Origin of the sequence: Alcanivorax sp. DG881, from assembly GCF_000155615.1 — a bacterium.
Taxonomy (GTDB): Bacteria; Pseudomonadota; Gammaproteobacteria; order Pseudomonadales; family Alcanivoracaceae; genus Alcanivorax.
The window spans coordinates 475,119-532,789 of record NZ_DS989915.1 but is presented as its reverse complement, the minus strand read 5'-3'; the positions used below and the strand labels follow the sequence as shown (position 1 = coordinate 532,789).

At 55.6% G+C, this 57,671-nt stretch carries 51 protein-coding genes and 1 tRNA gene (1 of these 52 only partly in view); 32 read left to right on the top strand and 20 right to left on the bottom strand.

Annotated elements, in window-relative coordinates; translation table 11 throughout:
• Positions 1-20: the 5' portion of an AarF/UbiB family protein gene (locus ADG881_RS02385; RefSeq protein ID WP_007151443.1), read on the bottom strand. The gene continues 1,606 nt to the left of window position 1, outside the view; 20 of the gene's 1,626 nt are visible here — the first part of the coding sequence; its start codon is at positions 18-20; its stop codon lies beyond the left edge, outside the window.
• Between the two features lie 486 nt (positions 21-506).
• Between ADG881_RS02385 and ADG881_RS02380 the strand changes: the two genes are divergently transcribed.
• Entirely contained in the window at positions 507-830 is a 324-nt protein-coding gene (locus ADG881_RS02380) for an SET domain-containing protein (RefSeq protein WP_007148468.1), read from the top strand.
• 10 nt (positions 831-840) lie between these two features.
• Here ADG881_RS02380 and ADG881_RS02375 read toward each other — a convergent pair whose 3' ends face one another.
• The 3 genes from ADG881_RS02375 to ADG881_RS02365 are packed head-to-tail and all read right to left on the bottom strand — an operon-like array spanning position 841 to position 4,594.
• Positions 841-1,530 (bottom strand): RluA family pseudouridine synthase, encoded by a 690-nt coding sequence (locus ADG881_RS02375; protein WP_039925985.1) that lies wholly within the window; start codon positions 1,528-1,530, stop codon positions 841-843.
• Positions 1,505-3,904, bottom strand: a complete 2,400-nt coding sequence (gene lon, locus ADG881_RS02370; protein WP_007151549.1) for an endopeptidase La — start codon at positions 3,902-3,904, stop codon at positions 1,505-1,507. Before lon ends, ADG881_RS02375 begins: the two co-directional genes overlap by 26 nt.
• 54 nt (positions 3,905-3,958) lie before the next feature.
• Positions 3,959-4,594 carry a methyltransferase gene (locus ADG881_RS02365; protein ID WP_007149617.1) on the bottom strand — a complete coding sequence of 212 codons (636 nt, stop codon included), beginning with the start codon at positions 4,592-4,594 and terminating at the stop codon, positions 3,959-3,961.
• A 110-nt stretch (positions 4,595-4,704) separates the two neighbouring features.
• On the opposite strand from ADG881_RS02365, the gene ADG881_RS02360 reads away from it, so the two are divergent.
• Positions 4,705-5,949, top strand: coding sequence for an AarF/ABC1/UbiB kinase family protein (locus ADG881_RS02360; protein ID WP_007148954.1), 1,245 nt, complete (start codon positions 4,705-4,707; stop codon positions 5,947-5,949).
• Between the two features lie 25 nt (positions 5,950-5,974).
• Here the strand turns inward: ADG881_RS02360 and ADG881_RS02355 are convergent, their stop codons facing one another.
• Both ADG881_RS02355 and ADG881_RS02350 read right to left on the bottom strand, forming a co-directional pair.
• A complete protein-coding gene (locus tag ADG881_RS02355; RefSeq protein ID WP_007151576.1) occupies positions 5,975-6,934 on the bottom strand; it encodes an alpha/beta fold hydrolase in 960 nt (319 codons plus the stop codon).
• Between the two features lie 160 nt (positions 6,935-7,094).
• Entirely contained in the window at positions 7,095-7,940 is an 846-nt protein-coding gene (locus ADG881_RS02350; protein WP_007148890.1) for a DMT family transporter, read from the bottom strand.
• Between the two features lie 225 nt (positions 7,941-8,165).
• Between ADG881_RS02350 and thpR the strand changes: the two genes are divergently transcribed.
• Positions 8,166-8,681 (top strand): RNA 2',3'-cyclic phosphodiesterase, encoded by a 516-nt coding sequence (thpR, locus tag ADG881_RS02345; RefSeq protein WP_007149165.1) that lies wholly within the window; start codon positions 8,166-8,168, stop codon positions 8,679-8,681.
• 111 nt (positions 8,682-8,792) lie between these two features.
• Entirely contained in the window at positions 8,793-9,425 is a 633-nt protein-coding gene (locus ADG881_RS02340; RefSeq protein ID WP_007148653.1) for a YbhB/YbcL family Raf kinase inhibitor-like protein, read from the top strand.
• A 119-nt stretch (positions 9,426-9,544) separates the two neighbouring features.
• On the opposite strand, the gene ADG881_RS02335 is transcribed toward ADG881_RS02340, so the two are convergent.
• Positions 9,545-9,621 (bottom strand) — tRNA-Pro (locus ADG881_RS02335).
• A gap of 154 nt (positions 9,622-9,775) precedes the next feature.
• On the opposite strand from ADG881_RS02335, the gene ADG881_RS02330 reads away from it, so the two are divergent.
• A complete protein-coding gene (locus ADG881_RS02330) occupies positions 9,776-10,942 on the top strand; it encodes a class I SAM-dependent methyltransferase (protein ID WP_007150882.1) in 1,167 nt (388 codons plus the stop codon).
• A gap of 22 nt (positions 10,943-10,964) precedes the next feature.
• Here the strand turns inward: ADG881_RS02330 and mtnC are convergent, their stop codons facing one another.
• The 5 genes from mtnC to ADG881_RS02305 form a co-directional block, all read right to left on the bottom strand.
• On the bottom strand, positions 10,965-11,645 hold the full coding sequence (gene mtnC / locus ADG881_RS02325) for an acireductone synthase (protein ID WP_007149273.1): 681 nt from the start codon (positions 11,643-11,645) through the stop codon (positions 10,965-10,967).
• Positions 11,646-11,713: 68 nt separating this feature from the next.
• Positions 11,714-12,259: an acireductone dioxygenase gene (locus ADG881_RS02320; RefSeq protein ID WP_007150833.1), complete on the bottom strand. Its 546-nt coding sequence runs from the start codon at positions 12,257-12,259 to the stop codon at positions 11,714-11,716.
• 61 nt (positions 12,260-12,320) lie between these two features.
• Positions 12,321-12,956 (bottom strand): methylthioribulose 1-phosphate dehydratase, encoded by a 636-nt coding sequence (locus ADG881_RS02315; protein WP_007151367.1) that lies wholly within the window; start codon positions 12,954-12,956, stop codon positions 12,321-12,323.
• Positions 12,949-13,998, bottom strand: coding sequence for an S-methyl-5-thioribose-1-phosphate isomerase (mtnA, locus tag ADG881_RS02310; protein ID WP_007151580.1), 1,050 nt, complete (start codon positions 13,996-13,998; stop codon positions 12,949-12,951). Before mtnA ends, ADG881_RS02315 begins: the two co-directional genes overlap by 8 nt.
• Positions 13,988-14,440 carry a PGPGW domain-containing protein gene (locus ADG881_RS02305; RefSeq protein ID WP_007149310.1) on the bottom strand — a complete coding sequence of 151 codons (453 nt, stop codon included), beginning with the start codon at positions 14,438-14,440 and terminating at the stop codon, positions 13,988-13,990. Before ADG881_RS02305 ends, mtnA begins: the two co-directional genes overlap by 11 nt.
• 230 nt (positions 14,441-14,670) lie before the next feature.
• Here ADG881_RS02305 and ADG881_RS02300 point away from each other — a divergent pair, with 230 nt between their 5' ends.
• Positions 14,671-15,162 carry a DUF2489 domain-containing protein gene (locus ADG881_RS02300; RefSeq protein ID WP_039925981.1) on the top strand — a complete coding sequence of 164 codons (492 nt, stop codon included), beginning with the start codon at positions 14,671-14,673 and terminating at the stop codon, positions 15,160-15,162.
• On the opposite strand, the gene ADG881_RS02295 is transcribed toward ADG881_RS02300, so the two are convergent.
• The gene (locus ADG881_RS02295) at positions 15,099-15,839 is read right to left on the bottom strand and encodes a DUF3108 domain-containing protein (protein ID WP_007148920.1); all 741 of its coding nucleotides are present in this window, start codon (positions 15,837-15,839) and stop codon (positions 15,099-15,101) included. The genes ADG881_RS02300 and ADG881_RS02295 overlap by 64 nt on opposite strands.
• A 211-nt stretch (positions 15,840-16,050) precedes the next feature.
• Between ADG881_RS02295 and ADG881_RS02290 the strand changes: the two genes are divergently transcribed.
• Together ADG881_RS02290 and ADG881_RS02285 are read left to right on the top strand one after the other, a co-directional pair.
• Positions 16,051-16,728 carry a hypothetical protein gene (locus tag ADG881_RS02290; protein WP_007150022.1) on the top strand — a complete coding sequence of 226 codons (678 nt, stop codon included), beginning with the start codon at positions 16,051-16,053 and terminating at the stop codon, positions 16,726-16,728.
• Positions 16,721-17,113, top strand: a complete 393-nt coding sequence (locus ADG881_RS02285; protein WP_232211672.1) for a PilZ domain-containing protein — start codon at positions 16,721-16,723, stop codon at positions 17,111-17,113. The genes ADG881_RS02290 and ADG881_RS02285 overlap by 8 nt, the downstream gene beginning before the upstream one ends.
• A 78-nt stretch (positions 17,114-17,191) precedes the next feature.
• Here the strand turns inward: ADG881_RS02285 and ADG881_RS17185 are convergent, their stop codons facing one another.
• Positions 17,192-17,818, bottom strand: coding sequence for a hypothetical protein (locus tag ADG881_RS17185; RefSeq protein WP_007148729.1), 627 nt, complete (start codon positions 17,816-17,818; stop codon positions 17,192-17,194).
• Positions 17,819-18,144: 326 nt separating this feature from the next.
• On the opposite strand from ADG881_RS17185, the gene ADG881_RS02275 reads away from it, so the two are divergent.
• The 3 genes from ADG881_RS02275 (at position 18,145) to thrH (ending at position 21,120) form a co-directional block, all read left to right on the top strand.
• Positions 18,145-19,065 carry a 5'-nucleotidase gene (locus tag ADG881_RS02275; protein WP_007149521.1) on the top strand — a complete coding sequence of 307 codons (921 nt, stop codon included), beginning with the start codon at positions 18,145-18,147 and terminating at the stop codon, positions 19,063-19,065.
• Between the two features lie 202 nt (positions 19,066-19,267).
• Positions 19,268-20,242, top strand: a complete 975-nt coding sequence (gene cysB, locus ADG881_RS02270) for an HTH-type transcriptional regulator CysB (protein WP_007149757.1) — start codon at positions 19,268-19,270, stop codon at positions 20,240-20,242.
• 260 nt (positions 20,243-20,502) lie between these two features.
• On the top strand, positions 20,503-21,120 hold the full coding sequence (gene thrH / locus ADG881_RS02265; RefSeq protein WP_007151382.1) for a bifunctional phosphoserine phosphatase/homoserine phosphotransferase ThrH: 618 nt from the start codon (positions 20,503-20,505) through the stop codon (positions 21,118-21,120).
• A 144-nt stretch (positions 21,121-21,264) separates the two neighbouring features.
• Here the strand turns inward: thrH and ADG881_RS17805 are convergent, their stop codons facing one another.
• Together ADG881_RS17805 and ADG881_RS17800 are read right to left on the bottom strand one after the other, a co-directional pair.
• On the bottom strand, positions 21,265-21,615 hold the full coding sequence (locus ADG881_RS17805) for a chorismate-binding protein (protein WP_007149364.1): 351 nt from the start codon (positions 21,613-21,615) through the stop codon (positions 21,265-21,267).
• A gap of 107 nt (positions 21,616-21,722) precedes the next feature.
• Positions 21,723-22,385, bottom strand: coding sequence for a chorismate-binding protein (locus tag ADG881_RS17800; RefSeq protein ID WP_007151218.1), 663 nt, complete (start codon positions 22,383-22,385; stop codon positions 21,723-21,725).
• 307 nt (positions 22,386-22,692) lie between these two features.
• Between ADG881_RS17800 and ADG881_RS02255 the strand changes: the two genes are divergently transcribed.
• From ADG881_RS02255 to ADG881_RS02175, 17 genes are all read left to right on the top strand, one after another.
• Complete coding sequence (locus ADG881_RS02255; protein ID WP_007149602.1) at positions 22,693-23,547, top strand: DUF6160 family protein; 855 nt, start codon at positions 22,693-22,695, stop codon at positions 23,545-23,547.
• A gap of 124 nt (positions 23,548-23,671) precedes the next feature.
• On the top strand, positions 23,672-25,261 hold the full coding sequence (locus tag ADG881_RS02250; protein WP_007148789.1) for a sulfotransferase: 1,590 nt from the start codon (positions 23,672-23,674) through the stop codon (positions 25,259-25,261).
• Between the two features lie 320 nt (positions 25,262-25,581).
• Positions 25,582-26,391, top strand: a complete 810-nt coding sequence (locus tag ADG881_RS02245; protein WP_007150036.1) for a C39 family peptidase — start codon at positions 25,582-25,584, stop codon at positions 26,389-26,391.
• A gap of 44 nt (positions 26,392-26,435) precedes the next feature.
• Positions 26,436-27,446, top strand: a complete 1,011-nt coding sequence (locus ADG881_RS02240; protein WP_007148960.1) for a hypothetical protein — start codon at positions 26,436-26,438, stop codon at positions 27,444-27,446.
• Between the two features lie 30 nt (positions 27,447-27,476).
• Positions 27,477-29,144: an OmpP1/FadL family transporter gene (locus ADG881_RS02235; RefSeq protein WP_039925976.1), complete on the top strand. Its 1,668-nt coding sequence runs from the start codon at positions 27,477-27,479 to the stop codon at positions 29,142-29,144.
• A gap of 116 nt (positions 29,145-29,260) precedes the next feature.
• Positions 29,261-30,031: a hypothetical protein gene (locus ADG881_RS02230; RefSeq protein ID WP_156790314.1), complete on the top strand. Its 771-nt coding sequence runs from the start codon at positions 29,261-29,263 to the stop codon at positions 30,029-30,031.
• Between the two features lie 40 nt (positions 30,032-30,071).
• Positions 30,072-32,036, top strand: a complete 1,965-nt coding sequence (locus ADG881_RS02225; RefSeq protein ID WP_039925975.1) for a hypothetical protein — start codon at positions 30,072-30,074, stop codon at positions 32,034-32,036.
• Positions 32,037-32,137: 101 nt separating this feature from the next.
• A complete protein-coding gene (locus ADG881_RS02220; RefSeq protein ID WP_007149424.1) occupies positions 32,138-32,836 on the top strand; it encodes a GntR family transcriptional regulator in 699 nt (232 codons plus the stop codon).
• A gap of 9 nt (positions 32,837-32,845) precedes the next feature.
• Complete coding sequence (prpB, locus tag ADG881_RS02215; protein WP_007149117.1) at positions 32,846-33,736, top strand: methylisocitrate lyase; 891 nt, start codon at positions 32,846-32,848, stop codon at positions 33,734-33,736.
• Between the two features lie 133 nt (positions 33,737-33,869).
• Positions 33,870-35,015, top strand: coding sequence for a 2-methylcitrate synthase (prpC, locus tag ADG881_RS02210; RefSeq protein ID WP_007150437.1), 1,146 nt, complete (start codon positions 33,870-33,872; stop codon positions 35,013-35,015).
• A 141-nt stretch (positions 35,016-35,156) separates the two neighbouring features.
• On the top strand, positions 35,157-37,748 hold the full coding sequence (gene acnD / locus ADG881_RS02205; protein WP_007150657.1) for a Fe/S-dependent 2-methylisocitrate dehydratase AcnD: 2,592 nt from the start codon (positions 35,157-35,159) through the stop codon (positions 37,746-37,748).
• A gap of 66 nt (positions 37,749-37,814) precedes the next feature.
• A complete protein-coding gene (gene prpF, locus ADG881_RS02200) occupies positions 37,815-38,993 on the top strand; it encodes a 2-methylaconitate cis-trans isomerase PrpF (RefSeq protein WP_039925974.1) in 1,179 nt (392 codons plus the stop codon).
• Between the two features lie 244 nt (positions 38,994-39,237).
• A complete protein-coding gene (locus tag ADG881_RS02195; RefSeq protein ID WP_007150025.1) occupies positions 39,238-40,722 on the top strand; it encodes a bifunctional 2-methylcitrate dehydratase/aconitate hydratase in 1,485 nt (494 codons plus the stop codon).
• A gap of 440 nt (positions 40,723-41,162) precedes the next feature.
• A complete protein-coding gene (locus ADG881_RS02190) occupies positions 41,163-42,485 on the top strand; it encodes a hypothetical protein (protein ID WP_039925971.1) in 1,323 nt (440 codons plus the stop codon).
• A complete protein-coding gene (locus ADG881_RS02185) occupies positions 42,485-43,237 on the top strand; it encodes a hypothetical protein (protein WP_039925968.1) in 753 nt (250 codons plus the stop codon). Before ADG881_RS02190 ends, ADG881_RS02185 begins: the two co-directional genes overlap by 1 nt.
• Positions 43,182-45,554 carry a DUF6160 family protein gene (locus ADG881_RS02180; RefSeq protein ID WP_232211670.1) on the top strand — a complete coding sequence of 791 codons (2,373 nt, stop codon included), beginning with the start codon at positions 43,182-43,184 and terminating at the stop codon, positions 45,552-45,554. The genes ADG881_RS02185 and ADG881_RS02180 overlap by 56 nt, the downstream gene beginning before the upstream one ends.
• Positions 45,555-45,604: 50 nt before the next feature.
• A complete protein-coding gene (locus ADG881_RS02175) occupies positions 45,605-46,993 on the top strand; it encodes a hypothetical protein (RefSeq protein WP_007148823.1) in 1,389 nt (462 codons plus the stop codon).
• 186 nt (positions 46,994-47,179) lie between these two features.
• Here ADG881_RS02175 and ADG881_RS17850 read toward each other — a convergent pair whose 3' ends face one another.
• Positions 47,180-47,521 (bottom strand): DDE-type integrase/transposase/recombinase, encoded by a 342-nt coding sequence (locus ADG881_RS17850; protein WP_369699522.1) that lies wholly within the window; start codon positions 47,519-47,521, stop codon positions 47,180-47,182.
• A 413-nt stretch (positions 47,522-47,934) separates the two neighbouring features.
• Positions 47,935-48,753, bottom strand: coding sequence for a pyruvate, water dikinase regulatory protein (locus tag ADG881_RS02160; protein ID WP_039925963.1), 819 nt, complete (start codon positions 48,751-48,753; stop codon positions 47,935-47,937).
• A gap of 515 nt (positions 48,754-49,268) precedes the next feature.
• On the opposite strand from ADG881_RS02160, the gene ppsA reads away from it, so the two are divergent.
• Positions 49,269-51,647, top strand: coding sequence for a phosphoenolpyruvate synthase (ppsA, locus tag ADG881_RS02155; protein ID WP_007149232.1), 2,379 nt, complete (start codon positions 49,269-49,271; stop codon positions 51,645-51,647).
• Between the two features lie 87 nt (positions 51,648-51,734).
• The gene (locus tag ADG881_RS02150) at positions 51,735-52,031 is read left to right on the top strand and encodes a Rieske 2Fe-2S domain-containing protein (RefSeq protein ID WP_007151055.1); all 297 of its coding nucleotides are present in this window, start codon (positions 51,735-51,737) and stop codon (positions 52,029-52,031) included.
• Positions 52,032-52,165: 134 nt separating this feature from the next.
• Here ADG881_RS02150 and ADG881_RS02145 read toward each other — a convergent pair whose 3' ends face one another.
• Positions 52,166-52,768 (bottom strand): lytic transglycosylase domain-containing protein, encoded by a 603-nt coding sequence (locus ADG881_RS02145; RefSeq protein WP_007148873.1) that lies wholly within the window; start codon positions 52,766-52,768, stop codon positions 52,166-52,168.
• A gap of 343 nt (positions 52,769-53,111) precedes the next feature.
• Here ADG881_RS02145 and ADG881_RS02140 point away from each other — a divergent pair, with 343 nt between their 5' ends.
• Positions 53,112-54,686, top strand: a complete 1,575-nt coding sequence (locus ADG881_RS02140; protein WP_007149748.1) for an FMN-binding glutamate synthase family protein — start codon at positions 53,112-53,114, stop codon at positions 54,684-54,686.
• 88 nt (positions 54,687-54,774) lie between these two features.
• On the top strand, positions 54,775-56,139 hold the full coding sequence (gene gorA, locus ADG881_RS02135) for a glutathione-disulfide reductase (protein ID WP_007150789.1): 1,365 nt from the start codon (positions 54,775-54,777) through the stop codon (positions 56,137-56,139).
• Between the two features lie 122 nt (positions 56,140-56,261).
• Here the strand turns inward: gorA and ADG881_RS02130 are convergent, their stop codons facing one another.
• Entirely contained in the window at positions 56,262-57,605 is a 1,344-nt protein-coding gene (locus tag ADG881_RS02130) for a cytochrome P450 (protein ID WP_039927119.1), read from the bottom strand.
• Positions 57,606-57,671 lie beyond the last annotated feature (66 nt).

The following is a 57,671-nucleotide window of genomic DNA, read 5'->3' as shown; positions in this document are numbered from 1 at the left end:
ATCGCTGCCAGTTCATTCATCCGCAGTAGATCTTTGCCTGTGTGCAAAAGGTTCACAACATTGTCCCTGTAGGCTGGGCTGTTATGCCGGTTTGAACGCGTTGTCGCAAGGTTGCAACAACTGACCGGTAAAACGTCTGCTTGGGCCGTTAAGGTGCCTTAACAGGCTGTTAACAGCATTGTCGATTTTCTGGCAAGATGCCATGGTAATCGTAATCACTGCAAGGGAACCTCTGAATAACTCCTTGCATGCTCAGTCTTTCAGGCTGGCTCGCAATCTAGGCGCGATTTTGAAGGTGTATGTCCATCCATCGAAAAAAACGCAACGACGAGTGCGGGCCAGCCTGGAAGACCCGGAGGGCGCGGCCTGAAGCGCACATCTGCTGCGCCTTGCCTCTAGGAAAGGGAGCCACCCTGTCCGTCAAGACAAGACTCAACAGCTGCACGCTTCAGGCCACGCTGAGTACGCAAGGAGTTATTCAGAGGTTCCCAAGGTAAAGCGCAAACATGTCTGAACACTATTTACGCGATGATCTGGTTGAAGTCCGCAACAGTGAGGTCCATGGCCGGGGTCTTTTTGCCAGCCGGGATATCGCCCGCAATACCGAATTGGGTCAGTGCAAGGTTAAGCCTGCAAAGGGTAGCGGCCCTTATGTGTTGTGGCTGGATGATGAGGGCGAGGAGCGCTATCGGGTGTTGTGTGATTTACGTTTCATCAATCATAACAAGCGCGCCAATGTTGCCTATTACGATGATTTGACGGTGGTGGCGCTGAAGAAAATCAAGGCCGGTGACGAGCTGTTCCACGATTACGGCGAAGAGTGGACCTGAACAGCGTTCCCTAGAATGGGGAGGGGGAAGTGAATTCCTGCCACAGACCTGTGACGGGGTGGTTGAACGCGAGCCATTCGGCGTGCAGCAGCAGGCGCGGGCTGAGGGCTTCGATTTCGGCGGGGGCATACATGTCGCAGCCGATGATCGGATGGCCAAGCTCGCGACAGTGAATGCGCAGCTGGTGGCTGCGCCCGGTGACGGGACTGAGCAGCAACCGGGTCCGGTTGCCGGGAATGTCACGCTCCAGCACACGGTAGTGAGTTAAGGCATTTTTGCCGGTTTCGTGGCAGACCTTCTGCAAGGGGCGGTTTGGCCAGTCCGCAATCAACGGCAGGTCGATACTGCCGCTGTCGTGTTCCACTAGGCCATGCACAACGGCCTGATAACGTTTTTGCACCGTGCGAAGCTGGAATAGCCGGCTCAATCTGCTTTGTGCCTGGGCAGTGAGAGCAAACACCATGATCCCCGAGGTATCCAGATCCAAACGGTGTACCAGACGAATGTCTGCATACTGCGCTTGCAAGCGGCGGACCGCGCAATCCTTGTTCTCCGGCGCACGACCGGGAACGCTTAACAGGTACGCGGGTTTGTTGATCAGCAGAATGTGGGCATCCCGGTACATCGTCCCCACGCGCTCATGGCACAGGGGGACAATGTAGTAGGGCGCTGGGTCAGCCCCAGAGGGTATGGAAGACATCGCTGTACTGCCCGGCAAAGTGAACGGTGAGGCCCTGTTTCAGATAATCGGGCAGTTCATCAAAATCCCGGCGACAGGCCTCCGGAAGAATTACTTCCTTGATTCCCACGCGGCGGGCCGCGATGACTTTTTCGCGGATGCCGCCAACCGCCAGTACTTGCCCGGTGAGAGTCAGCTCTCCGGTCATGGCAACCTTGCGCGGCACCCGTTTTTTCATCAGCAGGGAAAGCAGGGCAGTGGCCATGGTAACGCCGGCACTGGGCCCGTCTTTGGGCGTCGCCCCTTCGGGCACATGCAGGTGCAGGAAGGCCTCATCGAGCTGCGCCGGATCCAGGGAAAACTGCGCCAGATTACTCGCCACATAACTGTAGGCGATCTCGGCGGATTCTTTCATCACATCGCCCAGTTGTCCGGTCAGCTTGAATCCCCGCTGTTTGCTGTGCACCTGATTGGCTTCAATGGACAAGGTGGCGCCGCCCATGGATGTCCATGCAAGTCCGGTAACCACGCCCACACCGCGTTGGGTTTTCTCTGTCTGGAAATACGGTTGGCCGAGGAAGTCGGTCAGGTTCTTGCCAGAGATGCTGATTTTCTTCTCGCCAGCCAACAGTTTCACCGCGGCTTTGCGGATGATCTTGTTGAGCTGTTTTTCCAGGTTCCGTACCCCGGCTTCACGGGCATAGCCTTCCACCACGTGACGCAGGGCGCTGTCGCTGATGCGCAGCTGCCCCGGCTTGACGCCGGCCCGTTCCAGGGAACGGGGCCACAGGTGTTGCCGGGCGATGGCGACTTTTTCTTCGGTGATATAACCCGACAGGCGGATCACTTCCATGCGGTCGAGCAGGGGGCCGGGAATGCTGTCCAGGGTGTTGGCCGTGCAGATGAATAAGGCGTGGCTAAGGTCCAGGCGTTCATCCAGATAGTGATCGAGAAAGTCCTGGTTTTGCTCCGGGTCGAGTACTTCCAGAAGCGCGGAAGCCGGGTCGCCCTGAAACGATTGGCCCAGCTTGTCGACTTCATCAAGCATGATCACTGGGTTGCTGGTGCCGGTTTCTTTCAGCGCCTGGACCAGTTTGCCGGGCATGGCGCCGATGTAGGTACGGCGATGCCCCTTGATTTCCGCTTCGTCGCGCATGCCACCCAGGCTGAAGCGGTAGAACTGGCGATCCAGGGCATCGGCGATGGACTTGCCAATGCTGGTTTTGCCGACCCCTGGCGGACCCACCAGCAGAATGATGGAGCCTTTCACTTCGCCGCGCAGGGCGCCCACGGCGAGAAACTCGATGATGCGGTCTTTCACATCATCCAGCCCGCTGTGGTGTTCGCCGAGTACTGTCTGGGCATGGCCCAGGTCCAGATTATCATCGCTGTACTGGCCCCAGGGCACGCTGGTCAGCCAGTCCAGATAATTACGGGTCACGCCATATTCTGGCGAGCCGGTTTCCAGCACGGACAGTTTCTGTAATTCATCGTCGAAGCGCTTTTGTACCGGCTCCGGGGGAGAGAGGGCATCCATGCGTTCACGGAAGGCATCCGCTTCGGCGGTCTTGTCGTCCTTGCTCAGGCCCAGTTCCCGCTGGATAATTTTCAGCTGCTCGCGGAGGAAGAATTCGCGCTGATGCTGGCTGACCTTTTCGTTGACCTCGTCGGAAATTTCGCTTTGCAGCCGGGCAACCTCAAGCTCCTTTTTTACCAGCGTGAGGACTTTCTCCATGCGCGGCTTCAGCGGCACGGTTTCCAGAATGGTTTGCAGCTCTACACCGTTGGCACTGGTGAGCGCAGCAGCAAAATCGGTAAGCGGCGAGGGCTCACTGGGTGAAAAGTTCTGCAGGTAGTGGCGCAGCCCTTCGTTGTACAACGGATTGAGCGGCAGCAGTTCCTTGATGGTGTTGATAATCGCCATGCCATAGGCGCGAATGGTTTCATCCGCTTCAGCACGGGGCTCCGGGTAACTCACATCAGCCATGAACGGATGTTTGCGGCTCAACCAGCTGTTGATGCGAAAACGCGAGGTGCCCTGGGCAACCAGTTGAAACTGGTCGTTCTCTTCATTGAGGGCATGGACTTTCACCAGGCAGCCGAACTCGGGAAAGTCTTCGGCGGTTACCGAGTCCGGGTTTTTTTCTCCCACGTACACAAGCCCCAGGGACTGATGCGGCGTCTGGCTGACTCGCTCGAGGGTTTGTTGCCAGCGGGCTTTGTCCAGCATGACCGGCTGCACCAGCCCCGGCATAAAGGGGCGATGCTTCACCGGAATCAGGTAAATACGCTGTGGCGGCGTATGTTCTGGCACCGTGAGGCCGCCGGACTGCGGCTCAGCACTATCAGAAGGGTGTTTGTCGGTATGGTGATGGGCGCTATCGTTGTCAGTCATAATCCTGTCACTTCCATGGTCCGTGGAAAGAACATGGTGGCGAGGGCGGAAAATTCAATTGTCGATGATTAACAGATCTGCGCGCAAAGCCTTGGGGGTTTGGGTTCGGCGTTCGACCACACGGCTGTTCAATTTGCCGGCTTCGCATTTTTCCGCCAGTGCATAGAAGGGAGAGCGGCCGGGGTCGGCAATGATGATCTGTTTGACGCCCGCGCGCAGGCTGCGGCGAATCAGGTTATAGAGCACGGGCGTCAGTTCATCCCAGAAGCAGATGTCCGCACCGGCGACGATATCCACATCCGCCAACCGGGCCTGCGTCAGCTTCTCGAAGCGGGCCTGTAGCGGTGTCACGTCCACCTTGTTGATGCTGGCATGCAAATCCAGATAAGGGTACACGTCCGGGTCCGCATCCACCGCGGTCACCCGGCAGCCAAAGCGTTTTGCCGTGAAAATAGACAGCGGCCCCCAGCCACAGCCGATATCCATCAAATGCTCATCAGCGGACAGCTTCCGTTTGGTCAGGTGATCCATGATCAGGTAACTGGAATTCCACACCTTGTTGCCGTGAATTGATGGCGTGTGGTTGGCCCGTTTCAGCCGGCGGACTTCCTTGTGGCCGGAACGCAGCAGGGTAATGCCGCGAGTGCGAATGGTATGGGGTTCTCCAGCACGTATAACTGTTCCTGACATAATCGCTCACCAGCGGCAAAGTTTGGGAACAGTACGGTCAAGCCCCCTGTGATTCAAGTATGAAATCACAGGCATAATGCAGGAATGGCGATACGAGTGACAAAAACAGAATGATCAGAAAAGGCATCGTGGGCCTGGGCGGTCTGGCTGCCGGGCGTTCGCGGTATATTCGTGCTGTTGCTGCGGTGGCCCGAATCGGTGCGGTGTATGCGTCGGGGCTACGCAGCGGGGACCGGGCCGCCTGCCATCGTCGCGGGGCGGATATTCTGGTCGCGCTGTGTCGTCGCAATGGGGCTTTCTGGGTCAAGGCGGCGCAATTTTTCAGCTGTCGACCTGATGTATTGCCGCTGGAATATATCGAAGCATTCCAGCAGCTGCAGAATGATGCCCAGCCTGTTCCTTTCCCGTTGATCGAGAAAACCTTGCGGCGTTCCTGGGGCAGTGACTGGCGCCAGCAGTTTGCCTGGCTGGAGGAAGCGCCGGTGGCAGTGGCATCCATCGCTCAGGTACACCGGGCACAGCTCAAGGATGGCCGTGACGTTGCCATCAAGGTGCGTTTGCCGGGTGTGAAGAAAGTCTTTGAGCAGGATGCCAAAGTCTTTCAGGCAGTGGCGGCGCTGGTGGCGCCCACCTTTCGTGAATTCGACCTGCAGCAGGCCATTGAACAGCTGCTGATCATGACGGCCATGGAGCTGGATTTCCGCAACGAAGCCGCGAATACGTTGCGTTTTTCCCGCCAGCCCCATCACGAGCGCATTCGCATCCCGGATATCATCGAGGGTTTATGCGGTGAGTCGGTGTTGGTGACCAGCTGGGAAGGCGGGCAGCGACTGCGCAATTACCTGGATACCCACCCTGAAAAAGCCCAGGACCTGCTGGGCGTGTTGTTGACCAGCTATCTTCAGCAGGTCACTCGCTTTGGCGTTTACCAGGCCGACCCGCATCCGGGCAATTTTCTGGTGACTGATGATGAGCAGGTGGTGATTCTGGATTATGGCGCCATAGGTGTGCTCACGGCGGATGAGGTACGCCGTTACTCCCGCCTGCTCTATGGATTGATGGGGTTTGAGGGGCCGGTGGATATCGGTGAGCTTTTCGTGCAGGCCGGGTTCAAGGGGGGCAGCCCGGAAACCCTGAAGGAGCTGGCGCTCTATGTTCTGACCGATCGTCTCAATGAGCAGGGACCGATAGGCGCCATGGGGGAATTGATGAGCCGCTTTCGGGAAGAGCGTATCAGTATCCCCGATTCCTATATTGGCATTTCCCGGGTGCTGATTACGCTGGGTGGTTTTCTGATGAGTTATCAGGTGCCGTTTGACTGGACTCCGCCGGAGCAGCGCGCCGGCGGAGGTTGATCAGATTTGTGGGGGCAGCAGTGTTTCAGGGCCGCGCTTCGCGCCAGAAGGCACGGAAGGCATCGGCGCTTTTGCCGGGTGCTTCAGCCATGGGGACATGGCCAATGCCGTCAAGAATCACCGCGCGGGATTGTGGTAATTCCTCAAGAAAAGCAGCTACATTATCCACGCCAAGCAAGCGATCTTCGCGCCCCCAGAGTACCAGGGTCGGTGTTTGAATAGTGGGCAGCACATTCTTGTCTTCGAGCTCCATACCCGGATCGTCCATCAGATCCCCCCATACTTTTTCAGCCACATCTGCGTTCTCCGCTTTCTTTTGCCCCATGATGTCGATAAAAAATCCGGGCATGTAAGGCGGTTCTTCCATGGCCCACTTCAATGTGGTCTGGAATTGTTCAGCCTTGTGCGGAATCAGCGGGTTGCTCTCACTCTTGGCGAGAACATTTTTGAATTCCTTGGTCTGGCGAGTCAGCCCGGCAGAGTCCACCAGGCCCATGGAAAGCACTCGCTCTGGCGCCTGTTGCGCGATAGCCAGGGAAATGGCGCCGCCCATGGAGTTGCCCGCCACATGGAATTGCTGAATGTCGAGCGCGTCCATCAGTGTTAGCAGGCGGGAAGCCTGGGCTGCCATGGTGTAATCCAGATTCAGTGTGCGGGTGGTTTGTCCGTGGCCGGGCAGGTCTGGCACCACAAAAACGAAATCGCCCTCGAGCTCATTGGCGAAACGAATCCAGTTACTGGAGTCAGCGCTGAACCCATGAATCAGTAACACGGTTTCTTTTGGGTCGGTGGACTCTTCATTTTGGGGTTCACTGACAAGAAGGTGCCATTCGATGCCGTCGGCCGTGGTCAGGGTCTGGTCTTCCAGCCCGGCGCGGCTTTTTTCCATGCTCAGGCCATTGTCATAGGCCCAGCGTGCTGCGTCTTCGCAGCCATTCAAAAAGACAGTACACAGAATAAAAAGAAAAAGGTGTTTCGGTTGCATGCCGAACTCTCCGTTGTATGGCGTCACCTTCAAGGCACTTCTCGTTTCCCCATGGGGGAAGCGAAAAAGAGATTGCCTTGCCCAAGCTGGGCCAAGCATAGGGGATATACAGCGAAAATAGCCTTCTGAACGGGCCATTTTTCTAATCTGAACGGGTTTCCTAACGGGACTTGAGATTCCAGATGCCGGCGGCCACGATCAACAGGGTGCCGAGAACGGTCGTTAGCACCAGGGTTTCTCCCCAGAACATCCAGCCAAGCAGTGCCGCCCAGATCACGGAGGAGTAATTATAGACACCGACCTGGCCGGGCCGGGCAATCTGGTAGGCGGTGGTCATGGCGTATTGTCCGCCTGTGGCCACCAGGCCGATGGCGATAAGCCAGAGGTAATCGGTACCCGCAGGCAGGGTGGTGGCCCACAGCAAAGGGAGAGACGAAAACAGCGTGGCAAAGAGTGCAAAGTAGAACACCACACGCTGGGCGGGCTCGGAAACCGCCATGCGCCGGATGCTGACTTTGGCAATGCTCATGATGGCCGCGCCGGCCAGGGCCACCCACATGACCGGGTCAATGTGACCCTGCCCGGCGCGCATAATGATGGCAACGCCGATAAAGCCGGCGATGATGGCCAGCCAGGTATGTAATCCAATCCGTTCACTGAGCCATAACCAGGCGATGACCGGCAGGAAAAACGGCACCGTCATTTTGACCAGTACCGCCTCTGCCAGGGCAATATGCCCAATGGCGTAAAAGAAACAAAACATGGCACTGACGCCGGTGAAAGCACGGATCAGGTGCAGATGCACAAAGCGGGTTCGCAGCTGCCCAAAGCCGCCGCGAGTGGCGATAATGGGCAGCAGGAACATCAGTCCGAAAAGGTTACGGGCAAACACGATGACCTCGGTGTCGAGGTGATCAGACAGGTGTTTGATCATGGCAGCCATCACCGCCAGCAGGCCTTCCCCGAGTATCAGCAGCAAGGCACCCTTTAGTGGTTGATCTTTCATTGGGCGGTGTCCGCGGGTGAAGGTTGAAGGGGCTGCAGGGAAAACGGCCAGACTGTTCGGCACGCAGAGCGTGTCTGTTGTCATGTTCGCATCGTAACCGAGCTGATAGCCTAGGATGTCAGGCTCTAATCAGAATACATTCAGGGTTCCGGTCAGCCGGGGCGGCATTCTACCGCTGTCCCTGTCGGGACGCCATGCCATCAGGTGGGAGGTCGAAGAGGACACATGCGCTGTTTTATCGGGATTCCGGTCACTGACGCACTGGCAGACCAGTGTGTGACATTGTCCCACAGCATGGGCCGGGCGACCCCCATAGCTAACCTGCACCTGACACTGGCGTTCCTGGGGGAGCAGACCCAATCGGCCTTGAGCCAGCTGCATGGCTCGCTGACAGAGCTCGCTGGCGAGAACCCGCCGTTTCAGCAGCTACTGAACCGTTGTGAACCGTTTCCCCAGGAACAGGGCCCTTTTATGGCGCTGACTGGTGCCGCGTGCCCGGCGCTCAAGCAGCTACACCATGATCTTTGGTTGTGTCTTCAGGGGTACGGTTTCTCGCCGGAGGAGCGGCCGTTTCGCCCCCATATTACATTGGCCAAACCGGGACTGACGCAGACGCCTTTCAAGGCCATTGGCGACTGGGTGCTACCCGTGAATACATTGGTGCTGTACCGCAGTGAGCTGGGCGAGCCGTTTCCGAGTTATGAGCCACTGGCGCAGTTTCCCCTGCTGGCGGGTGATTAGCCGGTTAATGGCCTGGGGTGCTATGCGTTCGGCATCCAGCAACTTGAATTCCCCGTTATTACCCGCATGCCTGATAGAGTATGCATGCAGTGCAACAAGGAGAGCTTACCGATGCAGTTACTTAGCAACAGCCTCACCGACCAGGCACCGATTCCGGAAAAATTTGCTTTTGCGGTGATCGACCCGGGCACCCACGTATCCCTGTCGAGCAATATCAATCCGCATCTGGCCTGGAAGGGGGCCCCGGAAGGAACCCGCTCCTTTGCGGTGGTGTGCCTGGACCCGGACGCGCCCAGCGCGGCCGATGATGTGAACCAGGAAGATCGGGAAGTGCCGGCCAGCCTGCCGCGAGTCGATTTTTATCACTGGACCTTGTTCAACATTCCTGCGGACCAGAGTGAAATTCGCGAAGGCAGCCATTGCGACAGCGTCACCCCGAAAGGCAAACGCGGCCCGGCGGCGCCGGACGGGCAGCGCCATGGGCTTAATGACTACACCGGCTGGTTTGCGGGCGACGCAGACATGGAAGGCCAGTACTTCGGTTACGACGGCCCTTGTCCACCGTGGAATGACAGCACCGTGCACCGCTATGTCTTTACGGTCTATGCACTGGATGTGGAAACCCTGCCAGAAGGGAAGGATCTAAGCGGCGCGGCACTGGCTGAACAGATCAAGTCACATTCACTGGCTCAAGCCAGCCTGACGGTTAGCTATACGCTGAATCCGCGTTTGGCTGAAGGGTGACATGCCGGATTAATGAGCGGGGCGGTATGAGGTTTTACCGGTTTCGCCTTGCATGGTTCAGAAACGAAAAAGGCCGCTTTCGCGGCCTTTTTGCTGCCCCCTTATTCCAGGGGCTTATCTGGTCGGAGTAGCAGGATTCGAACCTGCGACCCCTACGTCCCGAACGTAGTACTCTACCAAGCTGAGCTATACTCCGATGGCTGCGCATTCTAGCAGCCAATTCAGAAAATGCCATACCTAAATGCGGCGGGCACGCGTGGTTGCGCAGTTTCTGGCCAATCCGGCAATCAGCGGGCAAAATGCGCGCCCGCAGGTATTTCACCCATGTATTTCTCGATGGCAGGACCCGAATGACACCTTTCCTTCACCCCTGGGGCCAGCTTGCATTGCAGCGCTGGCCACGCCGGCGCAATGAGACCTTACAGGCCTGGGACAATGCGGACCTGTACCTGCTCAACACGTTGGCAGAACGCGGCCTGCCTGTATCGGAAGCAGATGAAACCGCAAAGGCCGGCGCAAGGACGCTGGTGCTGAATGATCAGCAGGGCGCACTGGCTCTGGCGTTGCAGCAAGCAGCCCCGGCGGGGTGTGCAGCGGTGCAAAGCAGTGGTGATTCCTTTATGGCCCAGGCTGCCACTCTGGCCAATGCCGAGGATAACGGCCTGACACTGGTATTGCCGTTTCTGTGGCCCTTCGATCCGCCGGGGCAGGCACCGGACCAGGTGATTATGCGTGTCCCCAAGTCTGTTGCGCTGCTGGAGTGGCAGCTGCACTGGCTGAGCCAGCATCTTCCACAGGGGGTACCCGTGTGGTTGGCAGGCATGGATAAACATTTGCCCCGGCAGTTGGTGCCATTGCTGCAACGTTATCTGGGTAACGGTCGTGCCGAGTACGGCTGGAAGAAAGCCCGCTTGTTCAGTGCACAGACCCCGGGGCAGGTTCTGGCTGACACCGATTTCCCCAGCAAGGTGAAAGTAGGTGACTGGCAATTAACCGTGCATGCCGGCGTGTTCGCCCAGCAACAGCTGGATATTGGTGCGCGCTTCTTCCTGGATCATCTGCCACAGTCGTTGCCGGCAGGCTCCCGTGTGCTGGACCTGGGGTGCGGCAACGGGGTGATCGGCCTGGCTGCATTGCAGGCCAGCCCCGGCGCTGAGATGACGTTTTGTGATGAATCCTGGCTGGCTCTGGAAAGCGCCCGTGACAATGTGTCGCGCTACTTTCCCAATCGCCAGTGCCACTTTCACCATGGTGATGGTTTGGTGGGGCTGGAGAGAGAGTTCGACTGCATTCTGTTGAATCCGCCTTTTCATGACGGGCACGTGGTCGGTGATCATGTGGCCCGGCGATTGTTTAATCAGGCGGCACGGGCCCTGGCTCCGGACGGTGAATTACGGGTTATCGGTAATCGGCATCTGGGGTATCACAAGGTGTTGTCGCGCCGGTTCGGGTCGGTGACGGTATTGGGCAGCAACGCCAAGTTTGTGGTGTGGCGTTGCCAGCAACCCTTGACCTGATGTTAGGGCCTGTTAACACGCCCTAGTCCGGGAAGTTGATGTGGTTGAAATCACTGACCACCGGGTGGCGACTTTCCAGCCCGGACTGTTCACGGTCCAGCAGGCAGGTGTGCAACCCTGCTTCAGCTGCGGCATCCAGTTCTGCTTCGATATCCGATAAAAACAGCAGGGTGTTGGCAGGATGGCCAATGGCCTGCTGGATCTTCCGATAACTGTCTGCGGACTGTTTGGGCCCGGTGGTGGTATCGAAATAGCCGGATAACAGGCCGGTGAGATCCCCGGCATCGCTGTATCCGAAGAACAGTTTCTGGGCGGCGACAGATCCGGAGGAATACACGTACAAGGCCAGCCCGCTGTCGTGCCACTGCCGAAGGGCAGGGGCGGTGTCGGGATACATGTGGGCGGTGTAATCGCCGTTTTCGTAACCTGCTTTCCAGATCATGCCCTGCAGGGCTTTTAAGGGTGTGGCTTTGCGGTCTTCTTCTATCCAGCGGCGGAACAAGTCGCTGGCTTGCGCCGGGGTGTCCAGGGGTTCGCCGGCCTCGGCTGCGGCGGCCTGAAGCTGTTCCTGTACCGATGGATCGTCCCAGTGGGCATGGAGAAAGGCGGGGAACTGTTGGGCGGCATAGGGGAACAGCACGTCTTTCACAAACGCAATGCTGCTGGTGGTGCCTTCGATATCAGTGATGATGGCGTTGATCATGGATGTCGAGCCTGCTGTGGGAGCGTGCCTGCACGCTAAGGATTTGGCTGTATAAGCGGTGGTTTGCGTCAGCCCAGCCGGTTGAAGCGCTGTGCAATATCGCTGCCGGTAAAGTTGGCCACCCAGCCGTCCGGGTTATTGAACAGGCGAATGGCTACAAAACGGGGGGCCGGGCCCATATCGAACCAGTGCGGAGTGTTGGCGGGGACGCTGATCAGGTCACCTTTGGTGCACAGCACTTCGTAGACCTTGCCATTGATATGCAGGGTGAACAGCCCTTGGCCTTCCACGAAAAAGCGTACTTCGTCTTCGCTGTGCTGGTGTTCTTCCAGAAACTTTTGCCGGAAGGCGGCTTTGTCCGGGTGGTCCGGAACCATGCTGACCACATCCACGGTCTGGTAGCCTTCATCGGCGATCAGTCGGTCAATGTCTGCCTGATACGCTTGAATCACTTCATCCTGCTGGGGGCTTTCGGATAACGGCTGGTTGGCTTGCCATTGTTCGTAGCGGACCCCGGCGCTGGCCAGCACCCGGGCCATGGCCGCCTTGTCGGTGTGGTGTTGTTCCAGCACCTCAGGTGCCTGGTCGGAAAAGACTTTCAGTTCGCTGTGCATGGCGACACCTCTTTATCAGTTCTCTCTTTGCGCGCTCTGTCTGGTCGTCTTGCCGGGTGCGTCAGCATCCTCGCAGGCGACGGCACTCCAGCTCAATGGCCAGCAGGGTTTCCAGTGCTTCCAGTTGACGGTAGCAGGCCGGCAGGTCCTGCGCCCAGGTGTACAGGCCATGACCACGAATTAGATAGGCATGGCTGATATGACCGGCGCGCATTTCCTTGTCCACCTGGGCGGCAAGGGCGGCGATATCCTGGGTGTTCTCAAAGACGGGAATGGTAAGCCGGCTGTCATGGGTAGTAATGCCTTCCAGGGCCTTGAGCAGCTCATAGCCTTCCAGCGTAATGCTGTTGGCGGGCCAGTGCATGGTCAGCACCGTGGTGGCGTGGCTGTGTGTATGCAGTACCGCCTGAATGTTGGCATCAAAGCGGTAAAGCTGGGCATGCAACAGGGTTTCGGCCGAGGGTTTGCCGGCAGAAGCCGGCTGGCCATCCATGTCTACGGCCATGATGTCGGTTTCGCGGAGCAGGCCCTTGTCCTTGCCGGATTGAGTCACGGCGGCAAAGTCCGAATTCAGGCGCTGGGAGTAATTACTGCTGGTGGCCGGGGACCAGCCATTGGCATAAATGCGTTGCCCGGTGGCGGCCAGGGCGCGGGCGGCGTCACGGAATGCGCTGGTGGAGTAGGGGCGATCAGTCATGGCGGCGATCCTTGACCTGGCTCAGGTGGGCCTTGAGCTTTTCCGTATTCGGGTGGTGGATAACGCCCTGTTCGGTGACGATGGCGGTGATCAGCGCCGCCGGGGTGACATCGAAAGCGGGGTTGTACACCGGGCAGTTATCCGGGGCCACCGGCTTGCCTTGAATGGCACGCACTTCGCTGCCATCACGCTGTTCAATCACGATGTGACTGCCATTGGGCAGGGCAGAGTCCAGTGTGGAAACGGGGGCAGCAACAATGAAGGGAATCTGATGGTACTGCGCCAGTACGGCCAGGTTATAGGTGCCGATCTTGTTGGCGGTATCACCGTTGGCGGTGATGCGGTCGGCACCGACGATAACCGCCTGTACTTTTCCTTGCTGCATAAGCTGGCCTGCGCAGCTGTCGGCGACCAGCGTCACTGGAATGCCGTCATTGAGCAGCTCCCAGCTGGTCAGGCGGCTGCCTTGCAACCAGGGACGGGTTTCACCGGCATAGACACCAGAGAGTTGCTTGCGGGCCCAGGCGCTGCGAATGATGCCCAAGGCAGTGCCATGCCCGCCGGTGGCCAGGGCGCCGGTATTGCAGTGGGTGTAAACCGTGGCGCCATCAGGGAGCAGGTCGGCTCCAAAATCGCCCATGGCCTGATTGGCGGCCAGGTCTTCGCGGTGAATGCTCTCTGCGTCATCCGTTAACGCCTGGCACAAGGCGTTGCCCTGGAGGTCGCCGGCCACACGTTGCAATCGTTCCAGTGCCCAGAACAGGTTTACCGCTGTCGGGCGGCTGGCTGCCAGGCAGGCAATGGCACTCTGTAGCGAGGCGAGGGTAGCGCTCTCGCCGAGCCGCTGGGCTTCCAGCGCCAGCCCGTAGGCGGCGGTGATGCCGATGGCCGGAGCGCCTCGCACGACCATATCGCGAATGGCGTCCGCCGCTTGCTGGCTGTCGAGAATATCCAGCCACAGGGTTTCCGTTGGCAGGAGGCGTTGATCCAGTAACTGCAGGCGATCGCCGTGCCAGCGAATGGCGGCGCTATTAATGGCCATGGGAGGGCTCCTTGAATGCGTCCGGGTGTTCCAGCGGGCGGCGATGGTACCTGGCCCTGATCCAGTTTGCGGCCCGGAAGACCCCGGGGCGGCGCATGATAGCGCGTTCCAAACGGTATTTCCCCGGAAAAGTGCTGGTCATGATGGCGATCAAAATGGTTAGCAGGCCCTGCCCGGGAAGGATCAGCATGAGGATGCCGGCGACCAGTAATAAAATCGCCAACAGGTTGCGCAACAGCCACACCAGCCAGGCAACCACTCCCCGGTTTTGGTGCGGCGAATAGGCCTGGGTAAAATAGTTTTCCGGTATTCGCACGAGGAACCAGGGCAAGGCCACCAGTGAGGCCAAGGCCATGATCACCCCGGTGATAGTCAGGGCCGGCAGCCAGGGTTCCAGTTGTTGGGCCAGTGGCTCGAGCCACCCGGGCAGGTCAGCGTTCAATCGGCCTCCGGAGAATAGTGTGAACGTACGCTTAGTGGAACGTACAATGGCGTGATGACCGGCAATTTTCAATCATGATGACGCTGCGCAGATGCGTTGTTCATGAAGTATATTTTGTCATTTCCATACTGTGCATCAGAAAGGCGACCGCCGGCCTGATGGCAACGTAAATTATTGATGGAGGCGCGCGGTCCCGAGCGGCCCGATAGTGTCTTCCAGGAGAACCCGATATGGCCATGGCCGGGCAGGTAGTACTGGCAATCGTGATCGGACTGTTGATTGGCTCCGTGCTTGGTTTGCTGATCTGGAAAGGCTGGATGGTTCGTCATCGCAAAGCCCTCATGCTGGCGGAACAGGATCGCAATGCAGCGCAATATACGCAGATACTCGATAGCCTTGAGGTGCTCTGTCGCGCGATTGATCAGAAGCAGGTCGAGCTGAGTGAGGCGGCAATTCGCATCAGTGCCTTGCTGGACAGCCTGCCGGCGGATATTTCCCCGAAAGTGGATGTGGCGGCAGTCCATCAATTTGCAGAGACCTGCCAGCAGTTTGACCGGGGAGAGGTCCGTCAGGGGCTGACCGCCCGCGCCCGTTATAATCAGGACAATTACCGTTGGCAGCTGGAAGAGGAGCAGGCTGCGGTTGTTGGCGAGGCCGTTCAGCGGCTGGTAACGGTGTTGCCGTCCTGGCGTTCGGTGTTGTTGTCAGGCTCATCCAGGTAGCGGAAATCGGTCAGTTCGATGCGGCCGCGGATGAACGGGTTCTCCCGGTGGTCCATCCGTACCATGAAATAATCCAGTTCCCGGGCGGCCCAGAATTCGGAATGGCGGCCCCGTTCTGCGTAATCTCGCTCCAGACCTGCTGCCTGCCAGGTGCCCGCCGGCGTTTCCAGTGAATCCGTACCCAGTGATGCGTAGTGGTAGTCGGTCATCCCATCAGGCTCGGCGACGGCGTAACTGAAGGCGGCATCGCCGTTGGCCATGTGGCAGCGTGCCACCATGGCGACGCTGAGCGCATCCAGGGTGTCCGTTGCCAGTGCGTAGGTGGCTTTACTGCCCAGAGCTTGGCCTGTTTCCCAGTCGAAGCGGATTTCACCGCCTCGCTGCATACCGAAGCCGGCACTGGCATGTTCATAGTGGTAGGGGGTGGCTTCGCAGTTATGCCAGTCGAAATGGGCGCTTTCTTCGTGACTGAACAGGCGGTTGCGGGCGGTAAATTGCAGGCGGTAACCGGGCTCGGCTTTTTCCAGACGAATAGTGGCGCTGAGGCCCACAGGAATGCCATTGACGACAACCCGGTAAGTACCTTCAGCGGGCCGGAGTTCGGCGGGGAAGGGCTGCTGCGCTGCCACTGGCTGGCACGCCATAAAAGCCAGGCCGTACAGCAGCCGTGCCGGCACGAATATTCCAGTATGATTCGCCACTTTCCCTGTGTTCCTGCTCTGTTGGGGGCGGTGAAACTGCCATGTGCTTTCCGGTGTCTTCCCGGCAAGCCAGGGTGGGCCAGAAGACATAACTGTGCCCGTCATTGCTGACAGTTGTGTTTCAGGATGGCCAGGTACAAGGCCTGTTCAGCTGCCCCGATGTTTTTGTTAATACGGTCTCTCAAGTATGGATGAAAATACCCTGCACGTCGCCTTTCCCGCCCCGGCTCCTCTGCGCGATGCCATTGATGCATATCTGCTGGAATGTGAGAGGGAGCCGGAAGCCTCCCATGTGGTGGAGCTGGAGGTGTTGGTCACTGCGTTTGTTGATGTTGTGTTAACCGTTTACTTCAAGGGACCCATCGAATCTGCGAATGCTCAGGGGGCGGCTGCGCGTCTGATTCTGGGGGCAATGAGGGTCATTAATCGGGCTGCTGACAGCCTGGTCGGGCGCCTGATTCGCAATACCACGGTGGCGGAGCAGCAAGCGCTGGCCGGTTATTTTCAGAGGCTGAGAAAAACCCTCAACGGCAGGGTTTACGCGGCATATCCACTGGAACCGGCGGTGGCGGAAAAGGCGTCTATGGTGTTTCTTGAGTATCGGCATGGTGAGGGGCAGATAGAGGCACTCTTGAGTGTGATGCAAAGCATTAATGACGGTGCCGTGGTGCATTTTATGGATAACTCTGTTTCCTGTTTACGGCTGGGTCGGGTAAATCGTGCCCTTGTGTCTGCCGCTCGTGTTACAATATGTAAAGCTGCAGCCTCGGCGACACACAAGGGGCTGACCGCTATGGATACCGACGCCAGGAAGGCGGTGGTCAATTACTTCGACAACATGCTTATACGGTTCGATGATGGATAGCAGGGAAACGCGTGGCGCAAACCGCCGCAAGCTGGCACGAATCAACACGCAAATGCGTATCGACATTTATCGCCATCGGCTGTTCGGAGGGTGGCGTTTCATGACCCGGGCCAAGGCGTTGGACTATAATCGCTACGGTATCGGCCTCACTTCCCCAATCAAGTTCAGCAATGGCACGATTTTGCAGCTTGATCTTTATTCTCCAGGCATGATCCTGCGGCGTGTTTCCGCTGAAGTGGTGAGTTGCCAGCGAGCGGGGCAGGCCTACCGTATCGGGTTGCGCACCTATTCGAACCTGCGTGAACTGGTCGGTGATACGGATCAGCATCAGATCCGCTATCTGGCGGGTATGGAACCATTGCTCGGAACGGCTGGCTCCCGGTAGCAATGGAGTAGATGCGCCTTTTCCAGCGATTAGCCATAAAAAAACCGCCATGTAGGCGGTTTTTTTATGCTGCCAGAATCAAGACGCTCCAGGCGCCTTTTTGGCAGGTGCCTTCCTGGCTGCTGCCTTTTTAGCGGGTGCCTTCTTTACCGCTGCTTTTTTTGCGGTGGCTTTCTTTTTGGCCGGGGCTTTCTTGGCAGCCGCCTTTTTAGCGGGCGCTTTCTTGGCTGCGGCCTTTTTCTTGGCGGGCGCTTTTTTGCTCGCTGCTTTCTTGGGCGCTACCTTACGCTCGATTTCCTTGGCGCGCTTTTCCAGGTCTTTTTCGTATTGGCCAATGACGCGGGCCAGGCTGTGGGCCTGTTTGGCGGTGGCTTTGAGAACCTTGACCTCGGTTTCCAGAATACGCTTGCGAGCTTCTGAATCATCCACTTGCTTGCGGGTGTCGTCTGCCGTTTTGCGGGCGCGGTCGAGCTGACGCTTGACGGTGGTAGTGGCCTTTTCACGGTATTCGGCCTGGAGCTTTTCCAGCTTGGCGAAATATTCGCGCTGGCGCTTCAGTTGCTGATTGAGGCTGTCACGCACCTTATCCAGTTGCTTTTCCAACTGTGCGATCTGCTTCTCGCGTTCCTTGTCGAAGCGCTCAGCCAGCTTGCGAATCTGAGCCTGAAGTTCCTCGACAGTATCTTTCACCTTGCTAGCAGCCATGGATGACTCCCTTTCCCCTACGGATTATTTCGTTAATGGCCAACGGGCTCGGGATGAGCGCTGGCCCAGATCAACGCACTTGCCGTTGCAACTTTATGCCACATATGAACGTTGAACAACCATTGATCAATTATGAGATGCCGGACGTGTCTGAAAGGGAGGGGAGGGACGGGGGTAATCCCCACGGTTCGCTACCACCTTATTAACTTGCGCGTGATTTTCCGTCAGGCATTGAGCGGTAATTATCCCGCGTATCAGCATGCCGTTGCGGTTTTAACAGCGGGGCTGGATACTGAGCATCATCAACCATGATCGAGACGGGAATTATGCCGGTAACGTTCGATGGCAAGTTAGTCATCGCGATCAGCTCACGGGCCTTGTTCAATCTTTCTGACAGCCACCGGGTTTATCTGGAGGAGGGCCTGGAAGCCTTTCAGGATTATCAGGTGCAGCACGAAGATGATTTGCTGGAACCGGGCGATGCCTTTCCCTTGGTGCAAAAGCTCCTGGCCATTAATGATCTGGAAAAGGGCAAGGGGCGGGTCGAAGTCATACTTTTGTCGCGCAACAGCTCCGATACCGGGCTGCGGGTGTTCAATTCCATTGCCCACTATGGACTACCCATTACCCGTGCGGCGTTTGCCAGTGGCGAGAGCCCGCACCGCTATGTCTCGGCCTTCGGAGCCCATCTGTTTTTGTCCACGGACCCTGGTGATGTGCAGCAGGTGCTGGAAGCAGGCTATGCGGCGGCGACGATCCTGTCCGGGGGGCAGTGTCAGCGCCCGGATGGCATTTTGCGCATCGCTTTCGATGGTGATGCGGTGTTGTTTTCCGATGAGTCGGAACAGATTTTTCAGAACGCTGGCCTTGAAGCCTTCACAGAGAATGAGCGCCAATCCGCCAGAAAACCAATGGATGGCGGACCCTTCAAGCCGTTTCTGGCAGCGCTGCATCAGTTACAGAACAGCTTCCCCGTGGAAGAGTGCCCAATCCGTACTGCCCTGGTGACAGCCCGGGGTGCCCCTGCCCATGAGCGAGTGGTTCGCACCTTGCGGGACTGGGATATTCGCCTGGATGAAAGCCTGTTCCTGGGCGGGCTATCCAAAGGAGAGTTCTTGCGTGCCTTCGGGGCGGATGTGTTTTTTGATGACCAACAGGGCCACTGTGAGTCTGCGGCCGAGCATGTGGCAGCGGGCCATGTTCCTCACGGCATTTCCAATAAGAAGAAAGACGCACCGCCGGTTTGAGCAAAGTTGCAGCCTCGGCACCTGAAGGCTAACAATGGCTTGTGGTCGAAAGGATCCGTTCAATGTGTGGCGCCTGCTTTCAGCCATTGGTGTCATCCTTTCATCGACTTGACGGCACAGCAGCAAACGCGGTTATCTATGCGTTGAATGAATAATCGATTATATTCTTATAACCGATTACGGCTTCAATGCGGAGGCAGGGATGAAACTGCAGCAATTACGCTACATCTGGGAAGTGGCCCGCCACGACCTGAATGTGTCAGCCACCGCAGCGGCGCTTTACACCTCGCAGCCCGGTATCAGCAAACAAATTCGCATGCTCGAAGACGAGCTGGGCGTGGAGGTCTTTGCCCGTAGCGGCAAGCACCTTACCCATATTACCCCTGCCGGGCAGGCGATCCTGCAGATTGCCGGTGAAATCCTGCAGCAAACGGAATCCATTCGTCGGGTCTCCCAGGAGTTTCGTGACGAATCCCGTGGTGAACTCAGCATTGCCACTACCCACACCCAGGCGCGTTATGCCTTGCCGCCGGTTATCCACCAGTTCACCGGGCTTTTTCCGGATGTGTCGCTGCATATGCATCAGGGCACACCCATGCAGATTTCTGAAATGGCGGCCAACGGCAGCGTGGATTTTGCCATCGCCACAGAAGCCCTGGATCTGTTCTCCGACCTGATCATGATGCCCTGTTATCGTTGGAACCGGACTGTGGTGGTACCGGAAGGGCATCCGCTCGCCGACGTGCACCCGCTGACACTGGAAGCACTGGCTGAATACCCGCTTGTGACCTACGTATTCGGCTTCACCGGGCGCAGCAAACTGGATGATGCCTTTGTGGACAAAGGTCTGGACCCGAAGGTGGTGTTTACTGCGGCAGATGCAGACGTGATCAAAACCTATGTCCGCTTGGGCATGGGCGTTGGAATCATCGCCCACATGGCGGTAGATGCAGTGGAAGACAAAGGCCTGGTGGCACTGGATGCCAGCCACCTGTTCGAATCCAGCACCACACGCATCGGTTTCCGCAAGGGCACCTTCCTCCGGGGCTTCATGTACGATTTTCTGGAGGCATTCGCCCCTCATCTGAGCCGAGAGTTGGTAGAAGCTGCCATCAAGGCCCCCAACCGGGAGGAAAGAGAGGCCTTGTTCGAGGGCATAGAGCTACCTATCCGCTAATATTTCGACGCTCTAACTCCCCTGTGGGAAGCGATGCTTGCATCGCGAAGGGTCCTCTCACCCCCCCCCATCTTTATTCGTGTGCAAGCCTCTCTTCTCACTGAAAATCAGGGGTGTGGGGCGTTTTAGACGCGCCCTTATAGGCATCGCCTCCCATAACCCCTCCCGCCCACAATGCGTATGCCCCCAGCTCCCCCGTTGCAAAGCCTCCGGGGCGCCGCTACATTGTGCGCGCCTTATCAACCCAAAGGGGAAACACCGTGGAATTGTTGTGCCTGGACCTGGAAGGGGTGCTGATCCCTGAAATCTGGATCAACTTCGCTGAAAAAACCGGCATCGATGAGCTGCGTGCCACCACCCGGGATATTCCGGACTACGACGAACTCATGCGTATGCGCCTGAAGATTCTGGATGAGCATGGCTACGGCCTGCCCGACATCCAAGCAGTGATCGATACCCTGGACCCGATGGAGGGCGCCAGGGAGTTCGTCGAATGGGCCCGCGAAAACTTCCAGCTGATCATCCTTTCGGACACTTTCTATGAGTTCGCCAAGCCGTTGATGAAGAAGCTGGGCTGGCCGACCCTGTTTTGCCACCGTCTGGAGGTGGATGAGAAAGGCCGGATTACGGATTATAAGCTGCGCCAGAAAGACCCGAAGCGGGCGTCGGTCATTGCGTTCCACAGCCTGAACTACCGGGTCATTTCCGCCGGTGATTCCTATAACGATACCACCATGCTGGGTGAAGCCGAGCAGGGCATCCTGTTCCACGCCCCGGATAATGTGATCGCCGAATTTCCGCAGTTCCCTGCGGTACACAGCTACGATGACCTCAAGAAAGAGATCATCAAAGCCAGCGAGCGCGATATTCCGCTGTAGGGCACGCTGCACGCCACACACTTCATGCAACAACGCGAAGCGAGTGTGTTAGGCCTGAAAATGAAAAGCCGCGCCCAGACTTGGGCGCGGCTTTTCCGTTGGTGAGGCGGGACTGTTACGGCGTGTTGACTGCTTGTTGTAGCGCTACAGAAATCTGTCCTCCAGGGCGCCCATCAGCCTGGCAACCTTGAAGCGGCTCTCTTCATACTCCGCCTCGGGTATCGAGTCGAACACAATGCCTCCTCCGCCGTGACAATAGAGCCTGTCGCCTTCGGTTTGTAGCGTGCGAATCAGGATATTGCTGTCCAGATTGCCCTGATCATCCATCCAGAAAAAGCTGCCACAATAAGCTCCGCGGGCTACCGGTTCCAGCTCGGCAATAATCTCCATGGCCCGTTTCTTGGGCGCCCCGGTGATCGAGCCGCCTGGAAAAGCACTGAACAGTGCCTGCAAAGGGGTGACATCGGTTTTCAGTGTGCCGGTGATCGTGCTCACCAGGTGTGCACATTACTGAACCGGCGCAGTTCGAAAAGTGGGGATGCCTGGATGCTGCCGGGATTCACAGCTAATGCCCAGATCATTGCGGAGCAAGTCCACAATCATCAGGTTCTCGGCTGATCTTTGGGGTTGGCGTGTAGCTCGGCCGCGAACCGGTCATCTTCATCGGGCGAGTGTCCGCGGGGGCGTGAGCCTTTGATGGGTTCAGTCACCACCTTCCTGCCCTTGATAGAGAGAAAGCGTTCCGGTGAAACACCAAACACGCTGTGTCCGTTGCCCGTGTCGAAATAGCAGCTGTGTGGGGCAGGGTGGGCCTGTTGTAATGCCAGCCAGGCGTTAAGGGGCGAACCACTGAAAGCAGCAGAAAAACGTTGCGCCAGGTTTACCTGGTAACAATCACCGGCCTGAAGGTACGACTGAATCCGGGCAAAATTGCTCAGGTATGCCTGCCTGTCTTGCTCAGGCTGAAAGGGCGCGGTGAGGGAAAAATCGTCGGTATCAGTGAGTGTGCCGTCAGGTTGTGTCGCGGGCGCTTCTTTATACAGGTATGCCCAAGCGGTGAAAGGAGCGGCAGGCAGCCCTTGTAATACGGAACCGACTTCATAGGGCAACACGCCTGCGGCGAAGCGATATTCTCCCGCCAGCGCTTGCTCCACGCGGACCCGCAAACGATGAAGCTCTGCCAGTGACTGGGCTGTCAGTATCGCATCAGGCTCGCCAAGCCAGCGTAAGCCGCCTTCAGATTGAAAAACGCAACGGTATGTCATGGGCTGCCAGAATTAAGTGAGGCGGCTAGTCTAACCCTGTAACGCAACGATGCCCAATCCTGTTACTGAGGGTAACAGTCGTAACAAAAGGGGTTGACCATTTCCGTCAGGCCAACTTGTTACGCCTGTTCTAAAATAGAATAAAGTATAATAATTACAGTGACTTGGGCTTGGCTTTAGCGCCGTCAACGTTTTGTAACGGGCATATTTGTTTTTGTAACTGTTGTGTTAACGTAACTGTGTGCTCTGCGAAGACTGGGGCGCACATAAGCATTACAAAAAACGTTGTGCACACGAGGAGAACAATATGAATTTCAAGAAACTTGCTCTGGCTGCCGCTGTAGCCGTCGCGCCGATGAGCGCCCTGGCTCTCGAGCCGATGCAGGATGACGCGCTGTCCAGCGTGACGGGTCAGGATGGTATTTCCATTGGTTTGAACCTGAATGCCACTCTGAACGTGGGTATTGAAGATACCGATGGCTTTGCTGGCAATACCGGTGAGGGCATGATCCTGATTGAGAACATGGGCCTAAGCACCGGTAACGGCGACCTGAATCTTGTTATCGACTCTGCCAGCAGCGGCTCAGGTGGTGGTGTTCTGCAAGTAAGCATTCAAGCGGATGAATTAACTGTTGACACTGGTGATCTGTATGTCGGTCAAGGTACAGATGGTACCGATGTTGTTCCTGGCGATGGTAGTGCAGTTGCAGCAGGTATTGCGAAGGTGGGAACTGAGCTGACCGCGGTGCAGGCTTCTGCCTTTTCTGATCCTATTCTCGAAAGTGTTAGCATTACGCTGAATGATCTTGAGCTCTCTTTGCAGCTGGGCTCAGAGGCGAGCAACCTGTTTGCCATTTCAACTACCTCTGTGCTGAGCATTGAAATCGGTACCTTGGCCGATGGTTCTGATAACCTGACGCTGAACGATGCGGCCGGTGGTGGTGCGCTTTCCGTGGATCAACTGGCTCTCAATAACCTGGATGTTGATGGCATTACCGGCCAGGTCACAACCAGCGGCCTGGTTATTAACACCAATGGCGCGTTGACTGGCGTCGAAGTTGCCGCCATGGGTGTTCAGTTGGGTACAGCTGACTCGATTGGTAACGTGTATGTTACCGGCTTGGATTTGAGCAATACGGCTATCACCATTGCCGGTCACTAAGTCGTCCATTTTGTGACGCTTAAGGCTCAAATGTGGTACTGGAGGCGCCCGGCTTTTGCTGGGCGTTTCTGTTTTTATGGCACAGAAAAATCGTGTTGTGTTTTGAAAAATCGTTGATCTATTTATGAATCAATCAGTTAGTGCAAAGCAGTTACGTCCATTGGTTCAAGGGCTGTGTAAAAAAGGAAAGTATCAGGACGCCAGTCGCATAGTCATGGGTTTTATGGAAAAGGGTTATGTGGACTACGATGCGGCAGATTTATGTGCACGCTTGGCCCGAGAAGGAAACAATATTCCGCTGGCGAAAACACTGGCAGAGCTTGCGGTCAAGATGGCGCCAAAGAATTGGCGAAGCTGGCAGCTCAGTTATCAGGCCCACCATGCGGATGCACACTGGGCACAAGCGCTGAAATCACTCAACAAAATCGCTAAGTTAAGTCCTTCAATTAACGCTGAGCACTACTTGGCGAAAGCGGAAGCGCTGGAGCGGCTATTTCGTCCGGATGAAGCCTTGGCATGTTTGGCAGAGCTTGACGCGCTTGCGGAAAAGAGCGCTGAAACCAGAATGTGGTTACTCAAGGTGAATATTCTCTCTCAGCAGAAACGCTATGAAAACGTTATCGCTGTGTTGCCTCCTTGGCTGGAAACAGCCTCGCAAGATCGTTATGTCGCGAGTATATGGAAGGTTCTTGCAAGAGCGCTGGATAAGAAAGGGCGGTATGAGGAAGCTTTTTCTGCGCTAACGAAAGGCAATGGGCTGCAGACACGGCTGGAAGGCATTGAGACAAGCACAAATGCAGTTCGTCGCCGTATTGAAGTTTTCAAATCGCTTTTTACCCCGGGATGGTTAAGCACCTGGCAACCTGTTGCGCCGGCTTCACGGACGCCGGTGTTTCTTTTGGGCTTCCCCCGTTCCGGTACGACCTTGCTTGAGCAAATGCTCGATGCCCATGAGTCGATCCAAGCCATGGAAGAGCCGCCAACCGTTTCTACCGTAATGCGTCAGGCGATTACCTGGATGCAGGCCAAAGCCTCCATGTCGAGTCAGGCTCCTCGTGGTGCAGGATGGAAGCAACAATGGATGGATGTTTTTAACTTTATGGGGGAGTTAGGTGACGAGCAGATTGCCATGCTACGAGAAACATACTTTCGTGTGGCCAGGCAGGAAGTGAATTTTCAGGAAAATACGGTACTGGTAGATAAGATGCCGCTTAATACGGTAGACATCGGCATTATTTTACGCTTGTTTCCGGATGCCAAGTTTGTTGTGGCACTGCGGCACCCCTGTGATTGTGTCCTTAGTGGCTTTATGCAGACGTTCGAAATGAATGAAGGAATGGCTAATTTCCTCGATCTGGAGAGTGGCGCGAGCTTCTATAAGCATGTCATGAAACTGCTCTGGCAGTATCAGGAGGTCTTCCAGTTGGATGACCGAATGCATTACGTTCGTTATGAGGACTTACTTGACGACTTCGAGGGCGAGACTAGCAAGATCTTGCATTTCATGGGTTTGGAATGGAGCGAGTCTATTAGTCGCTATGACGAGCATGCAAAGGCCCGTGGCACCCTGGCCACACCCAGTTACCAGGGTGTGACCCAAAAAATCTACAGCACCTCCCGTGAACGCTGGCGCCATTACGGCAAATGGATGGAGCCGGTGTTGCCGCACTTCCGCGAAGCGGCCGAGCGGTATGGCTATGACTTGTCCGTATAACAGCTGTGCGGGCCAGGCCCTTCGGACTCTCCGGGATCTTGATTGGCGGTAGGGCGGAAATGGGTATTAGTCCATTGCCGTTCCTCTCCCGTCCCCGTTTCACGCAAGCGCTAGTGTTGTTGGATGTCGGTGACTGATACATATAATAACGAAAGGTGTATGCCGGCGCGGGGCTACCATACATAAACAGGCCGGGGTGACAGTTAAGCCCAGTCGTTTGCCCCTTGGGCGAATCAACATGGTTGCCTGTGCCGGGTGACGTGGTTAACATGTCAGCCACTATAAGAAACAAACAATAACAATAACGCTGGATTGCATAGATGCTGACTTCCATGCTGGGTGTGGCGCTTATTTACTTCGCCGCCAATGAGGCTGTAGTGATCAAGCCCCCGCAGAAGGGCGAAATCTACTATGAACACCCGACTCAACCGGTGTCCTTACGCGAGCGTAATCTCGTGGTGAAACCGGTATCCGAGTTCCGCTACCACAACGTGACGCGACAGGCGTATGACTACTCCTGTGGCTCGGCAGCGTTGACCACCGTGCTCAACCAGTACCTGGGACGACAGTTCCAGGAGCGCCAGATTATGGAAGGCCTGCTGCGCTTTGGTGAAACCGACAAGATCGTGGAGCGCCGCGGTTTCTCTCTGCTCGACATGAAGCGTCTGGCCACGGCACTGGGCCACCCCAGTGGTGGTTTTCGGGCGGAAATGTCCGACATTCAGTCTCTTGATCACCCGGCTATTGTTCCGATTGCCTACGGTGGCTTCAAACACTTCGTCGTGCTCAAAAAGTACCAGGATGGTCATATTTATGTGGCGGATCCGGCGTTGGGAAATATCAGTTTTACTGAAGCGAAATTCCAGGAAGTCTGGGACCAGAACGTCCTGTTTATCGTGTTCCCGAACGGTTTTGAGCCTCAGGATGGGCTTGAACTCACCGATTATGATCTACGCTTACTTGATGAGCGGACGATTAATCGTCTGGCGTTTGATGTATTTCCGGTGTTTACCGCACCGATTGAAAACTGGGCTGATAAAGCCAGCACGCTAACCCGGGTTCAGATCACAGAGGATGACGGGGATAAACGGGTCATCAACGTGCCGACACGAACCTACTTCCGCCAATAACAGCCTGCAGTGGCGTATAACAAACATAATAAAGGAAGGCTTGCATGAAAATGATGTCTGGGAAGGTGGCAGCAATGGCCGCACTCTTGTTGGCGCACCATGTTGCCTGGGCTGCCGAGGTTGACGAAGCCCGAGAAGCCCTGCAGACCACTGACGAGGACGTGACCCAGGAAAAAAACCTGGAAGAGGTCTTCCAGGCGGCGGAGAAGCAATACTCACTGCTTCCCAGTGGCGAAATGTCGCTGAATTTTTCGGCCAATTACAACTACTACCGTGATGACCGCATCGATATTGCCATTGACGAAAATACCGGCAACATCAGCCGTTTTCGTATTGAGCAGGATGCGCAGCATGCATTCTCTTCAGCGCTGTCGCTGGATTACGGTATCTGGAATAACCTGACGTTCAACACGCGCCTGCCCGTATCCTACAAATATGACACGCAGAAAGATGTCTCCCAGGCTGCACTGGGGGATGTGTCTTTCAGCCTGCGCTATCAGCCCTTCCCGGTAAAACCGGGGGCCATGAATACGACTCTGTATACGACGTTGAGCACGCCTACTGGCGATAGCCCCTATGACATTAATGTGAATGAAGAGGTGTCCAGCGGCTCTGGTTATTACTCCGTTGGGGCAGGGGTCAGTGCCAGTAAGGTGATCGATCCGGTCGTGTTGTTTGGTTCGCTGGGTTACACCTATGCATTCGATGCATCTGGCCTTAATCAAAACCGGGGCGGCGAGATTCTCAATGAAGTACAACCTGGCGACAGCGTTAACTTTTCCATGGGGCTGGCGTATTCGTTGTCCTATGAGGTGTCTCTGAGTGCGAGCTATCAGCAGTCGTATAATTTCGAAACCAATTTTCTTTTCGAGGATTATACGGCGGCATCGGAAGACTCCACCTCCAGTGTCATCAATACCTCGTTGGGGCTTCGGACTTCCAGTAATCGCATCGTCAACCTGAGTTTCGGGTTTGGTTTGACGGAAGACTCCCCTGATGTGCTGCTTGGACTTTCTTTGCCGATTGATTTTTCAGGCCTGAAACCCGGGGCATAAGCCGTGATAAGCAGTTGGAAGGGGCTAGCCATGAACAACAAGAATAAAGGGCTCGGCGTGCGTATTCTCGTCCTGGTGGCAGGGCTTTTGGCCGTTTCTGCCCATGCGCAGTTAGCCAACAACCTTGCTATTGATGTGAAGGCAATGAGTATGGGCCATGCTGTCACTGCGGATCCGCCTGGGGTCATGTCCATCCACTTTAACCCGGCGGGCCTGGCTCGGCTGGACGGTCGGCGTGTGGATCTGCAATTTGTCGGCGCCGATTTCTCTCTGGAATCTGAATTCTCTGCGCCACCAGATTACAATGTCTTTGGTTTTTCCGATGATCCCGTGGTCTGTGATGATGTGCCGGACGATGGTGTGGACTTCTGCCGCAATTTTAAGACTGCAACCAGCTCGGTGGAGGGGATCTCTCTGTATATTCCTTTCATCAACGATACCGTGGATTTGCCGCCTGGGCCTTTGATTGCTGGGCCTTTGCCCGCATTTTCCATTCGTCCTGCGGGGTCTAAGTTTACCTTCGGTACGGCTACATATTTGCCCATGGCGGCAGGTTTTTACCGTGATGAAGATGATGTGGGTAACTACATGGGTGAGCGGGTTGCCCTGGAGCGTATTACTTACCTGTCTCCCTCGGTGGCTTACCAGGTGAATGACGAGCTTTCCATTGGTGCATCCATTGGCATGAGTTACCAGGCTATTGCCCTGGAGCAGGATTTTCGTGCGCCCAATGAATTATTGGGTTTTGCCCGGGTGATCGACGAGAGTATTTGTGCGCCCTTTGCTGGTGAGTCCAATATTGCACTGGATCTGATTTTATTCGGGATCTGTAATCCGGATGAAGGACTGGGGCCTTTCAAGAATCTGGCTTCGCTGGAAGTCTCCATGGATCAGCGATTCAGCCCGTCCTATAACCTCGGCGTGTTGTGGGAGCCGAACGATCGGTTTGCCTGGGGGGCGGTGTGGCGCTCTGAAGCGAAGACGCACATGAAAGGGGATTACAAGATCTCCTATTCCAATGCGACCCAGGAAACCGTTAACGGTATCGGCAGCTCTGCTACGGGGGCATTGGCGTTGGCGGTATTGGGGATTCCCTCACGGATTGGTAGTGAAGAAGTTGGGGCGGTGAGTATGGATCTAACCATGCCGGCCACCTTCCAGACCGGCATCAAGATCAAGCCCACCGAGCGCTTGCAGTTCAATGTGGATGCGGTTTGGGCAGACTACAAGGAATGGGATGCGTTCAATATCGTCTTCGACCGTAGTTCGGCGGTGCTGAGCCTGGCGCGTCTGTTTTCGCCCGGGTCCACGTCTACACAATTGAGTTATCCGCTGAATTTCCAGTCCACCTGGAACCTTGCCTTTGGTGCCGCCTATGACCTGACCGGCCGTATCCAGCTGCGCGCAGGGTATGAGCCCCGTGCTTCGGCGATTCCTGAAGATCGCCGTAGCCCCATGGTGCCGATCAACGAGGCGCGCTATTACAGCCTGGGGATGGGCTACAAATGGGACAAGGATACCGACATTGATTTGGGTATCGGCATGCTGCACAGCAAGGATGAAATTCCTGCGGATACCAGCTGTGCGGCTAACTGTACCGGCATCGACAATGTGGTCTACAACCCCTATGCCGGGCTGGATATCAAAACCGAAGCCAGGATCATGATGGTCGGCCTGGCATTCAGAACCAAGTTTTGATGCGCCTGTCGATCTTGCTGCTTGTGGCACTGGCGACCGGCTGCCAGAGCCAGGGGCAAAGCATCAGTCAAAGTCAGCCTCAGCGCGCAGCGGGAGAGGGAGGGCTGTACGTTTACATGGATGCACAGGGAAATCTGGTCACCCTTGAGCGGCCGGCCGCGTCAGGCAAGACCGGTGCAGCAAACGACTCGACTGAGGCCGCCGATTCTGCCTCCAGTCAGAAAACGCCGAACAGGGGTTCTTCTGATCGCGAGTCTGTGGAAGACTACCGCCCCAGTGTCGAGGTGGACCAGGAGCTGGAGGCCCGCGAGAACGACCGTTTCATCAGTTATGTGGATGAAACAGGCCAGTTGGTGAGTCGCCCTCTGGACATGGGGGCTGAACGAGAGGCCGCCAGTTCGGCACCCGCGCCCTATGAAACCCTGGATGCCGATGCTTACCTGGAAACCTATCGTGCGCTGCGGGCAGATTGTTGCCAGCATTTGCTTGCAGAGGCGCAAACCCTGGAATCCGGCAAGGAAGCGCTACTGGCTTTTGGGGCAGACACGCCCGTTCTGGTGGGAGAATCCGCTTATCGGGCAAGAATTTATTCATTCCCTGATGAGGTAAGCCGCGTATCGCTGATGGCGTTTATTCGCAAGGAGGGCTATCTCGCTGTTGAGTTGCTCTGGCTGGACAAGGATGGCTTGCCGGTCATGCTTGTAGACCAGCCGTTCAGCCGTAAGTACCCGGAAACCTGGTACCGCTACGGCTACTTGCAGGGAACCGTTGAAAGGGAGCCGGGTCAATACTATCTGGTTGTTTTTCTTCCTTATTTTGAAAGCCGCCCTGGCACCGACGGGTTGAAGCAGGTGACGGAAGGTGAGTTGGTTCTGACCGCCCCCTAGCGAGCGTAACGAATCTCACGCGAATGCACAGGAAACCTATATGCGATTTCTTTTTGTCCTGACCACGCTCTCTCTTGCGCTAGCCGGGTGTAATGGCGGCGAAGACTTTTCCGATGCGACCGTGCCCGGGTGTCCGGCCGGGGCAGGGTGTGATCCCTCTTCGCGCGGGGATGTGCTGGTTGAGTTGGCGGGCCCCCATGTCAGCAATCTGGGGTACACCTGTACCGGTACCAATGTGGTGTTCTTTACTTCGGATGCGGATCAGGAATCGGTTGATTCGAACGGTAACGTGGTCACGGTGCCCGCGTTCAATGCGCTGTGCCCGAATAACTCGCAAGGTGTTGAGTTCCTGATTGGTAACGCTCTATTTGAAGGGAATTATCTGTCTTTGGGGAGTATCGAATTCCCCAGCCAGGAGGCCTATACCCGTTATGCCGTCACGGTGGCTGACCTGAAGAATTCACCGTTCCGGGAGGCGACCTCTGAGGCTCAGAGTCGCAATGTGGCTGCCTTGATTCAGGGTCTGGATGTGGATTCGGCGACACCGGACTTCGTGGAAATCCCGGTGGCCGTTCATGAGGTTTATGACAATGATCCGGAGACCTATGAACAGGCGATTGATACTGCTGTGTACGCCGATTTTCGCAATGATTGGGACGCTTTCTTTGTCGCGGTTAATGCGCAATTGACATCCGGCTCGTTGGCCGGAATTGACCCTGACCCTAATGTGCCCCTGGCCAAGGTAGAGCGAGCTAATGGGTATACGTCTGCAGGCAATTACAGTTTCCGCTCCTGTATTTTTATTACCTGCCAGGATGAAAATCCGTCTTCTGCCGCTGCCAATGACACCGTTACCATCAACTTGCCTGGTCGCTTGACCGATGACACTGCGCTTGGCCAGCCCCCGCTGATTCTGCCCAACGGCAAGGTAATGGGCCTCGGGTTCGCTGCCCGGGCTGCATCGCAGGATGATTTCAAGCAGGAGCTGGTGGCGTTTACAGCGTCAGCGGCTGTCAATGAAAAGCTGCAGTTTGAAAATGCTGGCGTGATATCCATTGAGCCTGACGGCGATACGGATCTTGCAGTACAGGGACGTTTCCTTAACAAGATTGTTTACAATAATTTCTTGCCGGAAAATGGGGTTGGCAAGACGGATATCGAGCTGAATTATCCGAACCTGGGGTCTTCTCTGGCCAGTGGTGACAAGGGACAATTGACCGGGACCCTGGTGGGCGATGCGGTTGAACTGCCGCTGTCCGGTGAGCTGGAAGCAGCGCCCCAGGCGGAGCCAGAGCAAACGATCATTGATGATCTGGCATTGGCTGGGCCGTTTACTGTGCGGTTGATGCGCGCCTGTCTGTCACAGGATGATGCCGCAGACTGTACCGCCATCCCCAACCCGGATATTGAAACGGCTGATGATGGCAGTGGTAACTACCCTCCGGAAATCAATAGTAAAAGCGTCACAGAAGAGCAGCCCCGTGCGGATTATTATGGCAGCGCCGTTTTCTGCCTTGATGTGATCAGCGATATCTCCAGCCCGGATTACGGTGTGATCATGGCTGGCCCGGCGGATGGCTCTTGCCCGGACAGCGCAGCCAATAGCTGGGCGGTGGGTTTTGTTACCCGCACCCTGACTGATTCCAACTCTGCCAATATCTCGCTGTTGTTGGCGCCAGACGCTGCTCAACCGGATGTCACCGCCAACTTTGGTGTCACCATTGAGGGGCGGGTTGATCTGGATGATGCCTGTACGCCGATGTACCGTACTGGTGATAACAATTTCGATGAAGGCCTTCGTGCGCTCTGGGTGGATGGCTATTATCCGTACATTCAACAGAAAGAGTGGGTTGCCGCGTTGCCGGCGCCTGCTGACCCCGATGAAACCAATAACCTGAGCGATCTCACTGAGGACGAGCAGGAGATGCTGGTGGCTATTTCTCAGGGCGCCGTCCAGTTTTTCGCTGGTGACCCCGGCAGTGGCTGCGATCCTCTGGCGCCTTGATGGTTTAAGTCAGTCATTGTCAACAATCGCCCTTGAAGTCCATGCTCTGAGGGCGTAAAGTCCAGCCCGGTCGTTGAAATTGTCAACAATCGGGCTTTTTTATGTCTGTCACTGCACCAGAATCTGCACGCACCTTGGCGGACCGGGTTTTTGCCCGTCTGCAGGACGATATCGTGCGTGGCGAGATCCCGCCCGGTTCCAAAGTCAGCGAAACCGAGCTGGCAGGGCGCTACGGTGTCAGCCGCGGTCCGCTCCGCGAAGCCATTCGTCGCCTCGAATCCCGTAAGTTGCTGGAGCGCGTGGTCCATGTGGGCACCCGCGTGGCCTCCCTCAGTTTCGATGACCTCATCGAAATCTATCATGTGCGCGAAGCGCTGGAAGGCATGGCGGCACGCTTGGCGGCTGAGCACATGTCTGTTGAGGAGGTCAACGGCCTCTATGACGTGTTGGCTCAGCATGAGCAACAGCAGGATCTGCAACAGGATACCGCTTACTTTCAGCGGGAAGGCGACCTGGATTTCCATTACCGCATCATCCAGGGCAGCCACAATGGCACCCTCAGCCAGATGTTGATTGGCGAGCTTTACCACTTGGTGCGCATGTACCGTTATCAGTTCAGCTCGGTGGCCAACCGTCCGCAAAAAGCCCTTAACGAACATCGCCGTATCGTGGAGGCCATTGAAGCCCGCGATGGTGAGATGGCGGAGCTGTTGATGCGCCGCCATATCAGCAGTGCCCGCAAGAACATCGAAACCCAATATGCCGCCCACAAGGCGGAAAACCTGAAATCGGATACTTAGGAGAACGCCATGTCAGCAAACCTGACCGCCGGCGGCCGCTTCCGTAAAGCGCTCGCGGAAGAGAAGCCCCTGCAAATCATGGGAACCATTAATGCCTATGCAGCAATGATGGCGGAACAGGTTGGCTACCGTGCCATCTACCTCTCCGGTGGCGGTGTGGCCAATGCCAGTTACGGTATGCCTGATCTGGGCATGACCAGCATGAACGATGTGCTGGAAGACGTTCGTCGTATCTCCAGTGCCGTGGACACGCCGTTGCTGGTGGATATCGATACAGGCTGGGGTGGGGCGTTCAACATTTCCCGCACCGTTAAGGAAATGATCAAGGCTGGCGCCGGTGCGGTACACCTGGAGGACCAGGTTGCCCAGAAGCGCTGCGGCCACCGCCCGAACAAGGAAATTGTTTCCCAGGAAGAAATGGTCGACCGGGTAAAAGCTGCCGTTGACGGCAAGACCGATGATGACTTTTTTATTATCGCCCGTACTGATGCCTTCCAGAAAGACGGCCTGGAAGCGGCTGTTGAACGCGCTCGTGCCTGTATCGAAGCAGGGGCTGATGGCATCTTCGCAGAAGCGGTACATACCCTGGAAGATTATAAAGCCTTCAAAAAAGGCCTGGGTGATGCACCTTTGCTGGCAAACATTACCGAGTTTGGTGCTACGCCGCTGTTCAGCCGTGAAGAGCTGGCTGAGGCCGGCGCCGATATGGTCCTGTACCCACTGAGTGCCTTCCGTGCCATGAACAAAGCGGCGCTGCAGGTGTACCAGAGCATTCGTGAGCAGGGCCACCAGAAAGACGTGGTAGACATCATGCAGACACGTATGGAGCTGTATGATTTCCTGAACTACCACGATTACGAACAGAAACTGGATGCACTCTTCGCCAAGAGCAAGGGCTGATACCGATTTTGTAGGAGTCCCTCTTGAGGTGCGAACCGGGTCTTGAATTTCCTCATGCCGGTTCCCGCTCCGAGTGGTGCCCTTACAGCACAGAATCCGCATTGGCGGAAATAAGATTCAAAGGAGATACATCATGGCAGAAGCAAAAAAACTCGGCGGCGCAGGCCTGCGTGGCCAGGTAGCAGGTAAAACCGCACTTTCCACTGTAGGTGTTTCTGGCTCCGGCCTGACCTACCGGGGTTACGATGTTAAGGATCTGGCGGAAAACTGCGAATTTGAAGAAGTCGCACACCTGATCCTCAAGGGCGCGCTGCCGACCCAGGCGGAACTGGATGCTTACAAGACCAAGTTGCAAGGTCTGCGCAGCTTGCCGGCAGAACTGAAAACCGTTCTCGAGCAGATTCCGAAAGATGCTCACCCCATGGACGTGATCCGCACCGGTTGTTCCATGCTGGGCAATCTGGAACAGGAAGACACGAGCGTGATGGGTGCCTTCCCCACCCAGGAAGCCTGTGTTGATCGCATGCTGGCTTGTTTCCCGTCCATCATCTGTTACTGGTATCGCTTCAGTCACGATGGTGTGCGTATTGATGAAAACACGGGTGATGCGTCCATCGGCGCCCACTTCCTGCACATGCTGCGTGGCGAAAAGCCCAACGAGCTGCATGAGCGTGTGATGAACGTTTCGCTGATTCTGTACGCAGAGCACGAGTTCAACGCCTCTACGTTCACCGCCCGTGTGTGTGCATCCACACTGTCCGACATCCACAGCTGCATCACTGGTGCTATCGGCACCCTGCGTGGCCCGCTGCACGGTGGCGCCAACGAAGCGGCCATGGATATGATCGAAAAGTTCTCCGATGCAGATCATGCCGAGAAAGAAATGATGGGCATGCTGGAACGTAAAGAGAAGATCATGGGCTTCGGCCATGCGATCTATACGGAATCCGATCCGCGTAACGCCATCATTAAACAGTGGGCTGAAAAGCTGGGCCAGGATGTGGGCGATACCGTGTTGTACCCCGTGTCCGTGCGTTGTGAAGAAGTCATGTGGCGCGAGAAGAAACTGTTCTGTAATGCCGATTTCTTCCATGCGTCTGCCTATTTCTTCATGGGCATTCCGACAAAACTGTTCACACCGATTTTCGTAATGAGCCGCCTGACCGGTTGGGCGGGGCACGTGATGGAGCAGCGCGCGGATAACCGCATTATTCGCCCGAGTGCGGATTACACCGGTGAAGAGTTGCGCCCGGTAACGCCGATCGCTGAGCGAGGTTGATAACGCCTGGCGCCTGGCGCCTGGCGCCTGACGCTTGATGCCTGACGCTCACCCCGTCAGGCATTATGCGTTTGGCATTCAGCGTCAATGCATTCATTCCTTCGTTCACATTCAAGCACCCAGACAAGAGATCCCCAGGCTATGAACACCGAATACCGCAAATCCCTCCCCGGCACCGAGCTGGACTATTTCGACACCCGTGCGGCGGTCGATGCGATCCAGCCTGGGGCCTATGCAAAACTTCCATACACTTCCCGAATTCTGGCAGAGCAGCTGGTGCGCCGCTGTGCGCCTCAGGATTTGACCGATGCGCTCAAGCAGCTCATCGAGCGCAAACGCGACTTGGACTTTCCCTGGTATCCGGCCCGCGTTGTCTGCCATGACATTCTCGGCCAGACCGCGTTGGTAGACCTGGCTGGCCTGCGTGATGCCATCGCCGAGAAGGGCGGAGATCCGTCCCAGGTGAACCCGGTGGTGCCGACCCAGCTTATCGTTGACCACTCCCTGGCTGTGGAGCATCCCGGTTTTGAAGAGGGCGCATTCGAGAAGAACCGCGCGGTGGAAGAGCGTCGCAACGAGGACCGGTTCCATTTCATCAACTGGACCAAAACTGCCTTCGATAACGTGGATGTGATCCCGCCGGGCAATGGCATCATGCACCAGATCAACCTGGAGAAAATGTCTCCGGTGGTACAGGTGCGCGATGGCGTGGCCTTCCCGGACACCTGTGTGGGCACTGACAGCCACACCCCCATGGTGGATGCGCTTGGCGTCATCTCCGTGGGCGTGGGTGGTCTGGAAGCCGAAAACGTCATGCTCGGTAACCCGTCCATGATGCGTCTGCCGGATATCGTTGGTGTGGAGATGACAGGCAAGCTGCATCCGGGCATCACCGGTACTGACCTGGTGCTGGCATTGACCGAGTTTCTCCGTAAAGAACGTGTTGTTGGCGCCTACCTGGAATTCTTCGGCGAAGGTGCCGACAGTTTATCCGTAGGCGATCGCGCCACCATTGCCAACATGACACCGGAGTACGGTGCTACCGCTGGCATGTTCTTTATCGATGATCAGACCATTGAGTACCTGCGCCTCACCGGCCGTGAAGATGATCAGGTCGCACTGGTGGAAAAATTCGCCAGGGAAACCGGCTTGTGGGCTGACAGTTTGAGAGAAGTGGAATACGAACGCGTGTTGTCGTTCGATTTGTCATCCGTTGGTCGTAACCTGGCCGGCCCTTCCAATCCTCACTCTTTGCTGCCGGTTTCCGAGCTGGGCAGCCGTGGTATTGCCAAGGAGTGGAAGCAGGAAGAGGGTCTGATGCCGGATGGGGCAGTCATCATCGCTGCCATCACCAGCTGTACCAACACCTCGAACCCGCGCAATATCATTGGGGCGGGTTTATTGGCCCGTAATGCGAACAAGCTGGGGTTGGTCCGCAAGCCCTGGGTGAAAAGCTCCCTGGCGCCCGGTTCCAAGACGGTAAAAATGTACCTGGAAGAGTCCGGTCTGTTGCCAGAGCTGCAGCAGCAAGGCTTTGATGTGGTGGCCTTTGCCTGTACCACCTGTAATGGCATGTCCGGCGCGCTGGATCCTGAAATCCAGAAAGAAGTAATCGAGCGTGACTTGTATTCCACCGCTGTGTTGTCGGGCAACCGTAACTTTGATGGCCGGATTCACCCTTACGCCAAACAGGCATTCCTGGCATCTCCGCCGCTGGTGGTGGCCTATGCTATCGCCGGCACCATTCGTTTCGATATCGAGAAGGATGTGCTGGGCCACGATCAGGATGGTAACCCGATCATGCTCAAGGATATCTGGCCGTCTGATGAAGAGATCGACGCCATCGTGAAGTCTGCGGTGAAGCCGGAGCAGTTCCGCAAGACCTACATTCCCATGTTCGAGAAGAAAGGCGATGGCGTACGTGCAGCGAGCCCGCTGTACGACTGGCGTCCACAGTCCACCTACATTCGCCGCCCGCCTTACTGGGAAGGGACCATGGCCGAAGCCCGTGCGCTAAAAGGCATGCGCCCACTGGCTGTGCTGCCGGACAACATCACCACGGACCACTTGTCGCCGTCCAACGCGATCCTGCTGGACAGTGCTGCAGGGGCGTATCTGGACAAGATGGGCCTGCCGGAAGAGGACTTCAATTCCTATGCAACTCACCGTGGCGACCATCTGACTGCCCAGCGGGCTACGCTGGCCAATCCGAAACTGTTCAATGAAATGGTCAGAGATGAAGACGGTAATGTGATCCAGGGCTCTCTGGCCCGGGTAGAGCCGGAAGGCGAAGTGAAGCGCATGTGGGAAGCCATTGAAACCTACATGGAGCGTAAGCAGCCGCTGATCATTATCGCTGGCGCAGACTACGGTCAGGGCTCGTCCCGTGACTGGGCCGCCAAAGGTGTAGCGCTGGCCGGGGTGGAAACCATCGTGGCCGAAGGCTTCGAACGTATCCACCGCACCAACCTGATCGGCATGGGGGTTATGCCCCTGCAGTTCGAGGAAGGGACAACGCGCAACACCTTGAACATCGACGGTACGGAAACGTTTGATGTGGAAGGCAGCCCGGCTCCGCGGGCTGAGCTGACACTGATAATGCACCGTGCCAACGGTGACGTAGAGCGCATCCCGGTGCTGTGCCGCCTGGATACGGCCGAAGAAGTGTCCGTGTATTCCGCCGGTGGCATCCTGCAAAAATTCGCCAACGAGTTTATGGCGGAAGCAGGCTAGAACGAAACTGCAGGGTGGGCATTGGCGTTGGCCAATGGCCACCGGTTTTTCTCCAAGGAGCAAGACATGCCCCACGCACCACAAATAAAAATCCCCGCCACCTATATGCGGGGCGGTACCAGCAAAGGCGTTTTCTTCAGCCTGACGGATCTGCCTGAAGCCGCGCAAGTTCCCGGCGAAGCCCGCGACAAGATTCTGCTACGGGTGATCGGCAGCCCCGATCCTTATGGCAAGCACACCGATGGCATGGGTGGCGCCACGTCCAGCACCAGCAAGTCAGTGATCTTGGCGAAAAGTGAAAAGGCTGATCACGATGTGGATTATCTGTTTGGCCAGGTTTCCATCGATAAGCCTTTCGTGGACTGGAGCGGCAACTGTGGCAACCTGACCGCAGCTGTCGGGGCCTTTGCCATCAATAACGGTCTGGTTTCTGCTGACCGTATCCCCGATAACGGCATTGCCGTTGTTCGCATCTGGCAGGTCAATATCCAGAAGACCATTATTGCCCACGTTCCCATCACCAATGGTGAAGTGCAGGAAACCGGTGATTTTGAACTGGACGGCGTAACCTTTCCGGCCGCCGAAGTAAAAGTGGACTTCATGGACCCGGCAGACGGGGAGGGTGCCATGTTCCCCACCGGCAATGTGGTTGATGAGCTTGAAGTCCCAGGCGTCGGATCTTTCCCGGCCACCATGATCAATGCCGGTATTCCTACCGTTTTCGTCAACGCAGAAGATATCGGTTACACCGGTACCGAGCTGCAGGGTGACATCAACGAAAACAAGGAAGCGCTGCAAACATTTGAAACGATCCGTGCCTACGGCGCCAAGCACATGGGCCTGATCGACAACATTGAAGAAGCGGAAGCGCGACAGCACACCCCGAAGATTGCCTTCGTCTCCAAACCCAAGAGCTACGCTGCCTCCAGCGGCAAGCAAATTGGTGAAGAGGATGTGGACCTGTTGGTGCGAGCGTTGTCCATGGGCAAACTGCACCACGCCATGATGGGCACCGCTGCCGTTGCCATCGCCAGTGCCTCGGCAGTGCCGGGCACCCTGGTTAATCTGGCGGCTGGCGGTGGCGAGCGTGACAGCGTTACCTTCGGTCACCCGTCGGGCACGCTGCGGGTTGGCGCGGGGGCCAAGCAGGTCGATGGGCAGTGGACGGCCACCAAAGCCAGCATGAGCCGTAGCGCCCGTGTTTTGATGGAAGGCAATGTTCGCATTCCCGGAGACTGCTTCTGATGTAGGCGTGCCTTAGCACAGCTAACGCCACTTCATCTCGGTAGTGTTAACAGGCCCTAGGTCAGATTAGCCTGAAGGCGTAATCCGACAAATCCACTGTCGGGTTACGGCTTTGCCTCTCTGTGCCCTGGGGTGAACCCGACCTACAACTGTAAAAGCCGTTTAGTTAACCTCCTTCAATGCTTGACCCTCTGCCATTTCGGGGGAGACCCTGAAAGCCAACCTATCCAGGGAGGCGTCTACCATGGCCAGCAATACCGATCAGAATCTGCGACCCGATTACGACCAAGTCATTCAAGACATTGTCGACTACGTTCGCGATTACCGCATCGAATCGGAAGAAGCTTGGCAAACTGCGCACTATTGCTTGCTCGACACCCTGGGTTGTGGGTTCCTTGCCCTGCGCTTTCCGGAATGTACCAAACATCTTGGTCCGATAGTGGAGGGCACCATGGTGCCTCATGGCGCTCGGGTTCCCGGCACTCCGTATCGTTTGGATCCCGTAAAAGCGGCCTGGGACATCGGCTGCATGATCCGCTGGCTGGATTACAACGATACCTGGCTTGCTGCAGAGTGGGGACATCCATCGGATAACCTGGGCGGGATTCTGGCGGTAGCCGATTATCTCTCGCAAAAACGGGTAGCGAACGGTGAACCGCCCTTGACCATGAAGGCTGTTCTGGAAGCGATGATCAAGGCCCATGAAATTCAGGGCGTGCTGGCGCTGGAAAACTCCTTCAACCGCGTTGGGCTGGATCATGTGTTGCTGGTCAAGGTTGCATCTACCGCTGTTGTGTCGCACCTCATGGGCGCCGACCGGGAGCAGATGCTGTCTGCGGTCTCTCATGCCTGGGTGGACGGGCAGGCCTTGCGCACTTATCGCCATGCCCCCAATGCGGGCTCACGAAAGTCCTGGGCAGCAGGGGACGCTACCAGCCGGGCTGTTCGCCTTGCGGATATTGCTCTTCGTGGAGAAATGGGAATTCCCGGAGCGCTCACCGCCCCCCAATGGGGCTTCTACGATGTGCTGTTCAGCAAGACCAACAAGGACCAGGCCATCAAGCCGGAAGAGAAACGCCAATTCAGCTTCCAGCGCGGTTATGGCTCTTACGTGATGGAAAACATCCTTTTCAAGATTCGCTTTCCGGCGGAGTTCCACGCGCAAACGGCGTGCGAGGCTGCGGTACTGCTGCATCTGGAGGTAAAAAATCGCCTGGATGATATCGAAAAAATCGTCGTAACCACCCATGAGTCAGCCATCCGCATCATTTCCAAAGAGGGACCACTCGCCAACCCGGCGGACCGTGACCATTGCCTGCAGTACATGATTGCCGTGCCCTTGATCATGGGAGGCCTCAGTGCCGACCACTACGAAGACGGCTTCCACGCCAAGAATTCAATGATCGACACGCTGCGGAATAAAATGGAGATCGTGGAAAGCGCAGAGTACACCCGCGATTACCTGGACCCGGAAAAGCGCTCCATCGCCAATGCGATACAGGTTTTTTTCAGCGACGGCACAAAAACGGATGTTGCCGAGGTGGAATACCCCATAGGCCATCGACGCCGCAGGGAGGAGGGCATGCCCGTGCTGAAGAGCAAGTTCCATCAGAATCTGCTGACCCGTTTCCCGCCAGCCAAAGCGGAGGAAATTCTCAACGCCAGCAAAAGCCAGCAGTCGCTGGCCTCAGTCCCTGTGCATAAATTCATGGGAATGCTGGCGCAATAGCCCCGATATCACACTTTACGCTTGGGTTATGGCCACCTTGGCTTCCTGCACCAAACCCCAGATGGATAAGCGGTCCTTCTGCGAATACTGCAGCCTGGTGACTCTTTATCCAGTTTGTCCTTGAGCAGGGGGGATCAGCCTGAACATCCAACCAGAATGAAACAAAACCAAACGAGACATTTCGTCATCATATGTGCACTTTGGTAACAAGCCGTTTTCGGATAAAGAGTACAAACATGCATAGCTATGGTAGACGATCTGTTTATAGCGCATAACATGCTGATATTTATAAATTAATAGCGACGACACTGTGTAGTGTTTGTGTTAACAAGTGTTGCTATACGTTTTGTCGCTGTGTAGCCTTGTGACTAAAGATAATCAGACCTGACTAAAGTGCCCAATGAAGGTTCAGGCTGGAATAACAAGAAAACGAGGTCACAGTGCGCCCAAGACTCCAATCGACCAACCTGCTGTTGGCTGCGACCCTCACTCTGGGCGCCGCTCAAGCGCAAGCCCTTACTGAACTCAGTGATGACTCTCTGTCAGATGTGCAGGGGGCGGGCTTTGCCTTTGCGCTTGATAATTTCAGCATGCGATTTGCGCCGGAGAGTTTTATTGAATTGACTGGTGCGGGGGTGAATGGTGTTGGCTGGCAGCGAGGCGACGCACGTTATTATGGGTTGTCCATGACAAATGGGGCCCAGCCCGGCGGCACGGACTGGTATGCCACGCTTAATGGAGGCTCCAGCGCTTGCGGTGGAAGCAGCGCCTATGGCAATACCTTTCTTGCTTGCCCTCTAGGTAACGGCAATAGTCTTGGGGCGGGTGTGACGCCAAACCAATACGGCATCGGTGCCATGGCTTCAATCTATGACCCTTACGTGCTGCGTGTTTTTGATTACGAGGGGTACGATTTTCAAGGCAATTACCTGGACGGATCTGCAGGCAATGAAAAGCCAACGATTCTTGAGTTGATTGGCCCCAGCCAAACAGAAGATTGGCGCTGGAGTTTCTGGGGCGAGTTGGAGGTAGACCGTGTAGCCGGTGACCCTAGCGCAGCTATCGGTGCAGCAAACTGCTCGTCGGGAGGGGCGGACTGTGCCGACTTCCTGCAAAGCCAAACGATCATTCATGGCAAACCCACAACAGCGGATGGGAAACCTGCCATCCTGCGGCTCATGCAAACGGAAAATACGGCCGATAATACCTTGGGTATTACCTACCAAAGCGCGCTTTCCGGTGACTTCCGTTTCTCTGTTCGACAAAAAGATACCGGTGCATTAGCCGATACGCTTCATAATGTTCCGGATTTTGATGATGCTGAAGGTATGTATTTCAAAAATGTGGATGCCTTCTTGCCACTTGGCGTTCTGCATTACCAGGCTCTTACGCTGGATGCTGTGAGGGATGGTTCCGGCAGCGCCACTGGCGATTTCGTTATTGAATTAACCCGAATTCCTGACATTCCCGAGGTCTATAACAATTTTTATTGTGGCGATGTCGGCAACACAGGGGATTGCGCCCTGAATTCAGATGGCAGCATTGCCAACCCCAACGAAGATACCCGTGGCTACGTGCGCTGGGGCAATTTTGATAGTGTCAATATTGCGACAGGGGCTGGGCTTCCATCTGCTACAGCAACCGATAACGGTATTTATTTTGTGAATCCTTCAGCCGCAACCCCAGTCACCAATCTGGGGGTCTCCCGCATCGAAGGTATGCGCATTCACCACATGAAAATCACCACATTGGGGGCCAATTAATGACCAGTTCATTTTTCCTCCGCATGAGTGAGCTTTTTCCTGAAAAAGCCCCCCCAGCTTTTGCTGTCCTTGCCGTGGTGTTGTGCATGCACACGAATCCCGCCCAGGCCCTGGAAGCCATGGATGATACAGAGATGGGTACAGTTACAGGGCAGAAAGGGATTCTCGCGAGCTTTCAGTACTACTATAACAGTAGTCCCGCGGAAGCCGATCTCGGTGCCCCCCTGTCTATTTGTGATACTCCTAATGGTGGTAGCAGCCTGGCAAATATGAATTGCCGCTTCGGCCTTCAATTGAAAAATCGCGAGAGCGAGTGGTTGGTCTTTAAAAACGGTCACGCGTCAATTGATCTACGGCGTTTGGCAATTGACGCATCCATGTTGGGTGATTCCCACGGTGGCAGTGCCGCTTATCATGGTTACTTCAATGAGGCTAAATTTACCGACCAGGATGGCTCTACTTGTTTACTGCCCAGCGGGGATTGTTCCGGAGCAGCAGCATCAGGATTGGCTGAGATGCCAGGTCTTCGCTTGAGCTATCCAGAGGGCGCGGCTGATGGGTTTGAGTTCAATGACGTGCGTTTCGGGCTGTACTTCGAGGGGCTGGCTGTAGAACCCAATGCGCTTGTGCCAAGCGGCAATGGTTGGGAAGGCAACAATAATGGCTCCTTTATGGGCCTAAATATTGCGGATAACAATGGTCACCAAGCAGGAATTGCGTTTGGTGGCGATTTTTATCTTTACGGTTATTAAGACGGCATCTGCTTTCCACACGGTGATTGCTATGTGTTCAAAGACAGAAAAAAATAACAACCTGCCGCACGTGCCGCCCGCGGTTTTTGCAGCAATGCTGTTTATTTCTTCTAACGTTCACGCCTTGGAAGTTCTTTCTGAGCAAGAAATGGGCGCTGTGCAAGGCCGTGACGGTGTGACTATCGGCTTGGAAGTACCGCAAGGCGGCGCGATCACAGCTGAACAAATCCGCTGGGAAGTGGATAACGGTGAAGTTGATGCAAATAGCAACTCACTTCAGAACCATCTGATCATTGGTGGTACAGCCGTCGACGCAAACCAGTTTGTGATCAAGCCGATTGATCTGGATGGCACAGCTGCAAGCCAGGCGTTAGATTTTGCATTGGCCATCGATTCCTACACCAATAACGAGGGCCGGTCTGGCCTGGGCCTTGATGCGACCTGGAACCGGATGCGTGTGCAGATGGATAGCTTGTCTGTCACAGACACATCACGTTCATTCGGGGCCGTCGCCCTGGATGCGGGCGGGCGTTTTGCCGTTTTTGGTGACGGCGGGTTTGCCAACTCATCACTCAGTGCAGATCAGGCAAGGGTGATCGTTAACGTCGGGGATATTGATAACACCGACCCGGATCCGAATACATGGACCATGGGGCAGCCTGGCCGTCTGTTTTATCGAATGGGGCCGGCAGGGAGTACGGAGGTGCAGCTGGACAACTTCGGTTTCCTGTTTGACATGCACCAGGGAACGGTGGGAGTAAACTCTGACGGAATTGTTGTGAGTAGCGCTCCGGGGTCGCGGACTGACTTGAATCTCACTTTTGATGTTTTTGCCAATGTTGCCAATGGAGCGTCGACGGCGTTTCAGTTCAATGAGCAGTCAATCCCCATGCTCCTGTTCGGCTGGCGCGGTGGTATCGAGGACTTTGATTTGCAGCTGCGCCCTCAGGGTGCTTGGTTGCCGGATGACGGTACATTCACGCAAGGCCTAACGGCTTCACTGGGTTTTGATCTAGCCGATAATTTCCAGTTTGTTCTTGGCGAAGCCAGATATGAAGATAGTGGTGATGAGGGGCAGTCATATCTGGAATTTACACAACCCATCAGTATGCCGACGACCTTGGGGCAGAATCGAAAGGATCTTGAGTTCGGCTATCTAACACTGGATACCGTTTCCGCGGCTCATCAAAGTGTTGGGGGCATCTGTTTCGGTGGTGCCAACACCTACGGTAGCACCCCATCGGCTTGCGCAAGCTCAACGGGTGGGGTGCTTCCCACTGAACTCCTGGATGTTGCGCCTTCAGACACAGGGCTTGCGATTATAAATCGTGAATGGGGTCTTCATGCCTATTCTTCCAAGGTCGTCTATCGCGACGGTGTTTCAGCTGCAAACAATATTGATGAAGGGTGGGCTCTGATCTATACCCTTGGCGATATTAGTACCAACTGGTACCTCTACCCACAGTCAGGGGATGGTGCCACGCCAGGATCCCCCGGATTTACCATGGATGTGGTTGCTGCCATCCAGACAGAGGGCGGGGCTGACGCCAACGGGAGACCGGATCGCTCCCGCTGGGAAAATGGTACCCACCTGATGATCGGTGATACGGACTTCCAGACCAGTTATCACGACCCGAGCAACCCAACTGCTGATGGCCTGGCCATTGGCCTGATGGGGGCTGACTTACTGTTTGCCACCAATGATATGGGAGTCGGCGTATCCCTTGGTGATGGTCTGAATCTTTCTTCCAATGAAGTACGGTTGCAGCTTCGCGGGATGTTCGGTGGAGGCGATGTGCCTCGCATGGAGTCTCCGGTTTACGGTAGCTATATTGATATGAACCTGGAAATGGACGAATTCGTTTTCAAGATTTTCCCTTCATTGAATGGGGATGCGATTAACTTCGGCGGCTTCCTTAGCTTGGCAAACCTTAATAATGGTTTTTCCAATGATACGGGTAGCGGTCATGGCCATGATGACGGCACCTATATTTCCTTTGCTGAACCCAATTTGAATAAATTAAATGTAGATGTGCGTTTAGCGGATATTACGGGGGATATCGAAATTCCTTCTAACTTCATTCTTGCCGGAGGGGGCGGGAAAATTGATCTCCTGTCGGCTTCTGGTGAAGCTGATGGTAAGCCAAAACTGCGCATTGAGAACAATCTGAATATTGGAGCATTGGCGACTAAGCCTGGTGGTGGTGCTGGTGATCCTCTTGAGATTGGAAGAATCGAATTCGGCGGTAAAGATCTGGGCTCCATGATTATTCCCGCTGCGAAAGTTTATACTTCACTGACACTGGAACAACAATAAGTACGAATATCGGCTAAGGCCTTTAAGAATAACATCTTCGGGTATTGCTAATGAGAATTAAAATAAAATCCAGCTTCCGATTATTGCCGATAAATTCCTCTGGCTGCTTTTTTGCACTTGTTTTTTTACTGTTCTCGCAAGCCGTGCAGGCTATGGTTGAGCTTAAAGATGAGCAATTGGCTGATGTGACAGGGCAAGCTCTGCTGCAAATGAATAAAGAGTTCACAAATGGATATACTTTTTATAAGGCGGGATTAGATGCAGAGTTGAGGCTCAATATGAACATTGACAAGCTTCAGCTTGGTTGTGGAGGCATTAATGGTACAGATGGTTGCGACCTTGATATAGATAATTTTTCTCTGGGGTGTGTCGCAAATAGCAGTGGACAATGCATTACGCAGAATCCCGTTTTAGGGAGTATTCAGAAGCCGGGCCTCTTGAGAGACTGCGGGAATGGAACTTGCACAGGTACGAATATTGACAAAACCATTCAAGATCAACTGAAAGATTTTATTATCAACAGACCCTTTTTCCAGTTTGCAATTAAGAACGATAGCAGCACGACGCTGCGTGAAGTTGTTGGCGTTCGCATGGGGGGAGAACAGGTTTCAGGCCCGATGTCTTTTGGGTCACTGAATGTTTTCAGTGGTTTTATGAGTGGCAATGCTCAACTTGACCTACAGGAGCAGGGGCGGGGAAGAAACCCTCAGGATGTGGCTGTTACCTGTGGGCCTTTAACGGGGCCCTGCCCTGGTAGTTTAGGAGGGTCAGGTGTTAACGTTTTTGGCCTTAATGAACCTGATAGATCTTTAGGGCTTGATAATGATGAGGCTTGCGTGCTTTTTATATGTGAGGAATTTCGCAATCTCACGGTTAGTTTTGATGGAGTGACAAGAAATTCGCCGGTATCCGTACTTGGGAACAGAAGGAGTCAGGCATTAATTTCCAATTTGAATCTTGGTCGCAATACTCATGGTGGCGTTGAAGGTGCTGTGGCAGCAATTGTGGACTCCTTATCAATTGAACGCTCAAGCGGCCTACCGTCTGGGCTAATCAATCTGATTAAAGGGCTAATCCAAGGTCAGATGGAACAAAAGATCATTAATCAGCTTGCTGCTGGCCTGAATACTTCTGTCGCATCTTTGGATAACAATACTTATCAACTGCCTTATAATCTATCTAATGTCCATCAACTTGACGTCTCTTCCTCACTTTTTGGTTTGTCCTTTCAAAAAGAAGATGTACAGTACCCTGGTTATTCAAATTCTGTCCCCGTAGGTTGGGCAATGTATGCACCTGATGCGTTTACACTTGACATTAGTGATAGAACAACGGCGTTTGTTAGTAATATTGCAGGCAATGCAAATGCCAGAAACGGGAATATTGTGGGCTTGGAAGCGCCCTTGAGGAACTGCTGGGGAAGCGCTCGTTTCTGTTAAAGCCAAAAGCCCGCTGGTTTGATTGGCGATTTGACTCTTTATTGGGCGGTACCGAGCGGCCGCCTCTTCCACATATAAGATTCACGTCGGAGTGCGTGGTATTTTTCCCTGAAAGGCATCTTCTATACGCTTGCATTATACTGTGGTGAAAATGATCTCCCCCCGATAAAATGGACACGCTTCATTTCAAGCTGCCATTCTCTCCTTCCACATAACCAATGCCAGAGTGTAACGTTTCTGGTTATAAAAGTGGTTGATGTAACCACGCAGCACCGCCCTCAGCTCTTGCTCATTTTTAAACGACACACCATGGATCACTTCCGCCTTCAGAGTCAGATCAGCTGTCTTCCGATCTCCCAACGACCAGCCAATCACCTTCCTCGAATAGACATCAAGCATAACCGTTAGGTACCGCCATTGTCGGTTAACCTTGATATAAGTGAGATCCGCTACCCACTGCTGATTTATCTCCGTTTGGACCGGCATATTCAGGCGTAGGTTCTTGTGGCGTTGATAAAATCGCTCCACGCCCGGCACCCTGCGGTACAGTTTTGCTACCCACCCATCAGCGAGGCCTCCCTCATCAGCCTCTCAACACGCTTTCGACCCTTGCCTTCCAGATATTCCTTGCGCCACCTCGAAAGCATCACCGGGTGGATATCCAACCCAGCCGCCACTTGCTGGACCTGAATGCCTTCCTGACAGCCGAGCTCAGGCCTTTGCTACTGCCAAGTCTTTCTCAGATTGTTGTATCGGGGCATATGCCATCTCGTCTAGTTAGGAGAAGGTGTCCACTAAAGCGGGGGAACTACAAAAACGTCTCAGTATACCTGTTACCTTGCCGGTTTTGGTTTCCTGATTTTTTGTTGACGACATAACATCAAAGCCTTCAAGTCAGATTTACTATGGCTATATGCAGGCACAAGCTTATATGCTGGTTGCTACTGCAACCGCCGCTTCAACCCCTTCATCGCCAACACCCGCGTACTGATCTCCTCAATCGATAATTCTGTCGCATCCAGGTACGGAATATTGTGCTTGTTGTACATGGCTTCCAGGGCCCGTAATTCCATGTCGCATTGGCGCGGCGAAGCGTACTTGCTGCCGGCTTTGCGTTCGCTGCGGATGGCGCTTAGGCGATCGGCGTCGATGGTGAGGCCGAAGAGTTTGTGCTTGTGTTCCACCAGGGCCTTGGGCAGGCGCAGGTCGTCGAAGTCGTCTTCGGTGAGCGGGTAGTTGGCGGTGAACAGGCCGAACTGCAGGGCCAGGTACAGGCAGGTCGGCGTTTTGCCGGAGCGTGAGACGCCGATCAGAATGACATCAGCCTGATCGTAGTGACGCGTGCGGGCGCCATCATCGTTATCCAGAGCAAAATGTACCGCGTTGATGCGAATGCGGTAGGACTCGGCGTCCCGGATGGCGTGGCTCTGGTTGATCTTGTGGTTGGAACGTACGCCAAGCTCGTCTTCCAGGGGGCGCAGAAAAGCCCCAAAGAGGTCGAGAATCAGGGCATCACAGCTATGCAGAATGGAGCGGTGGTCGGTATTGACCAGTGTCGAGAAGACGACGGGTTTGGCGCCATCTTCTGCTGCGGCCTTGTTGATGCGGGCAACGGCTTCGCGGGTCTGCTCATCGGATTGTACGAAGGGCAGGGTGATCTGCACGAATTCGATATCCCCGAACTGGCTCAACATGCTGTGACCAAGGGTTTCCGCGGTAATCCCGGTGCCGTCCGATAGGTAAAAAGCGCTTCGTTTCATTGGGTCTGCCCGTTTTTTCAGTCGCAGGAGTGGCGCTCGCCGTGCCCCTTAAGAGTGGGTTTGAAGCAAGCCATTCGCGGGGCGAGCGCCGCTTCTGCGGGGTAAGTCGTTGTTTTGAATGGAGCCAGTCTAGACGCTGTATCGCACTGCGACCAGTGCTATCTGACGGCATGGCCCAGCCTGTCAGGCAGCCTTGAGGGGGTACCCGTTGTCCGGACAAGACGCAGATTCTACACTGCGCCCAATAATGCTTCTCTGACAAAAAACCTGCAATTTCAATGGGGTAGGATCGCTTTCTCGTGTATGAGGCAGGGCGGGGGCATGGGTTGGCCAACGTGATGCTTAAATACCGGCCAAATCTGAAAGAGGGGGCAGGCAAACTGTTTCGGTTTTGAGTAGAATGTCGGCTCGATTTGATCCGGCACCTTGTGCAGCCACTCATTTATGGCGCTATCGGCACAAGGTGTGCCGACACTGCTTTGGCCAACAAACCAACCAGTAACACGTAAAAGGAGATGACCTTGGCGGAATATGTAGTCTGGTTTCAGGACCTGGGTAAAGATGACGTTGAGCACGTAGGCGGCAAGAACGCATCCCTGGGCGAAATGATCAGCAATCTGTCGGCGGCGGGTGTCTCCGTTCCGGGCGGTTTTGCTACTACCGCTGAAGCCTTCCGTGAATTCCTTGAGCACAACAACCTGACCCAGAAGATCAACGAAGCGCTGTCTGCGCTGGACGTTGAAGATGTGGTAGCGCTGGCGAAAACTGGCGAAGAAATCCGTCAGTGGGTGGTTGATGCGCCGTTCCAGCCTGAGCTGGACAAGGCTATCCGTGATGCATACGCCCAGATCGGCGAAGGTAACGCTGACCTCCCCGTGGCCGTGCGCTCTTCCGCAACGGCGGAAGATCTGCCGGACGCGTCTTTCGCCGGTCAGCAGGAAACCTTCCTGAACATTCGTGGCGTAGATAGCGTCATGATCGCGGTTAAAGAGGTGTTCGCCTCCCTGTTTAATGACCGCGCCATCAGCTACCGCGTTCATCAGGGCTTTGACCACAAACTGGTCGCCCTGTCTGCCGGTGTGCAGCGCATGGTTCGCTCCGAGACGGGTGCTGCTGGCGTGATGTTCTCCATGGATACCGAATCCGGCTTCAAGGACGTTGTTTTCATTACCGCTTCCTACGGTTTGGGCGAGATGGTCGTACAGGGTGCGGTTAACCCGGACGAATTCTACGTTCACAAGAAGACACTGCTGAACAAGAAGCCTGCTGTGCTGCGCCGCAACTTGGGCAGCAAGATGCAGAAAATGATCTATGGCGCCGAAGGCAGTGCCGGTAAGTCCGTTGAAATCGTGGACGTGGACAAGGATGAGCGCATTCGCTTCTGTCTGACGGATGAGCAGATCGAGAACCTTTCCCGTCAGGCGATTGAAATTGAAAAGCACTACGGCATGCCCATGGATATCGAATGGGCGCTGGATGGCGACGATGGCAAGCTATACATCGTTCAGGCCCGTCCGGAAACCGTGAAAAGTCGTTCCGACGTGAACGTGATGGAACGTTACTTGCTCAAGCAAACCGGTAAAGTGCTGGTGGAAGGGCGCTCCATTGGCCAGCGGATTGGCGCTGGTAAAGTGCGCATTGTGACCAGCATCAAGGAAATGGATAAGGTCCAGCCCGGTGATGTACTGGTGACGGACATGACCGACCCGGATTGGGAACCGGTGATGAAGCGTGCTGCGGCCATTATTACCAACCGTGGCGGCCGTACCTGTCACGCGGCCATTATTGCCCGTGAACTGGGTGTGCCGGCCATCGTGGGTTGTGGCGATGCCACTGAGCTGCTCAAGGATGGCCAGGAAGTCACGGCCTCTTGCGCAGAAGGCGATACCGGCAAGATTTACGAAGGTCAGCTGGAGTTTGATATCCAGCGCAACTCTATTGAGTCCATGCCCAAGCTGCCGTTCAAGATCATGATGAACGTGGGCAACCCGGACCGGGCCTTTGATTTTGCTGGCCTGCCGAATCAAGGCGTGGGCCTTGCCCGCCTGGAATTCATCATCAACCGTATGATCGGCGTGCATCCCAAGGCACTGCTGAACTACGACGCCATGCCGAAAGATGTTAAGCAGAACGTGGACAAGCGAACTGCGGGCTATGGCGATCCGGTGGACTTCTACGTGGAGAAGCTGGTCGAAGGTATTTCTACCCTGGCGGCGGCATTCCACCCGGAAAAAGTCATCGTGCGTCTGTCAGACTTCAAGTCCAATGAATACGCCAACCTGATCGGCGGCAAGCTGTATGAGCCTGAGGAAGAGAACCCGATGCTGGGCTTCCGTGGTGCCAGCCGTTACATCAGCGAAAACTTCCGTGACTGTTTTGAGCTCGAATGCCGGGCCATGAAGAAAGTCCGTGACGAAATGGGCTTTACCAACGTGGAGATCATGGTGCCGTTCGTGCGTACCGTGGGTGAAGCGGAGCAGGTGATTGAGCTGCTTGCGAAGAATGGTCTCAAGCGTGGCGAAAATGGCCTGCGTGTGATCATGATGTGTGAGCTGCCAACCAACGCCTTGCTGGCGGATGAGTTCCTGCAGCACTTCGATGGCTTCTCCATCGGCTCCAACGACCTGACTCAGCTGACGCTGGGCCTGGATCGGGATTCCGGTATCGTAAGTCATCTGTTTGATGAGCGTGACCCGGCGGTGAAAAAGCTGCTGAAGATGGCCATCGACGCCTGTAATGCTCAAGGCAAGTACATCGGCATCTGCGGGCAGGGCCCGTCGGATCACCCGGACCTGGCCAAATGGCTGATGGAGCAGGGCATCTCTTCCGTTTCCCTTAACCCGGATTCGGTGCTCGATACCTGGTTCTATCTGGCGGAGAAGCACGGCAACTAATGTCTGCTTGACCGACCCGCTGCTTCGCAGCACAGTAAAAAGCCCGCTTCTGCGGGCTTTTTACGTTACGGAAACCGGTGAGGGCACATGTTTCATCGACTTATCCGCATCATGGATCTTTACGACGGTCTGCGGCTGCCTGTTACGATCGGGCGCAAGGAGCTGCTGCTGATCCATGAAGACGGTCGCACCTGGCTGATGCAGCGCCGCTGCCCCCACGCGGACTTTCCGCTCGACCGCTGTACGGTGATGAATGAGCAATTGCGTTGCCCGGGGCATGGGCTGACGTTTTCGCTACGCAGCGGTAAATGCCAGACATCAAGTTATCAGCTCGAGCAGTTTCGGATTGATTATGATGGGCAGTGGCTGGGCGTGGAAATTTGATGAGCGTTGGCTTTGTTGTCTGATTGCGCCTTTCAGGCTAATCAGGCCTGCCCGGCAACAGCGCTGGGTTTTGTAGGTTGAATTAGCCTGAAAGGCGTAATCCAACGAAACGACATTGTTTAGGGCGGGGCGACTTACCGCGACGCAAACACCGTTTCTTCCTCTCCCAGTTCGGCCACAAACTGGTGCGCATAGCGCTGGCGAAGTTGTTTCACCTTCTTCACGTAAGCCTGGGTTTCCTTGAAAGGCGGAATGCCACCATAGCGGCGCACATTGCCTTCGCCGGCATTGTAGGCGGCAAGAATATGGTCGAGATCGGAAAATTTGTTTTTCAGGTAGGCGATGAACTGGGTGCCGCCCTGAATATTGGCACGCGGGTCAAAAGGGTTGCTGACTTTCAGGTAGGCTGCGGTTTCGGGCATCAGCTGCATAAGACCCTGGGCGCCAACCCGTGAAATGGCGTTGTGGTTGAACAGGGACTCGGCGTGGATAACGGCTTTGACCAGTGCAGGGTCCACGCGGAAGCGGGTAGCCGCCTGGGTAATGATGGTGTCGTACTGGTCACGCTGGGCGTTGGACAGGGCGCGCGGGGTGTAACTCCAGCCTTTGCGAACGGATAGCAGCGTGTATTGCTGGCCCACCTGTTCTTGAGCCTGATCGGTGAACAGGATGGTGCCATCCGCGGAACGGTATTTGTAGATATTGTCTGCCAGGGCGCCGCCACTGACGATCAGCATGCAGCCAACTGCCAAGGCCCCCGACAGCCTGGATGTCTTCAATAAAACCCGCATTGAACCCCGTACCCCTTTTCTGGTGTAGCAAGATGCTTGTTGGGCACCGTGAACACCGTTAATTTGTTGTTCTTCCGTCGTTCTGGCTTATAGCCAAGCGTTACCCCCATGATAACGCCATTCTTTTTTCTTTCTGGCCAGCACCAGACGAATTGACCACACTGGCCGCCAAGCGTAACAAAATCGACGGACTGACATCATACTATTGCGCCGGGGGTGGCCCAAGTGCGCTGGCGCACATTTCCGCCTTGAGCCACCCAGCTGCGAATACAGCGAGCGAGGAGAGCGAATGTTTCCTGAGTATCTGGAACCCTGGTTGAACAGCACCATTGCCTGGCTGGAGCTGGGCTTTTTGCTGCTGGTGTTGCTGCTAACGGTGGTGGCTGTTGGCCTATGGCTACAAGACCGTTTTTTTCAGAAGCGACACGCCATTCGCCGTAATTACCCGCTAATCGGCCGTTTTCGCTACTTTTTCGAGACTCTTGGTGAGTTTTTCCGCCAATACTTCTTCGCTATGGACCGTGAGGAGCTGCCGTTTAACCGGGCACAACGTGCCTGGGTTTACCGCGCCGCCAAAGATTTGAGCAACACCATGGCATTTGGCTCGACCAAGCAAACCGGGGCGGGGCGGGTCATTTTCATGAATTGTCCTTATCCAACACTGGAAAAGGACGCGGCGAAAACCTTGCCTTTGATGATCGGCCCCCACTGTGAACAGCCCTATGCGGCGCGCAGTTTCTTCAATGTGTCCGGTATGAGCTTTGGCGCCCTGTCACGGCCCGCCGTGCAGGCTTTGTCCCATGGGGCCGCCATTGCCAATTGCTGGATGAATACGGGGGAAGGGGGCTTGTCTCCCTATCACCTGGAAGGGGGCTGTGATGTGGTCTTCCAGGTAGGCACGGCCCGTTACGGTGTGAGGGATGCTGAAGGCAACCTGAACGATGAGCGCCTGGCTGCGATCGCGGCGCGGCCGCAAGTGAAGATGATCGAAATCAAACTCAGCCAGGGCGCCAAGCCTGGCAAGGGCGGCATTCTTCCCGCCGCCAAAGTGACCCAGGAAATTGCGGCCATTCGCGGCATCCCCGCAGGAGAGGCATCCATTAGCCCCAACGGCCAGCCGGATGTACATAGCGCGGAGGATCTACTGGACCTGATTGCCCATGTGCGCGAGGTGAGCGGCAAGCCCACGGGCATCAAATGTGTACTCGGCGCCTGGGCGTGGGTGGAGGACTTGTTCCTGGCTATTCATGCGCGTGGCCTGGAATCGGCGCCGGACTTCATCACTATCGATAGCGGCGACGGCGGCACTGGCGCTGCCCCCATGTCATTAATGGATGATGTGGGCTTGTACCTGGCGGAGTCGTTGCCCTTGTTGGTGGATCTGCGTGATGGCTACGGCCTCACAGACCGTATCCGCATTATTGCGTCAGGCAAACTGATCACCCCAAGCATGGTGGCCTGGGCGATAGCAGTTGGGGCGGATTTCTGCGTCTCTGCGCGGGGCTATATGTTTGCCCTGGGTTGTATCCAGGCGCTGCAGTGCAACCGCAATACCTGCCCGACCGGTGTCACCACCCATAATCCGCGCTTACAGCGCGGGCTGGTGCCGGCGGAAAAGTCCCAGCGCGTGGCGCACTTCCATGACAATCTGGTCAAGGAGGTGGAAACCATTGCCCATTCCTGTGGTGTCAGCGAGCCGCGGCAATTACGCCGTTATCATGCCCGCATGCTCAGCAGTAATGGCGAGTCCATTCCGCTTGATCGCCTGTGGCCACAGGTTGAATCGGGCATCTATCTGCGTGAAGGCCGACCCAGTGAAAAGCAGCCGTTTGTACGCTGGCAGGGCATTGGGACCGGTCCGTGATTGGCGGCACCTATAATCACTATCGAATGGCTGCGTTTGTGCTGATTGCAGCAGCCTTCACAATGAACGAAATACAAAGGAGTTTTCAGTGACCACGGAATTTGATCTTGTCGTAATCGGTGCCGGTTCAGGTGGTGTACGCGCCGCACGCATGGCTGCCTCCCATGGTGCCAGCGTTGCGATTATCGAAGAGCGCTTTTTCGGGGGCACCTGTGTGAATGTCGGCTGTGTGCCCAAGAAGCTGTTTTCGTACGGTAGCCATTTTCCCCAGGAATTTGCGCTGGCTGAGGATTATGGCTACACCGTGAAAGGCTGGGAGTTTGACTGGCCCACACTGCGAGATAACAAGAGCCGTGAAATCAGCCGGTTGAACGGTATCTACCAGCGGATCCTGAATCAGGCCGGGGTGACGATTTTTGAAGGTCACGGGCAGGTATTGGGTGGTGGCAAGGTCTCTGTGGGTGAAACCGTGTTGACGGCCCGCCATATTCTGGTGGCAGTGGGTGGCAAGCCCTTCGTGCCAGATCTGCCAGGCCGTGAACATGTGCGCATCTCCGACGACCTGTTCTATCTGGACACGCTTCCCAAGCGTGTTGCCGTGGTGGGCGGTGGCTACATCGCCACGGAGTTTGCGGGCATCCTGCACGGCCTGGGCTGCCAGGTAACGCAGGTCTACCGTGGTGCTCTGTTCCTGCGTGGCTTCGATCAGGACATTCGTGAGTTTATCGCTGAACAGATGAAGGAGCAGGGCGTAACCCTGAAATTCAATGCGGACGTTGCCAGTGTTGAGGCGATTAACGGTGAAAAACACGTTAACTATCAAGGCGGCGAGCAGGCGGTATTTGATGAAGTGTTCTACGCCACCGGGCGCATCCCCAAGCTGGATGACCTGTTTGCTGAGGGTGCTGCGCCGGCCATGACAGAGGGCGGTGCTATCAAGGTGGATGACGGCTTTGCGACCAGTGTTGAGGGGCTTTATGCGCTTGGCGACGTGATCGATCGTGTGCAATTAACGCCGGTGGCACTTGCAGAGGGTATGTGGCTGGCGGCGCAACTCTATGGGGAGCATAAGCCTGAGGCGGCGATGGATTATCACAACATTGCCACGGCCGTATTCAGCCACCCCAATATTGGCACGGTGGGCCTGACGGAAGAACAGGCGTTAGCTCGTGTGCCGGCGGTGCGGGTGTATAAAAGTGCGTTCCGGCCCATGCGTTATACCCTGGGTGACAAGCAGGAGCGTTCACTGATCAAGCTGATTGTGGACGATGCCACCGACAAGGTACTTGGTCTGCATATGGCTGGTGAAGACTCAGCCGAGATTACACAGGGCTTTGCGGTGGCTATCAAGATGGGCGCCACCAAGGCTGATTTTGATGCCACCGTGGGGATTCATCCAACCGCGGCGGAAGAACTGGTAACCCTGCGTCAGGCGGTATTGGTCACGGCTTGATGGCAATCGGTATTGAGTTACGAGTATCGAGTTACGAGAAGCGAAGTTCAAAAAACAAAACCGGTCATTTCAGCGAGATTGTTTTCGGCTTTCGCAACTCGCAACTCGCAACTCCATGCTCATCAGAGCTTTTCCAGTTTTACCGGCAAACCATCGGCGGGCACCGGCAGGCTGCTGGTGTCCACCGGCATTTCGTAGTCATCGGGTACCGACCAGCGATAATTAAGTAATACCTGGTGCAGAACCGCTTTCACTTGCAGGTCGGCAAAGTGCAGGCCGATGCACTTGTGGGCGCCGCCACCAAAAGGCATCCAGGCATAGGGATGCACCTTGTCTTCACGCCGTTCGGGGCTGAACCGCTCCGGGTCGAACCGCTCCGGATCTGGCCAATACTCCTCCATATAATGGGTGAAGTAGGGCACCACATTGATAAAGCTGCCTGCGGGAATAAAGAACCCCTCATACTCCACATCCTTCACGGTCTTGCGGGGCAGGGAGGGCACCGGGGAGCATAGCCGCAAGGCTTCCTTCATGGCCAGGCTGATACCTTCCAGCCTGGGTAGATCGTCATAGTCCAGCTCCCGCTTGTTCAAGGCACGGCTCTCTACGCGTAGCCGCTCCTGCCATTCTGGGTTCTTGGCTAGATAATAGAAGAGCGTGGAGAGGGTAATCGTGGTGGTGTCGTGGGCGGCCATCATCAGAAATATCATGTGGTTGACCACATCATCGTCGCTGAATCGCTCACCGTCCTCGGTGCTGGCATGACACAGCGCGCTGAACAGGTCCGACTCCTGGCTGGCGCGCTTGGCGGGTAGTTCCTTGCGGAAAAACGCTTCAAGAACGCGTCGGCCTTTAAGCCCTTTGGACCAGCGTAGCCCGGGCACGTTGGTGCGCACGATGGCGGTGCCAGCACGGACCGTATCCACGAAGGCCTTGTTGAGGGAGTCTGCTTCCGGCCCCAGCTCATAGCCCATGAACACATCCGTTGCCAGATCCAGGGTCAACTGCTTTACCTCTGAAAGCACCTTGAATTGATTGATGCTGTGCCAGTCCTCAATTCCGCTGGCGATGTGTGGCCCCATGCGCTCGAGATAGCCTTTCAGCACGTCCTTGTTAAAGGCTTGCTGCATGATCTTGCGATGCCAGCGGTGCTCCTCGAAATCCAGCAACATGATGCCGCGATGAAAAAAACGGCCGATAAAATAATCCCAGCCATCATGATTGGAAAACAGGTCACCGCGATTAAGCATAACGAACTGGTTGGCGTCGGGGCCGAGCATCTGGATCATGCGTAAACCAAACACGCTGCTCCAGGATACCGGGCCATAGGTGTCGTAGCGTTTGCGCATTAATCCGATCGGATCGCGCATAAAACCCAGTGTGTGGCCGATAAGGGGGAGCCCCGCATCACCGGGGATGGCCTTGAGAGTGCTTGTCCGTGGCGGCACGCAAAATGGCTGAGACATATAAGACACCTGAAAATAGCCGTGAACGACGCAGGCAAGTGATGCGTCGAGGTGAAACATCGTGTT

Bases quoted from the DNA above. Each gene is read 5' to 3' on its own strand.
- ADG881_RS02380 (WP_007148468.1), top strand. From the start codon at position 507: ATGTCTGAACACTATTTACGCGATGATCTGGTTGAAGTCCGCAACAGT.
- ADG881_RS02375 (WP_039925985.1), bottom strand. From the start codon at position 1,530: ATGTCTTCCATACCCTCTGGGGCTGACCCAGCGCCCTACTACATTGTC.
- lon (WP_007151549.1), bottom strand. From the start codon at position 3,904: ATGACTGACAACGATAGCGCCCATCACCATACCGACAAACACCCTTCT.
- ADG881_RS02365 (WP_007149617.1), bottom strand. From the start codon at position 4,594: ATGTCAGGAACAGTTATACGTGCTGGAGAACCCCATACCATTCGCACT.
- ADG881_RS02360 (WP_007148954.1), top strand. From the start codon at position 4,705: ATGATCAGAAAAGGCATCGTGGGCCTGGGCGGTCTGGCTGCCGGGCGT.
- ADG881_RS02355 (WP_007151576.1), bottom strand. From the start codon at position 6,934: ATGCAACCGAAACACCTTTTTCTTTTTATTCTGTGTACTGTCTTTTTG.
- ADG881_RS02350 (WP_007148890.1), bottom strand. From the start codon at position 7,940: ATGAAAGATCAACCACTAAAGGGTGCCTTGCTGCTGATACTCGGGGAA.
- thpR (WP_007149165.1), top strand. From the start codon at position 8,166: ATGCGCTGTTTTATCGGGATTCCGGTCACTGACGCACTGGCAGACCAG.
- ADG881_RS02340 (WP_007148653.1), top strand. From the start codon at position 8,793: ATGCAGTTACTTAGCAACAGCCTCACCGACCAGGCACCGATTCCGGAA.
- ADG881_RS02330 (WP_007150882.1), top strand. From the start codon at position 9,776: ATGACACCTTTCCTTCACCCCTGGGGCCAGCTTGCATTGCAGCGCTGG.
- mtnC (WP_007149273.1), bottom strand. From the start codon at position 11,645: ATGATCAACGCCATCATCACTGATATCGAAGGCACCACCAGCAGCATT.
- ADG881_RS02320 (WP_007150833.1), bottom strand. From the start codon at position 12,259: ATGCACAGCGAACTGAAAGTCTTTTCCGACCAGGCACCTGAGGTGCTG.
- ADG881_RS02315 (WP_007151367.1), bottom strand. From the start codon at position 12,956: ATGACTGATCGCCCCTACTCCACCAGCGCATTCCGTGACGCCGCCCGC.
- mtnA (WP_007151580.1), bottom strand. From the start codon at position 13,998: ATGGCCATTAATAGCGCCGCCATTCGCTGGCACGGCGATCGCCTGCAG.
- ADG881_RS02300 (WP_039925981.1), top strand. From the start codon at position 14,671: ATGGCCATGGCCGGGCAGGTAGTACTGGCAATCGTGATCGGACTGTTG.
- ADG881_RS02290 (WP_007150022.1), top strand. From the start codon at position 16,051: ATGGATGAAAATACCCTGCACGTCGCCTTTCCCGCCCCGGCTCCTCTG.
- ADG881_RS02285 (WP_232211672.1), top strand. From the start codon at position 16,721: ATGGATAGCAGGGAAACGCGTGGCGCAAACCGCCGCAAGCTGGCACGA.
- ADG881_RS17185 (WP_007148729.1), bottom strand. From the start codon at position 17,818: ATGGCTGCTAGCAAGGTGAAAGATACTGTCGAGGAACTTCAGGCTCAG.
- ADG881_RS02275 (WP_007149521.1), top strand. From the start codon at position 18,145: ATGCCGGTAACGTTCGATGGCAAGTTAGTCATCGCGATCAGCTCACGG.
- cysB (WP_007149757.1), top strand. From the start codon at position 19,268: ATGAAACTGCAGCAATTACGCTACATCTGGGAAGTGGCCCGCCACGAC.
- ADG881_RS17800 (WP_007151218.1), bottom strand. From the start codon at position 22,385: ATGACATACCGTTGCGTTTTTCAATCTGAAGGCGGCTTACGCTGGCTT.
- ADG881_RS02255 (WP_007149602.1), top strand. From the start codon at position 22,693: ATGAATTTCAAGAAACTTGCTCTGGCTGCCGCTGTAGCCGTCGCGCCG.
- ADG881_RS02250 (WP_007148789.1), top strand. From the start codon at position 23,672: ATGAATCAATCAGTTAGTGCAAAGCAGTTACGTCCATTGGTTCAAGGG.
- ADG881_RS02245 (WP_007150036.1), top strand. From the start codon at position 25,582: ATGCTGACTTCCATGCTGGGTGTGGCGCTTATTTACTTCGCCGCCAAT.
- ADG881_RS02240 (WP_007148960.1), top strand. From the start codon at position 26,436: ATGAAAATGATGTCTGGGAAGGTGGCAGCAATGGCCGCACTCTTGTTG.
- ADG881_RS02235 (WP_039925976.1), top strand. From the start codon at position 27,477: ATGAACAACAAGAATAAAGGGCTCGGCGTGCGTATTCTCGTCCTGGTG.
- ADG881_RS02230 (WP_156790314.1), top strand. From the start codon at position 29,261: ATGGATGCACAGGGAAATCTGGTCACCCTTGAGCGGCCGGCCGCGTCA.
- ADG881_RS02225 (WP_039925975.1), top strand. From the start codon at position 30,072: ATGCGATTTCTTTTTGTCCTGACCACGCTCTCTCTTGCGCTAGCCGGG.
- ADG881_RS02220 (WP_007149424.1), top strand. From the start codon at position 32,138: ATGTCTGTCACTGCACCAGAATCTGCACGCACCTTGGCGGACCGGGTT.
- prpB (WP_007149117.1), top strand. From the start codon at position 32,846: ATGTCAGCAAACCTGACCGCCGGCGGCCGCTTCCGTAAAGCGCTCGCG.
- prpC (WP_007150437.1), top strand. From the start codon at position 33,870: ATGGCAGAAGCAAAAAAACTCGGCGGCGCAGGCCTGCGTGGCCAGGTA.
- acnD (WP_007150657.1), top strand. From the start codon at position 35,157: ATGAACACCGAATACCGCAAATCCCTCCCCGGCACCGAGCTGGACTAT.
- prpF (WP_039925974.1), top strand. From the start codon at position 37,815: ATGCCCCACGCACCACAAATAAAAATCCCCGCCACCTATATGCGGGGC.
- ADG881_RS02195 (WP_007150025.1), top strand. From the start codon at position 39,238: ATGGCCAGCAATACCGATCAGAATCTGCGACCCGATTACGACCAAGTC.
- ADG881_RS02185 (WP_039925968.1), top strand. From the start codon at position 42,485: ATGACCAGTTCATTTTTCCTCCGCATGAGTGAGCTTTTTCCTGAAAAA.
- ADG881_RS02180 (WP_232211670.1), top strand. From the start codon at position 43,182: ATGGTCACCAAGCAGGAATTGCGTTTGGTGGCGATTTTTATCTTTACG.
- ADG881_RS02175 (WP_007148823.1), top strand. From the start codon at position 45,605: ATGAGAATTAAAATAAAATCCAGCTTCCGATTATTGCCGATAAATTCC.
- ADG881_RS02160 (WP_039925963.1), bottom strand. From the start codon at position 48,753: ATGAAACGAAGCGCTTTTTACCTATCGGACGGCACCGGGATTACCGCG.
- ppsA (WP_007149232.1), top strand. From the start codon at position 49,269: ATGACCTTGGCGGAATATGTAGTCTGGTTTCAGGACCTGGGTAAAGAT.
- ADG881_RS02150 (WP_007151055.1), top strand. From the start codon at position 51,735: ATGTTTCATCGACTTATCCGCATCATGGATCTTTACGACGGTCTGCGG.
- ADG881_RS02145 (WP_007148873.1), bottom strand. From the start codon at position 52,768: ATGCTGATCGTCAGTGGCGGCGCCCTGGCAGACAATATCTACAAATAC.
- ADG881_RS02140 (WP_007149748.1), top strand. From the start codon at position 53,112: ATGTTTCCTGAGTATCTGGAACCCTGGTTGAACAGCACCATTGCCTGG.
- ADG881_RS02130 (WP_039927119.1), bottom strand. From the start codon at position 57,605: ATGTCTCAGCCATTTTGCGTGCCGCCACGGACAAGCACTCTCAAGGCC.